Source organism: Streptomyces sp. NPDC048171 (genome assembly GCF_043202655.1).
Taxonomy (GTDB): domain Bacteria; phylum Actinomycetota; class Actinomycetes; order Streptomycetales; family Streptomycetaceae; genus Streptomyces.
In genome coordinates this window covers 1-56,399 of record NZ_JBIDAU010000005.1, presented here as the reverse complement: position 1 = coordinate 56,399, position 56,399 = coordinate 1, and the positions used below count along the sequence as shown (strand labels likewise).

Below are 56,399 nucleotides of genomic sequence, written 5' to 3'. Positions count from 1 at the left end.
CGTTGCGCCATAAAAAGTTGGCAAAGGCAAGTATTACGAAAGTAAACACGCAGGTGGCGGCCTGTGGGCCGGGGCAAGGTCGGTCGGGAGCCCCGCACTTGGGCGGCACCCGCGGATTCGCTAGTGTCTCGGCCCATGGCTAACAACCAGGGCCCCCAGGGCACCAACGACCCCGCAGGCAGCACCCAGATGTTCCGCGCGTTCGTCGACGACGCCCCGCAGGCCCGCCAGGCGGCCCCCGCAGCCTCCTCCGGTCCCCGCGTCGGCCTGATCGTCGGCATCGTGGCCGCCGTGATCGTCGTCGCGGCGGTGGCCTGGCTGGCGCTGGGCTAGACCACACGGGCTCGGTCCTCGGGCGGGCAGGTATCTCCACGGGCGCGGGGCCCGGCCGACTCGGCGCATGCGTGGCCTCGGCGTCCGGGGGCTCCGTATCCCCTTGGCCCGGGCACGGCTCGGCGCCGCCTCGACCTGGCGGTCGGCGTCCGGTGGCGGCTCGGCGTGCCCGTGGCCCGGCGGACCGGGCTGGGCGGCTCGGTGTTCTCTTGTCCCGCACCCGGCAGCGGCAGGCCCGGCACCCGGGACCGCCCCCCGGCACGCGAAGGCGGCCGCCGCGGCACCCCCGAGGTGTCGCGGTGGCCGCCGGGCCGTTGGCCGGGGCGCCGCAGGGCTCCGGTCAGTCGGAGATGAGGCCCTCGCGCAGCTGCGACAGGGTGCGGGTGAGGAGCCGGGAGACGTGCATCTGCGAGATGCCGACCTCCTCGCCGATCTGCGACTGGGTCATGTTGGCGAAGAAGCGCAGCATGATGATCCGGCGCTCCCGGGGCGGCAGCTTGGCCAGCAGCGGCTTGAGGGACTCGCGGTACTCCACGCCCTCCAGTGCCGTGTCCTCGTAGCCCAGGCGGTCCGCCAGCGAGCCCTCGCCGCCGTCGTCCTCCGGGGCGGGGGAGTCCAGCGAGGAGGCGGTGTAGGCGTTGCCGACCGCGAGGCCGTCGACGACGTCCTCCTCGGACACGCCCAGCACGGCGGCCAGCTCACCGACCGTCGGCGACCGGTCCAGCTTCTGGGACAGCTCGTCGCTGGCCTTCGTCAGCGCCAGCCGCAGCTCCTGGAGGCGGCGCGGGACCCGCACCGACCACGAGGTGTCGCGGAAGAACCGCTTGATCTCGCCGACGACGGTCGGCATCGCGAACGTCGGGAACTCCACGCCCCGTTCGCAGTCGAAGCGGTCGATCGCCTTGATCAGGCCGATGGTGCCGACCTGGACGATGTCCTCCATCGGCTCGTTGCGGGAGCGGAAGCGCGCGGCGGCGTAACGCACCAGCGGGAGATTGAGCTCGATCAGGGTGTCCCGGACGTAGCCGCGTTCCGGACTGTCCTCGTCGAGGGCGGCGAGCCGCAGGAACAGGGAGCGGGACAGGGTGCGGGTGTCGATGGCCTCCGTGGCCGGAAGGGTCTGCGCCGGCACGGCGTCGAGGGTCGGAACGGCTTCGATGGCCTGGACGTCATCGACGGGGCCGAGCGCCTCGATCGTGTCGGGCGCGGTCTCGCTCTCCGCGAGCGCGAGCACCTTCGAGCTGCCCTGGTCTGCGGACATGCCACCCCCTTTGGGTCGCGGGACGGTCGCGGCACACGCTCCCACGCCGGGAACGCAGCCTTCACCTGAATACCGGAGCCGGGGCTCCGGCAAACGCGTCTCCGGAAGAATGTCACATGTCGGCAACGCGCTGTAGTGACATGTCGACATCCGAGACGCGAATACCCCCTGGAAACAGGGGGTCTGACGGGCTTTCAGCCCGATTGGACGAGCAACGGACCTGGTGGGCGATTCGCTCGCCCCGGTGACGTCTCGCTCGCGCTTTCGACCGCGCCCCGAGTCCGTTCCGAGGTTACGCGTCGATCCGGTTCGCGGACCTCAATCGCTGGAAACTACGCGCCAGTAGCCGCGACACGTGCATCTGGGAGACGCCGAGTTCCGCGCTGATCTGCGACTGGGTGAGGTTGCTGTAGTAGCGCAGCAGCAGGATCCGCTGCTCGCGCTCCGGGAGCTGGACCAGCAGGTGCCGTACGAGGTCGCGGTGTTCGACGCCGTCGAGGGCCGGGTCCTCGTAGCCGAGCCGGTCGAGCAGCCCGGGCAGCCCGTCGCCCTCCTGGGCGGCCTCCAGCGAGGTGGCGTGGTATGACCGTCCCGCCTCGATGCAGGACAGCACCTCGTCCTCGGTGATGCGCAGCCGCTCGGCGATCTCGGCGGTCGTCGGGGACCGCCCGAAGGAGGTCGTCAGGTCCTCGGTCGCGCTGTTGACCTGCACCCACAGCTCGTGCAGCCGGCGCGGTACGTGCACCGTGCGGACGTTGTCGCGGAAGTACCGCTTGATCTCGCCGACGACGGTGGGCATCGCGAAGGTCGGGAACTGCACGCCCCGCTCCGGGTCGAAGCGGTCGATGGCGTTGATGAGCCCGATGGTGCCGACCTGGACGACGTCCTCCATCGGCTCGTTGCGGGAGCGGAAGCGGGCGGCGGCGTAGCGCACCAGCGGGAGGTTGGCCTCGATGAGCGCCGCGCGCACCCGGTCGTGCTCCGGCGTGCCCGGGGTGAGGTCCTTGAGTTCACCGAAGAGCACCTGGGTCAGGGCCCGGGTGTCGGCGCCCCGGCTGCGCGGCGGCGCGGGGGACTCCGGTTCCTGGGGCTGGGCCTCGGCCGAGACCTGGGTGGGTGGTGCGGGCGGTGCTTGAGGCGCAGTACTGGCCGGCACGGTCAACTCCACCTCGTGATCAGTCAGCTCTTCCGTCAACTCATCCGTCAAAAGCGGTCATAGCATCACAAGACATGTCCACTGTGTGCAAGCACCGCATAACGCCGTGTTGAGTGAACGCGGAACGGCCCCGCACCAGGCAGGTGCGGGGCCGGGGAGCGCGCGGGCCGGGGTACGAGGGCCGTACCGGAGCCCGTCCGGCGCTAGAACTCGTAGTCGGCGATCACCCAGGTGGCGAACTCGCGCCAGAGCGCGACGCCGGCCTGGTGCGCAGGGTGTTCCAGGTAGCGGGTGAGGGCGTCGGCGTCGTCCACGGCCGAGTTGATGGCGAAGTCGTACGCGATGGGCCGGTCGCTGATGTTCCAGGCGCACTCCCAGAAGCGCAGCTCCTCGATCCGGCCGCCGAGCGCCCGGAAGGCCTCGACGCCCTTCACGACGCGCGGGTCGTCGCGCTCGACGCCGTCGTTCAGCTTGAACAGCACGAGGTGGCGGATCATCACTTTCCTCCGTTGGCGGCCCAGGTCATGAAGTCGCCGACGGCGCTCGCCGCGTCGGAGATGCCCTGGAAACCTATCTGGACGTAGTCGGCGGCCTTGGCCGGATCCGTGATGATCACGTACAGCGCGAAGACCACGAGCACATAGACGGCGATCTTCTTCGAGTTCACCGCCACCGCGGCCTCCCCTGTCCCTTTCGACGCACGCCTTTCGGTCGAACATGATCGCACGAAGGGCCCCGTCTTTCGACGGGGCCCTTCAAGAGCGGTAGCGGAGGGATTTGAACCCTCGGTGACTTGCGCCACACTCGCTTTCGAGGCGAGCTCCTTCGGCCGCTCGGACACGCTACCGAGAGAGACCTTACAACAGAGTGCGGCCTGGTTTGAAATCGGTTGTGGACGCCCGGCACGGGGCCGTCAGCGGTCCCGGAAGAAGTCCGTGAGCAGCAGGGCGCAGTCGTCCGCGAGCACGCCCTCGATCACCTCGGGACGGTGGTTGAGCCGGCGGTCGCGCACGACGTCCCACAGGGAGCCGGCCGCGCCCGCCTTGTCGTCGCGCGCGCCGTAGACGACGCGGTCCACCCGGGACTGCACCAGCGCGCCGGCGCACATCGTGCACGGCTCCAGGGTGACGACGAGCGTGCAGCCGGCCAGCCGCCACTCTCCCACCCGTCGCCGGCCACCGCCCTTGCCTGAGGCGCTTCGCGCCGCTGAATCCCTCAAAACCGCGGCCGCCCGCCGGACCGCGAGCACCTCGGCGTGGGCCGTCGGGTCGCCGGTGGCCTCGCGCTCGTTGTGCCCGGCCGCCAGGACGGTCCGGCCGTCCGGCGCCAGCAGGACGGCGCCGACCGGGACGTCCCCGCCCCGCGCGGCCCGCCCGGCCTCGGCCAGGGCGAGCCGCATCGCGGTCCGCCACCGGTCGCGCACCGGGTCGGGCGGTACGGCGCGGTCCGTGTCGTCCTGCTCCGGTCCGGTCAGCGGACGGTCTCCAGTACGTCGGAGGCGCCCAGCGCCTCGGCGATCTCGCCGACCGCGTCCCCGGACATCGAGCGCAGTTCCTTCTCGCTCACGCCGAGGTCGTCGAGGACCTCCGGGTCACCGACCGGGCCGTGCGGCACGGCCTCGCCGGCGCCGGCGGCACCGTCGGCGCCCTCGGCCCCGTCCTCGTCGTCGTCGGACTCGCCGTCCTCGGTGCCGTCGAGGTCGAGGGCGTCGAGGTCGTCGTCGTCACCGGGGTCCCGGCCGAGCAACTCGTCGGTGAGCAGGATCTCGCCGTAGCTGCTGCGGGCGGCCGCGGCGGCGTCCGAGACGTAGATGCGCGGGTCCTCCTCGCCGTCCACCCGGACGACTCCGAACCACGCGTCCTCCTGCTCGATCAGCACGAGCACCGTGTCCTCGTCGGGTGAGGCCTCCCGGGCCAGGTCGGCCAGATCCGACAGGGTCTCCACATCGTCGAGCTCCGTGTCGCTCGCTTCCCACCCGTCTTCGGTGCGCGCGAGCAGTGCGGCGAAGTACACCGTGACTCTCCCACTGGTCATAGGCGTGCCGGTTGGGGGTCCCCCCGGCGGAGGCTGTGGGCGGGGGAGCGGTGCTCCGAGCCCACCCACTCGGAATCGTGGCAGAAACAAGGCGCTCAGGGGACGTCTTCGGAGCCCTGTGTCCGGCAGTTTCGCCCGGCGACCCGGGAAGTACGTCCCCGGGCAGCCGCCCTGTCGCCGCCACGTGCGGATCGTACGCGGATTCTCGCGGGTCCCCGCGTACGTCCGTTCCGACCAACGTCGGCGCGGCGCGCGAATCTTCCCCGGCCGGGGCGGGAGGTCACCAGCGGAAGGTGCGCATGCGCATCGCGTGCCGCAGCCGGGCGACCTTGACGCGGCGCGGCTGCACGCGGTCCCGCAGCTCACGGGCCTCCGCGAGGTCCCGCAGGAACTGGGCCCGGCGCCGTCGCCGCTCGGCGCCCCGGTCCCGCTCCGTCTCCGTACCGCGTCGTGCCCCAGGCTCCTCGCCGCGGGCCGGCATGTCGTGGAAGTTCCGGTCAGGCACAGTCTCACCACCCAGTCTCCGTCCCTCCCACCTTCCCCCGCCCGGGCGATTTGACTCCGGCGAATGAGTGGCGAGGCGGTCCGGCGGCTTGCCCGCCGCGGGGACGACGGCCCCACCGGGCCCGGTTACTGTGGGGGACATGCGTCTCCACGTCGTCGACCACCCCCTGGTCGCCCACAAGCTCACCACGCTGCGCGACCAGCGCACCGACTCCGCGACCTTCCGCCGCCTCGCCGACGAGCTGGTCACCCTGCTCGCCTACGAGGCCACGCGCGACGTGCGCACCGAACAGGTCGACATCCGCACGCCGGTCTCGCAGACCACGGGCGTCAAGCTCTCCCACCCGCGCCCGCTGGTCGTGCCGATCCTGCGGGCCGGCCTCGGCATGCTCGACGGCATGGTCCGGCTGCTGCCGACCGCGGAGGTGGGCTTCCTCGGCATGATCCGCAACGAGGAGACGCTCGAGGCCTCCACCTACGCGACCCGCATGCCGGAGGACCTGTCCGGTCGCCAGGTGTACGTCCTGGACCCGATGCTGGCCACCGGCGGCACCCTGGTCGCGTCGATACGGGAGCTGATCAAGCGCGGCGCCGACGACGTGACGGCCGTGGTGCTGCTCGCCGCCCCCGAGGGTGTCGAGCTGATGGAGCGCGAGCTGGCCGGCACTCCGGTGACCGTGGTGACGGCCTCGGTGGACGAGCGTCTGAACGAGCAGGGCTACATCGTCCCGGGCCTCGGCGACGCGGGCGACCGCATGTACGGAGCGGCCGAGTAGCACCCGGCAGGTACGGAGCGGACGGAGCGGCCGAGCAGCACCCGCAAGGCCGCTCAGCGGCCGCCCGCAGGGCCGCTCAGCAGCTCTTCTTCTCCGCGGTGGGCTTCGGCTGCGGCGCGCTCAGCCGGGTCAGCGCCGCGTCGGCGTCCGCCGGCTTCGCCAGCCCCTTGAAGGCGTTGCCGATGATCAGGTCGACCTCGGCGCCCTTGCGGGCCGCGTCGACGCGGGGTTCGGCACCGGCCAACTGGGTGCCGAGCACGGTGAGCGAACTCTTCAAGGAGGCGGCCGGGCCGAGCAGGAGGCCCGTGCCGTCGACCTTCTTGTCGTACTCCTTGGGCGCGTTGCTCACGTCGCCGATGCGGAAGCCGCGCTTCTTCAGCTCGTCGGCGGTCTTCTGCGCGAGCCCGCCGCGGGTCGTCGCGTTGAGGACGTTGACGGTGACCTGACCGGGCTTCGGCAGCTTGGCCGCGGCGGGCGCGGCGCTCGTCCTCGCGGACGCGGTGACACACCCCGCGGCACCGGCCGCCGAGGCCTTGTCGCCGCCGGTGAAGACGTCCACGAGCTGGAGCGTGCCCCAGCCGAGCACGCCGAGGACGGTGACGCACGCGACGCCGAGGAACGCGAGCCTGCCGCGTCGCCGGGCCGGGCGCATCCGGGGGTACTTGTCCCCCGTGATCTTGTACTGGCCACCCATGCCGGGAGGAGTCAGCATGCTCATGGGCGCAGCGTAATGCGCCGGGACGGCGATGCCTATTAGATGATCAGTAGACGTTCCGTGGTTCGCCGCAAGGCAACCCGAAAGGGTCAGTCGAGTTCGAGAACCCGCGCGTGCAGCACCTGCCGCTGCTGGAGCGCGGCGCGCACAGCGCGGTGCAGACCGTCCTCCAGATACAGATCGCCCTGCCACTTCACGACGTGCGCGAAGAGGTCGCCGTAGAAGGTCGAGTCCTCGGCGAGGAGGGTTTCCAGATCGAGCTGGCCCTTGGTCGTCACGAGCTGATCGAGGCGGACCGGACGCGGAGCGACGTCCGCCCACTGCCGGGTGCTTTCCCGGCCGTGGTCGGGGTACGGCCGGCCGTTTCCGATGCGCTTGAAGATCACACGGAAAGCCTACCGGCCCGGACGTTGCGGGCGCAGCCATGGCGCCCTAGTGCGGCGCTGGAAATGACGCCGTAAAGGGGATCAATCGGGAAGGCGGACGCGCCGCCGGCGGCGGAGGCGGTCCCGAACCCGCCTCCGCCGCCCGGTCCGTCGCCTCAGCCGCGGCTCCCTTCCCGCGTGGGGAGCGGCCGTTCGGTCGGAGCCTGCGGCGCGTGGCCGGACTTGGGGGTGCTGCGGGCGGCCTCGGCGCGCAGGAGGGCGCGCAGGACGGCGTAGGGGTCGTTGGGCATGACTGCTCCTGTCTCCGTGTACGGGATTCCGTGCTGCTGGAGCCCGGTCCCGTCAGCAGCGCAGAACCACGGAGCGCGTCCCGCGCGCGCGGGACGCGGGCACGGCGGGAACAGAGGGTGCGAAGCGCGCACGGTGTGCCGCCCGCCGGACCGCGGGCCGCTGCGGCCCGGCCCGCCGCTCACCGCGCACGGGGGCGCGCAGCGCGCTGTCGACCTGGTCGTACTCCCCCACCGCCCCGGCGGTCACCGTCGCGGTGGGGACTGCCTCGGCCGTGGCGTGCGCGCAGGGCACGACCAGGGCGAGCAGCAGCACGAGCACCCGCAGCCAGGCGGCGCGCCCGGCGCGTGCGGTGGCGGCGTGCGGTGCGGGACTCACGTCACTCGTGTCCCCGCCCGGCGTGCGCGGTCCATCGCGCCGGGTATGAGAACCGCTCGCTCGGAGTACGCACGGGCGCCGTTCACAGCTCGTGCGGGGCCTGACGCGCGCGCCCGCGCAGCCGCAGCGAGGTGACGGTCTCGACGAGGCCGACAACGACCAGCCACCAGCCGCCGACCAGCATGAGGACGGAGGCCGACTCGACCGGCGAGACGATCAGGACGGCACCGGCCGCCACGGTGACGACACCGAGGAAGACGTGCCAGCCGCGCGCGGGCATCGCCGGGTCGTGCACGGCGGCCACGATCTGGGTGACACCGCGGAACAGCCAGCCGATGCCGATCCACAGCGCGAGCAGCAGCACGGACTGGAGGGGCCCGCGGAAGCAGAACAGCCCCAGCAGGATCGACACGGCGCCGCTGATGAACGCCAGCACCCGCAGCGAGGTCGTCCGGTGCGTGCCGAAGGCGGCGGCCAGCTGGAGGATGCCGCTGGCGAGGAGGTAGAGCCCGAAGAGCACGCCGGCGGCGAGCAGCGAGGCGCCGGGCCACACGAGGACGAGCACCCCGAGGACCAGTGAGGCGATGCCGGTGAACAGCACGGTCCGCCATGCGGCGCGGGAGAGCAGCTGCAGGGGCCCCTCGAACGCGGGCTCAGGCTCGGACCGACCGCCGCCGGTGCCGCGCCCACCGTGCCGCGCGTGCACCCCGCGGTCGTCGTACGGCGTCCCTCCGGGAGGCCCACTCGGTGGCTCGGTCATGCTCCATGCTGGAAACGCCCCCGCCACTCCCGCCACTTGAGACGGTCCACGGGACTGACACGGCTACCTGCCCGACGTCCGCACGCCGCCCCGGGGGCACCTCCCAGGCCGTTCAAACACTGGGGGAGGCACGGCTGCCCGCGGCTACGCGGGAGAGCCGCGACGCCGCGACCCCGACCCACAACGACCCACAACGCGACCCACAACGCGACGCACCGCGCTCGCGCACCCCCGCCGAAGCAGCCCCAGGCCGCCGCAGGCACCCCGCCCCTACTTGCCGGAGGCCTTCGCCCTGGCCGCCGCCTTCATCTCCTGCTTGTGCGCCCGCACCTTCGTCAGCGACTCCGGCCCCGTGATGTCCGCGACGGAGCGGAACGCGTCCGCCTCCCCGTACGCGCCGGCCGCCTCCCGCCACCCCTCGGGCCGTACGCCCAGCTGCTTGCCCAGCAGGGCCAGGAAGATCTGCGCCTTCTGCTTGCCGAACCCCGGCAGCTCCTGGAGCCGCTTCAGCAGCTCCGCCCCCGTCTCGACGCCCCGCCACACCCCCTCGGCGTCACCGTCGTACGTCTCCACGAGGTACCGGCACAGCTGCTGAATGCGCCCCGCCATCGACCCCGGGTACCGGTGCACGGCCGGCTTGTCGGAGAGCAGCGCCGCGAACCCCTCGGGGTCGTACGCCGCGATGTCGTGCGCGTCCAGGTCCTCGGCCCCCATGCGCCGCGCGATGGTCGACGGCCCCTTGAACGCCCACTCCATCGGCACTTGCTGGTCGAGCAGCATGCCGACGAGCGCGGCGAGGGGGCTGCGGCCGAGAAGTTCGTCGGCCTCGGGGTCCTGGGCGAGGTGCAGTGTGACGTCCATGCCCCGATGATCGCGCGTACCGGCTCAGGACGCGCGCCAGTACCCCAGCGCGTTCACCCGCTGCTTGGCGAGCCCCAGCTCCTTACGGGCGTACGAGGCCAGCGCCCGCGTGGTCGCCGTGTCGCACGCGATCCAGACGTACGGATCGCCCCCGGCACCCCGCACCAGCTCCGGCAGCTCCTCCTTCACCCGGGCCACCAGATGCGCCCCCGCGTCCCGGCGCGGCACCGCGCGCACCTCGTGCCGTCCGGGATCCGTACGGAAGGGCAGTCCGTCGTCCGCGTCCCCCTCGAACCAGATCGTCGCCGGCACCGGCCCCAGCGCGTCGAGCAGCGAGTTCAGGGCGGGCAGCGAGGCCGGATCCGCGACCGCGAACACGCGCGAGGGAGCGGGCTCCGGAAAGTCGAACCCGGTTCCCTGGACCGTCGCCTCGATGGTGTCCCCCGGCTTCGCCGCCCGGGCCCAGTCGCTCGCGCACCCCTCGTGCAGGGCGAACTCCATGCTGAAGGTGCCGGCCGCCGCGTCCGGGTCGACCAGCGTGTAGCCCCGCTGGTGCGGCTTGCCCGCGTTCTCGAACCACAGCCGCACCCACATCGTCGGATGCACCCCGGTCGCCGCCAGCATGCCGCCGTCGGTCAGCCGCAGCCGCCGGAACTCCGGGGTCACGTCCTCCGCGTCCGTCACCGTGAACTCGAAGTCCTTCGCGCGCATCAGCTTGAGGACCGCGCCCTCCCAACCCCGCCCCTGCCCCATCGTTTCTTCACCCTTCACGTACTATTCGGCCACCACGGCAATACTTAGGTGAGCCTAACCTAAAGGAAAGTAGAGGCACAGGGGTGAGCGCCGAGACATACCGCGACGCCTGGGGGATCCCCCACCTGCGCGCGGACAGCGCGGACGAACTCGCCCGCGCCCAGGGCCGGGTGACCGCCCGGGACCGGGCCTGGCAGCTGGAGGTCGAACGGCACCGCGCCCAGGGCACCTCCGCGTCCTTCCTCGGCCCCGAGGCCCTCTCGTGGGACCGCCTCGCCCGGCGGGCGCGCCTCGCCGACACCGCCCGCCGCTGCTACGCGGCCCTGGAGGAGAGGGACCCGGAGACGGCCGCGTGGGTGCGGGCATACGTGGACGGCGTCAACGCGGGCCTGGCCGACCACGGACAGGCCGGCGACACAACCGCCCCCGAGTTCACCCGCGCCGGCCTCACCCCCGGCCGCTGGGAACCCTGGACCCCGCTCGCGGTCTGGCTCGCCACGCACATCCTCTTCGCCGGCTTCCCCGCCAAGCTCTGGCGCGAGCACATCACCACCCACCTCGGCCCGGAGGCCGTCGCCCTCTTCGCCACCGACGGCCCCGGCACCGCCGGCAGCAACGGCTGGCTGGTCGGCGGCGACCGGACCACGACCGGGCACGCGGTCATCGCGGGCGACCCGCACCGCTGGATCGAGGACCCCGGCGTCTACCAGCAGGTCCACCTGTCCTGCCCGGAGTTCGACGTCGTCGGCCTCGCCGTCCCCGGCATCCCCGGCATCGCCCACTTCGGCCACACCGGAACGGTCGCCTGGGCCATCACCAACGCGATGTCCGACTACCAGGACCTGTACCAGGAGCGACTGCGCCGCACCGGCGCCGGCGTCGAGGCCCTGGGCCCCGACGGCACCTGGCACCGCGCCGCCCGGCACAACGAGCTGATCCGGGTCGCGGGGGAGAAGGGGACGGAGGGGGAGACCGTGGAGGTCGAGGTCATCGAGACGGACCGGGGCCCGGTCATCGCCGGCGGCCCCGAGGGCCTCGACGACGGCACCCCGGCCGCCCTCAGCCTCCGCTACCCGCCCCGCGTCACCGCCGACCTCGGCTTCGGCGCCCTGCTGCCCCTGCTCCGCGCGCGCAGCGTCGCCGACGTGGACCGGGCCCTGGACGCGTGGGCGGAGCCGGTCAACGTGGTGCAGGCCGCCGACACCGAGGGCGGGCTGCTGCACCGGGTGGCCGGACGCGTACCGGTACGGCCGGACGCCAACCGCCTGCGCCCGGTGCCCGCCTGGGAGCCCGGCCACGAGTGGGACGGCTGGCACACCCCGCCCCGGGCCGGCCTCACCGACGGCGTCGCCGTGATGGCCAACCAGCGCGGCCCCGCGACCCCGCTCGGCATCGAGTTCGCCCCGCCGCACCGCGCCGACCGCATCACCGCCCTGCTCGCCGCCAAGGAGCGCTGGTCGGCGGCGGACATGCCGGCCATCCACACGGACACCCACCTCGGGTCGGCCGCCGCCCTCCTCGACCGCCTCGCCACCCTGGACGGCCTGACCCCCGGGGCCGCCGCCCTGCGCGACCGCCTCCTGGCCTGGGACCGGCACATGGACGCCGACAGCGCCGACGCGGCCCGCTACGCCGCCGTGCGCACGGCCGTCGTACGGCGGCTGGCGGCGCACCCGGTCCTCGCCCCGGCGTCCGTGCCGCCCGCGTACCCCGAGGTGCTCCAGCCGTGGCTCGCGCTCGTGCCGCGCGTGGGGCACGCCCTCGAACACCTGCTGCGCGCGGAGGACCTGTACGGCATCGACCGCGCCGCCGCCGTCCGCGCCGCGCTGGAGGAGGTCGCCGCGCGGCCCCCGGCCGGCACCTGGGGCGACACCCACCGCCTCGCCGCCTGGCGGGCGCTGCCGGACACCACGTCCAGCCCCGCACCCGGCCCGCGGCTCTCCGGCGACCACGACTGCGTCCTGTGCACGTCCCCCGTGCCCGGCGTCACCGACCGAGCCGCCCGCGGCCCCGCCGCCCGCTACGTCTGGGACCTGGCCGACCGGGAGAACAGCCGCTGGGCGGTACCCCACGGCGCCTCCGGCATCCCCGGGTCCCCGCACCACCAGGACCAGCAACACCTGTGGCTCAGCGGGGACCTCGCCCCCGTGCTCACGGACTTCGACCAGCTCACGAAGGAATCGCATGCCTGACCCGCGCACCCCCGCGTACGCCACCCGCACCCCCCTCCACGAGCAGTACCTCGATGGCTTCGGCACCGTCCGCGTCCTCCCCCTCGACGCAGCCGAGGACGCCGAGGTGATCCACCGCTGGGTGAGCGAGCAGCGGGCCGCGTTCTGGGGGATGACGGAACTGACGCGGGACCAGGTCGAGGCCGTCTACGCACACATGGACACCCTCGACACCCACCACGCCCACCTGGTCGTCAAGGACGGCGACCCGGTCGCCCTGCTCCAGACCTACGAGCCCGGGGCCGACCGGGTGAGCGAGTGCTACGACGTCGAGCCCGGCGACATCGGCGTCCACCTGCTGCTGGCCCCGGCCGGAGCGGAGGGCACCCGCCCCGGCTGGACCGCGGCGCTCGCGGCGGCCCTGATGGCGTACGTACTGCTGGGCCTGGACCGGGCCCGGATCGTGGTCGACCCGGACATCGGCAACGAGAAGGCGATCGCCCGCTTCCTGCGGCAGGGCTTCACCGCCGGACCCGCGGTCGTCCTGCCCGAGATCGACCTGCCGGACGTCCACCTGCCCGAGAAGAAGGCGCAACTCGCTTTCCTCCGCCGGGAGGTAGCGTTCCCGGTGTGACGTCGCCGCCCACCGCAGAGGACCTGATCGCGCACTACGGACTGGAGCCGATCCCCCGCGAGGGCGGCCTGTTCCGGCGTACCTGGGCGGGCCCCGAGGGCCCGGACGGGCGCCCGGCGGGATCGGCCATCGTCGCCCTGCTCACCGCCCGCCCCGGCGACTTCTCCGCACTGCACCGCCTGCCCACCGACGAGGTCTGGCACTTCTACCTCGGCGATCCGCTGGAACTGCTGCTCCTCTCCCCCGACGGCGGCACCCGTACGGCCGTACTGGGACCGGACGTCCTGGGCGGCCGGTACGTCCAGTTCACGGTCCCCGCGGGCACCTGGATGGGCGCCGCCGTGGCGGCCGGCGGCGCGTGGACGCTCTTCGGGTGCACGATGGCGCCCGGGTTCACCTACGGGGACTACGAGCACGGCGACCCGGCCGACCTCGCGGCGCGCTATCCGGACCGGGCCGCGCGGATCGTGGAACTGTGCCGCCCATGAACCCGCACACGCGGCTCCTCGACGGTCAGGTGGCGCTCGTCACGGGCGCCGGCGGCTCCATCGGCCGCGGCATCGCGCTGCGCTTCGCGGAGGAGGGCGCGGCGGTCGCGCTGCACTGCCGTACGTCGGTCGCGGCGGCGCGGGAGACGGCCGACCGGGTCCGGGAACGCGGCGGGAGCGCCACCGTCCTGCGGGCCGACCTCACCGACGAGGACGCCGCCCGGCGCCTGGTCGAGGAGGCCGCCGACTGGGGCGGCGGACGGCTGACGGCGCTGGTCAACAACGCGGGTGTGCAGCCGCTGCGGGACCTGCCCGGCATGACGGCTGCCGAGTGGCGTGCGGTCGTGGACACCAACCTCACCGGCGTCTTCGCCTGCACCCAGGCCGCGGCCGGGATCATGCGGGCCCAGGACGGCGGCGGCTCGGTCACCCACATCGCCTCCATCGAGGCGTCCGCCCCCGCGCCCGCCCACGCCCACTACAGCGCCTCGAAGGCGGCGGTGGCGATGCACGCCCGTTCGGCGGCCCTGGAGTACGGCCCGTGGGGCGTCAGGGTCAACTCCGTCTCGCCCGGCCTCATCGACCGCGAAGGGCTCGACGAGGCATGGCCGGAGGGCGTACGGCGGTGGCGGCGGGCGGCGCCCACGGGACGGCTGGGGCGCCCGGAGGACGTGGGCGACGCCTGCGTGTTCCTCGCCTCGCGGCTGGCGTCCTGGATCACCGGGCACGACCTCGTGGTGGACGGCGGGGTGACGGCCCGCCCGTCGTGGTGAGGATCCGCGGGGCGGGCGGGTGAGCGGGGCGGCCCCCGTGTCCGTACGTATCCCCGAGGCAGTGGGTCCCGACGACGGAGATGCGACGTGAGGTGTGTGGGCGGTGCACGCGCTGGAGCCCGAGGGCGGGGAGGCCGGCCGGACCGGCGGGCGGCAGGGGAGCGCCGGGACCGCCGGCCGGGCCGGGGAGGAGTCCGGCGGCTGGTGCTGCTGGGCGCCGTGCTGGTCCTGCTCCTCCTCGGCGGCGCGGGCCCCGCGTCCGCCCACGCCGCCCTCACCTCCGCCGACCCCGGCGACGGAACCGTCCTCCAGCGGGCCCCCGGCCACGTCACCCTGACCTTCAGCGAGTCCGTCGGCCTGCGCGACGACTCCTTCCGCGTCCTCGACCCGGGCGGCCACCGGGTGCGCACGGGGGAGGCCGGTCGCGCCGGCGGCCGCTCCGACACGGCCCGCGTCGGCCTGCCCGCCGAGCTGGCGGAGGGCACCTACACCGTGGCCTGGCGGGTGGTGTCGGCCGATAGCCATCCCATATCCGGTGCCTTCACCTTCTCGGTCGGCCGGCCCTCCACGACGACCGCGGCGGTGGACACGGGCCCTTCCGAGGACCCCCTGACCGCCACCCTCAACAAAGTCGCCCGCTACCTCTCCTACCTCGCCGCCGCCCTGCTCATCGGCATCGCGGCCTTCGTCGTCCTGTGCCGCCCACCGGACGCCTCCGCACTGCGCCGCCCCCTGGTCGCGGGCTGGTGGACCCTGCTGGGCGCCACGCTCGCCCTACTCGTCCTGCGCGCCCCGTACGAGGCGGGCACGGGACCGGCGGACGCCCTGGACGCGGGCGCGCTCGCCGACACCCTCACGACCCGCCCCGGCGTACTGCTGCTGGCACGGCTGGCGCTGCTCGCGCCGGTGGCGCTGTTCCTGGTGCGCATGGGCCGCGCGGACCGCCACCGGGAGCGCCGCCCGCTGACCGCCGCCGTGGGCGCCGTACTCGCGCTCGCCCTCGCGTCGACCTGGGGTGCCGCCGAGCACGCCTCCGCCGGCATCCAGGTGCCGCTCGCGGTGACGTCCTTCGTGCTGCACCTGCTGGCCACGGCGGTCTGGCTCGGCGGCCTCGTCGCCCTGCTCGTCACCCTGCGCGCGGCCCCGGACGCCGCCGCGGTGGCGCGCTTCTCGCGCATCGCCCTCGTCTCCGTGACCGTCCTGGTCGCCACCGGCGTCTACCAGTCCTGGCGCGGCCTCGGCTCCTGGCAGGCGCTCACCGGGACGACGTACGGCAGGCTGCTGCTCGCCAAGGTGGCCCTGGTGACCGTACTGCTGGCCGCGGCGGCCGTGTCCCGGCGCTGGACGGCCGCACTGGCGACGGCCCGGACGCCGGTACGGCAGCGGGAGCGGGAGCGGATACCGGAACCGGTCCCGGCCGGCGGCCCATCCCCTCCGGAGCCCGACCCCGCCGAACCGGAGCCGCCCGCCCCCGACGACCCCTCCACCGCCGCGGACGCCCTCCGCCGCGGACTGCGGCGCTCCGTCCTGGCCGAGGCGGTCGTCGCCGCCGTCGTCCTGGTGGTCACGACCGTGCTCACCAGCACCCTGCCGGGCCGGGCGGCGGACGAGGCGGCGCGGGCGGTGCCGGCGGGCGGAGTGCTGCCCGCGTCCGTCACCACGATCCCCTTCGAGATCGGCGGCTCCGGCCGCGGCACGGTCCAGATCACCCTGGACCCCGGCCGCACCGGCGACAACGCCGTACAGGCGGTGGTCTTCGGCCCCGACGGCGCCCTGGCCGCCGTACCCGAACTCCGCCTCTCCTTCACCCTCCCGGACAAGGACGTCGGCCCCATCGAAGCGCGCCTCGTCGACCGGGGCGGCTACTGGAGCGCCAACACCCTCACCCTCCCCCTCCCCGGCACCTGGACCATGCGCACGACGGTCCGCGTCTCGGAGATCGACCAGGTGAGCGAGGAGCGGAGGATCAGGATCGAACGGTGACGTTGTGACCGGCCCGGCCGGCCACAACGTCGAAGGGCCCCACCGCGAACGGTGGGGCCCTTCGACTTCGTGCCCGGTGAGGCACTGGCGGAGGATACGAGATTCGAACTCGTGAGGGGTTGCCCCCAACACGCTTTCCAAGCGTGCGCCCTAGGCCTCTAGGCGAATCCTCCGCCGAGAACATTACATGACGTGGAGGAGTGCTTGCGAACTCGTTCTGAGCGCCCCACATCGGGTAACGTGTGGCCCAGCCCCTCACGCGGCGCTATCTGACTGAACTCCCCCAGGGCCGGAAGGCAGCAAGGGTAGGTTGGCTCTGGCGGGTGCGTGGGGGGCGTTCGCGTTCGCGGGCGATCCGGTTGTCAGTGGACGCCTATAACCTCGTATGCGTGTCGTCTCTCGCGCTCTACCGCCGTTACCGCCCGGAGTCCTTCGCCGAGGTCATCGGGCAGGGGCATGTCACCGACCCGCTGCAGCAGGCGCTGCGGAACAACCGGGTCAATCACGCGTACCTGTTCAGCGGTCCGCGCGGATGCGGCAAGACGACCAGCGCCCGGATCCTGGCCCGCTGCCTGAACTGCGAGCAGGGGCCCACACCCACCCCCTGCGGCGAGTGCCAGTCGTGCCAGGACCTCGCGAGGAACGGGCCGGGGTCCATCGACGTCATCGAGATCGACGCCGCCTCGCACGGAGGCGTGGACGACGCCCGTGACCTGCGCGAGAAGGCCTTCTTCGGGCCCGCCCGGAGCCGGTACAAGATCTACATCATCGACGAGGCCCACATGGTCTCCCCGCAGGGCTTCAACGCCCTGCTGAAGGTCGTCGAGGAGCCCCCGGAGCACCTCAAGTTCATCTTCGCGACCACCGAGCCCGAGAAGGTCATCGGGACCATCCGGTCGCGCACCCACCACTACCCCTTCCGTCTCGTGCCGCCGGGCACCCTGCGCGACTACCTCGCCGAGGTCTGCGGCAAGGAGCAGATCGCGGTCGCGGACGGGGTGCTGCCGCTGGTCGTCCGGGCCGGCGCGGGGTCCGTCCGTGACTCGATGTCCGTCATGGACCAGCTCCTCGCGGGCGCCGGTGCCGACGGTGTGACCTACGACATGACGACCGCCCTGCTCGGCTACACGGACGGCTCGCTGCTCGACTCCGTCGTCGAGGCGTTCGTCACAGGGGACGGCTCGGCCGCCTTCGGGGTCGTGGACCGGATCATCGAGGGCGGCAACGACCCGCGGCGCTTCGTCACCGACCTGCTGGAGCGCCTGCGCGACCTGGTGATCCTCGCCGCCGTGCCGGACGCGGCGGAGAAGGGGCTCATCGACGCCCCCGCCGACGTCATCGAGCGGATGCAGGCGCAGGCGCGGTCCTTCGGCGCCGCCGAGCTGAGCCGCGCCGCCGACATCGTCAACGAGGGGCTCACCGAGATGCGCGGCGCCCAGTCGCCCCGTCTCCAGCTGGAGCTGATCTGCGCGCGCGTGCTGCTGCCCGCCGCGTACGGCGACGAGCGGTCGGTGATGGCGCGCCTGGACCGGATCGAGCGCGGCGTGCAGTTCTCCGGGGGCGCGGGCGCTCCTGCCATGAGGTACGTGCCGGGGCCCGAGGCGCACAGCGGTGGCGGGGGCGCCGCCGCTCCGGTCGCGCCGGGCGGCGGGCCCGCGGCGGCCCGGGCTGCCGTAAGGGCACCGGGTGGCGCGGCGGCTCCGGCGACCGGCGCCGGTCCCGGGGAGGGCGAGGGCGGCGGCGCCCACGGTGGTGGGCAGCAGCCTCACGCCGCACCGGCACCGGCACCGGCGCCCGCACCCGCGCCCGCCGCCGAATCCCCGGCTCCGGCTCAGGCGCCCGCCTCCGCTCCCACTCCCCCTCCCGCCCCCGCTGCCGAGCCCGGTCCCGCCTCCGCGCCGGGTGCCTGGCCGACCGCGGCACCCGCCGGTGGCGGGCGACGGCCGGGAGGGTGGCCCACGGCGGCCCCGGCCGGCGGCGGACAGGCCCGGACGCCGGCCGCTCCCGGCCCCGCCGCGGCTCCGCCCGCCGCTCCGGCGCCCGCGCCGGCCGCCTCCGCCCCGGCGCCCGCCTCCCCGCCGCCGGGCGGAGGGGTCGACCCCCGCTCGCTCTGGCCCAACATCCTGGAGGCGGTCAAGAACCGCCGCCGGTTCACCTGGATCCTGCTCAGCCAGAACGCCCAGGTGACCGGCTTCGACGGCACCTCACTCCAGATCGGCTTCGTCAACGCCGGTGCCCGCGACAACTTCGTGAGCAGCGGCAGCGAGGACGTGCTGCGCCAGGCCCTGTCCGAGCAGTTCAACGTGCAGTGGAAGATCGACGCGGTCGTCGACCCCTCCGGCGGTTCGGCACCTCCGCCTCCCGCCGGGCCCTCCGGCGGCCACGGCGGATCCGGCGGCGGGGGTGGCGGCTTCGGCGGCGGCTTCGGTGGCGGAAGCGGTGGCGGTGGCTTCGGGGGCGGTGCGCCCGCCCCGCAGCCGTCGGCGCCCGCGCCCGCCGCCCCGCCGCCCGCCGCGGCGCCGGCTCCGGACTCCGGCCGCGCCTCGGTCCCGCCCCCCGCCCCCGCGCCCCGAGCGCCGGCGCCCGAACCGCGCCAGGTCTCCCCCGAGGACGACATCCCCGAGGAGGACGACCCGGACCTCGACGAGTCCGCCCTCTCCGGCAGGGATCTGCTGGTGCGGGAGCTGGGCGCGACGGTCGTCGAGGAGATCGCGCACGAGTAGGAGCGGGGGATGCGGGCGCGTCCCGCCGCGCCCGGCCTGGAGGAATCCACAAGGCTCCGCCGCCCCGCCCTTCGGAAGCCCGCACAAGGGGCCCCGGTCCTTTCCCATTAGGCTGACCCCGTGAAGGTCCTTGTCATCGGCGGCGGCGCCCGCGAACACGCCCTGTGCCGTTCCCTGTCCCTCGACCCCGACGTGACCGCGCTGCACTGCGCACCCGGCAACGCCGGCATCGCCGAGGTCGCCGAACTGCACCAGGTCGACGCCCTCGACGGCGCGGCCGTCACCGCGCTGGCCGAACGCCTCGGTGCCGAGCTGGTCGTGGTCGGCCCGGAGGCGCCCCTGGTCGCCGGGGTCGCCGACGCGGTGCGCGAGGCCGGCATCCCGGTCTTCGGCCCCTCCGGGGAGGCCGCGCGGCTGGAGGGCTCCAAGGCCTTCGCCAAGGACGTCATGGCAGGCGCCGGTGTCCCCACCGCCCGCTCGTACGTCTGCACCACCCCGGCCGAGGTCGACGCGGCCCTCGACGCCTTCGGCGCCCCGTACGTCGTCAAGGACGACGGGCTCGCGGCCGGCAAGGGCGTCGTCGTCACCGGTGACATCGAGGCGGCCCGCGCGCACGCCGCGGCCTGCGACCGTGTCGTCATCGAGGAGTTCCTGGACGGCCCCGAGGTCTCCCTCTTCGCCATCACCGACGGCGACAACGTCCGCCCGCTCCAGCCTGCCCAGGACTTCAAGCGCGCCCTCGACGGCGACGAGGGCCCCAACACCGGCGGCATGGGCGCCTACTCGCCGCTGCCGTGGGCCGACCCCAAGCTGGTCGACGAGGTCGTGGAGAGCGTGCTCCAGCCGACCGTCGACGAGATGCGCCGGCGCGGCACCCCGTTCTCCGGGCTCCTGTACGCCGGTCTGGCGATCACCTCGCGCGGCGTCCGCGTGATCGAGTTCAACGCCCGCTTCGGCGACCCCGAGACCCAGGTCGTGCTGGCCCGCCTGCGGACCCCGCTGGCCGGACTGCTGATGGCCGCCGCCACCGGCAACCTCGCCGACCTGGAGCCGCTGCGCTGGAGCGACGACGCGGCCGTCACCGTGGTCGTGGCCTCGCACAACTACCCCGGCACCCCGCGCACCGGCGACCCGATCACCGGCCTCGCCGAGGTGGCCGGCCAGGACGCCCCGCACGCCTACGTCCTGCACGCCGGCACCCGCGCCGAGGGCGACGCCGTCGTCAGTGCCGGCGGCCGCGTCCTGTCCGTCACGGCCACCGGCGCGGACCTCACCGAGGCCCGTGACCGCGCCTACCGGGCGGTCGCCCGCATCGGCCTCGACGGCTCGCAGCACCGTACGGACATCGCCGCGAAGGCCGCCGCGGGCGCCTGACCGGCTCCGCGGGACCGCCCGCGCACCGCAACCCCACAGGCCCCGGCTCCGTCCCAGGAACCGGGGCCTGATCCTTGCAATCCGTCATCCACCTTTCCCCAAAGCCATTCCATCGAGTGACCGATAGCCCATACGGCTGACGGGCACGAAGGCCCCAACTATGGTGCCGCGCAAGCGTTCCGGCACATGGCCCACCGACATTGCGATGTCAGTGGCGGGTGCCACAGTGGGGGAGTGAGCACCAGCAGACGAGCAGTGGACGAGCCAGGACAGACAGGACGTCGATGAGGGGGTGAGGTCCGGCCGTGACCGGTACCGGTGGTGAGGAGATGGGCGCGCGGGCCGCGCGTTCCCGGGCGTTGGCCGTGCTGCGCGTCCGCAGTCGCGCGCTGGCCGTCGCCCTGTTGCCCGCTGCCCTCGCCGTGATCCTGCTCGTGGGCGGTTCCACCGGGCGCCTGGTGGGCGCGGGCTGGGACGCCGCCCGCTGGGCCGTGTCCGTCCTCGCGGTGCTCGTGCTGGTGGCCGCGGCCGGAGTGGCCCTCGTCGTGGCCCGCTCCCGGCCCGCCGTCACCCCCACCGTCACCATCGCCGAGGAGTCGGCGCCCGACCTCTACCGGATGGTGCGCGACCTGGCCGACCGGCTCGACGTGCCCGCCCCCTCCGCGATAGCGCTCACGCCGGACTGCGACAGCTGGCTGGAGGACCGCACCCACCCGGCCCACGGACCGCCCGCCCGGGCGGCGGAGCGCGACGCCCCGGCCGTCCCGGGCGGCACCGCCCGCCCCCGCGCCGCCGCCGCGCCCGTCCTCGTCATCGGCTCGCCCTTCCTGTGGTGGATGCGCGTGGGCGAGCTGCGCGCCGTCCTCGCCCCGGTCGTCGCCGGCACGGGACCCTCGGCGCACCCCGACATAGCCGCCGCCCGCCGTTTCATACGCGGCCTGGACGCCGCGGTGGCCGTGGCCTCGGCGGACCGGCGCGACCCGCTGTCCCGGGCGGCGTGCGCGGGCCTGGGCCGGGTGTGCCGACTGCTGCTGCGCGGTTGCCGGGTGCACGCGGCCGAGATGGAGCGCGGCGTCGCGTCGGCGGCGGCCGAGCGTGCACAGGCTGTGGACTACGGTCTGCGGATCGCCGCCCAGGAGCAGGTCGGGCTCGCCTACGCGGGCTGGGACCGGCTGCTGACCCGGGTGGCGCTGCCCGCCTGGCGGATGGGCCGCTGGCCCTCCCGGCTGGACGTGGGGGTCGTCGCCGCCCTCACCGAGCTGTCCCGCCGCGACCGGCTGGCCGAGGGCTTCGCCTCGCGCCTCGGGGAGCGCCCCGCCTGCGACCTGCTGGAGGAGCCCGGCGCGATGGACGAGGCGGTCTCGCTGCTCACCGCGCGCCTCTTCCACGGCGGGCCCGAGACCGGCCCGGACTGGTCGCCGGTGGACTGGGACGAGTATCCCGAGGAGGTCGTGGACCGCACCTGGCGCACGGACGCGGCCCGCCTCCACCGCGTCCTGGACACCCTGGGCGTCCGCCGTGCCGCCGACGGCGCCGCACCGGGCACCGAGGGCCCGACCCTGGCCCGCGTCCTGGACCACCTCACGACGGACACCACGACGCCCGCCGACGACCACAGGGACGCACCCTTCCCGGAGGCCGCCCCGACCGCCCCGGCCGCCCGGGTCGACCCGGAGACCGACCCGCACCCGGTGGCCACCGGCCCCGCACACACCGAGGACGACGACGATCTGGCGGGCACCACCACCCGCGGAGCCGCCCTCGCCGCCGGGCTCAGTGCCCAGCTGGCCCGCGAGGAGACCGCCGCCCAGCCCACCGGCGCCGGCGCCGCCGCCACCCCCTCGGCCGCTGTCGGACCCGACGCCGCCCTCTGGGACGACCGCGCGCTCCCCCTCCTCCCCCTGCAGCCCCCGCGCACCGGCCGCGAGATCCTCACCGCGCACATCACCGCGATGGTGTGCTGCGCGGCGATGGACACCGCCGGCGCGGCCCCGGGCCTCGACTGGCTGGACGGGCCGTCGCTCCTGTTCGACGGAGCCCGCGCCGCCGACCTGGCCCCCAGCGTGCTCAGCCTGGTCGAGTCCGGCGACCCGGGCCCCCTGCGCGCCTGGATGACCGACCTGGGCATACGCCCGGAGAAGCCGGTGCGCCTGGTCTGACGCGTCCGGACGGGACCGTCCCGCCGAATCGGACCCCCCGATTCCACTTTCGGCCGCTTCGCAACGAACCGTGACCGCACGCGTGCGACATGTGATGTGCTGGGACCGAATCGAGCACATGGCAAGGGCGTTCGTCATACGCATGGCCACGGGGGCACGAGGGAGGGGGCGGTCCCATGGGGTCCGAGCAGATCCGCCGCTGGGAGTCGGGAGCACTCGCGCACGCCGTGACGGATCCCTTCGGACAGGGGCCCCTTCCGTGGCTGCGCGGCGGCGAGACGTACTTCGGCGACACCGGCCAGGTCGTCGCCTGGTACGCGGACCAGGACAGCGTCCCCGCCCAGCGCGGCGGCCCGCGCGCCGCCGACGACGTCCGCCGCCAGATCAAGGGCTTCACCGCCACCGGTGCCGCCGCCCCCGGCGAGGCCATCGACTTCCACGTCACCGTCGACCCGCCGCAGGAGTTCAGTGTCGACGTCTACCGGATCGGCCACTACGGCGGCGACGGCGCCGCCAAGATCACCACCAGCCCCCGCCTGTCCGGCATGGTCCAGCCCCCGCCGCTCACCGCCGACCGCACGGTCTCGTGCCACCACTGGTGGCTGTCCTGGCGGCTCCAGATCCCGTCGTACTGGAGCATCGGCGCGTACGTCGCCGTCCTCACCACCGCCGACGGCCACCGCTCCCACGTCCCCTTCACGGTCCGCGACAGCCACCCGGCCGACCTGCTGCTCGTGCTGCCGGACATCACCTGGCAGGCGTACAACCTGTACCCGGAGGACGGCCGCACCGGCGCCAGCCTCTACCACGCCTGGGACGAGGAGGGCCGGCTGCTCGGCGAGGCGGACGCCGCCACGACCGTCTCCTTCGACCGGCCGTACGCGGGCGCGGGGCTGCCGCTGCACGTCGGCCACGCCTACGACTTCATCCGCTTCGCCGAGCGCTACGGCTACGACCTCGCCTACGCCGACGCCCGCGACCTGCACTCCGGCCGGATCGACCCGGCCCGCTACCGGGGCCTGGTCTTCCCCGGCCACGACGAGTACTGGTCCGCCGCCATGCGCCGCACCACGGAACTCGCCCGCGAGCGGGGCACGTCGCTGGTCTTCCTCTCCGCCAACACCATGTACTGGCAGGTGGAGCTGGCCCCGTCGCCGTCCGGCGCCCCCGACCGCCTGCTGACCTGCCGCAAGCGCCGGGGCCCGGGCCGGCCGGTGCTGTGGCGGGAGATCGACCGCCCCGAGCAGCAGCTGCTCGGCATCCAGTACGCCGGCCGCGTCCCCGAACCGCACCCGATGACCGTCCGCAACGCGGGCCACTGGCTCTGGGACGCCACCGGCGCCCACGAGGGCGACCCGATCGAGGACCTGGTGGCGGGCGAGGCCGACCGCTACTTCCCGCGCACCGCGCTCCCCGCGCACGACGAGCGGGTCCTGCTCGCCCACTCCCCGTACACCGACGCGCACGGCGTCCGGCGCCACCAGGAGACCTCGCTGTACCGGGCCCCGTCGGGCGCCTGGGTCTTCGCGTCCGGGACGTTCGCGTGGTCCCCGGCCCTGGACCGCCCCGGCCACGTCGACCCGCGGGTCCAGCGCGCCACCGCCAACCTCCTCGACCGCATCTGCAAACGGGACTGACCCGCGCACACGGGTACCGCCCCGCCGGTCGCCCTCCCCGCTACGTACGGGACAATCGACGTACTTGGACAGAACCACGGGGAGGAACCGTGTCCGGATTCGTTGAAAAGCCCGAGCCGATCCAGGTTCCGGGTCTGGTGCACCTGCACACCGGCAAGGTGCGCGAGCTGTACCGGAACGAGGCGGGCGACCTCGTGATGGTCGCCAGCGACCGCATCTCCGCCTACGACTGGGTGCTGCCGACCGAGATCCCGGACAAGGGCCGGGTTCTCACCCAGCTCTCCCTGTGGTGGTTCGACCAGCTCGCCGACCTGGCCCCCAACCACGTCCTGAGCACCGAGCTGCCCCCCGGCGCCCCCGCCGACTGGGAGGGCCGCGCGCTGGTCTGCAAGTCGCTGCGGATGGTGCCCGTGGAGTGCGTGGCCCGCGGCTACCTCACCGGCTCCGGGCTCGCGGAGTACGACCAGACCCGCACCGTCTGCGGCCTCGCCCTCCCCGAGGGCCTCGTCGACGGCTCGGAGCTGCCCGCCCCGATCTTCACCCCGGCCACCAAGGCCGAGGTCGGCGAGCACGACGAGAACGTCTCCTACGAGGAGGTCGCCCGCCAGGTCGGCGCGGACACCGCCGCCGCCCTGCGCCAGGCCACCCTCGCCGTCTACTCCCGCGCCCGCGACATCGCCCGCGAGCGCGGCATCGTCCTCGCGGACACCAAGTTCGAGTTCGGCTTCGACGGGGACGACCTGGTCCTCGCCGACGAGGTCCTCACCCCGGACTCGTCCCGGTTCTGGCCGGCCGACCAGTGGCAGCCGGGCCGCGCGCAGCCGTCGTACGACAAGCAGTTCGTGCGGGACTGGCTGACCTCGGCGGAGTCCGGCTGGGACCGCAGGAGCGAGCAGTCCCCGCCGCCGCTGCCGCAGCCGGTCGTGGACGCCACCCGCGCCAAGTACGTCGAGGCGTACGAACTCCTGACCGGCCTGAGCTGGTCGTAGCGGACGCGGCCCCGCGGACACGAAGAAGCCCCCGGCCGGAGCCGGGGGCTTCTCACACGGAGCGAACGACGAGGTTCGAACTCGCGACCTCAACCTTGGCAAGGTTGCGCTCTACCAACTGAGCTACGTTCGCACTGCGCCGTGGTGTTCGCCGTGGCGCGTCAGCCACTATACCCAACCCCGCTCCCGTGCGAGCCGCACCGCCGCGTGCCGGTTCTCCGCCCCGAGCTTGCCCACGGCCGACGACAGGTAGTTCCGTACGGTCCCCTCGGCCAGCGCGGCGCGCTCCGCGATCTCCGCGACCGACGCCCCGTCGGCGGCGTGCTCCAGGACCTCCGCCTCGCGCGCGGTCAGCGGTGAGTCCCCGGCGGAGATCGCGTCGGCCGCCAACTCCGGGTCGACGTAACGGTTTCCGGCGTGCACCGTGCGGATCAGCTCGGCGAGCCGCTGGGCGCTGGTCGTCTTGGGCACGAACCCGCGCACCCCCGCCGCGAGCGCCCGCTTCAGGTGCCCGGGCCGGCCGTGACTGGTCACGATCAGCACCTTGCAGGCGGGCAGCTCGGCTCGCAGTGATGTGGCGACCTTCACACCGTCGGCGCCGGGCATCTGCAGATCCAGTACGGCGACGTCCGGCCTGTGGGCCCGCGCCATCGCCAGGGCCTCGGGACCGGTGGCCGCCTCGGCGACCACGACGAGGTCGTCCTCCAGGGAGAGCAGGGCGGCCAGGGCGCCGCGGATGAGGTGCTCGTCGTCGGCGAGCAGCACGCGCACGGGGTCCGTCACGACGCCACCTCCCGCCCGGCCGGGGTGTGCGGCGGCAGCGGCACCTCGGCCGTCACCCGGAAGACGCCCTTGCGCACGGTCCCCGCCTCCAGCGTCCCGTCCACCACGGACAGCCGCTCCCGCAGCCCGGCCAGCCCCGAACCGCCGGTCCCGGCGGGCGCGTCCGCGTCCGTCGAGGGACCGGTCCCGTCCAGGACCCCGTCGTTCTCCACCGTCAGCACTACCCGCCCCTCCGACTTCCGCACCGCCACGGCCACCCTCTTGGCGTCCCCGTGCCGCAGCACGTTCGTGGTCGCCTCCCGCACCACCCAGCCCAGCGCCGACTGCACCTCGGCGGGCAGCCCGGCCGTCCCGCCGGTGACCTCCGCCACGATGCCCGCCGCCGAGAGCACGCCCCGGGCACCGGCCAGCTCGACCTCCAGGTCGACCTCCCGGTAGCCGCGTACGACGTCACGGACCTCGCGCTGCGACTCCTGCGCGATGCGCTGCGCCTCGATCATCTGCTCCACCGCCTCCGGCCGCCCGCGCCGGGACAACTGGACGGCCAGTTCGCTCTTGAGCGCGATCACCGCCAGGTTCCTCCCCATCACGTCGTGCAGATCCCGGCCGAACCGCAGCCGCTCCTCGGCCACCGCGAGCCGGGCCCGGGTCTCCTTGGCGTCGTCGAGCGCGTAGACCGCCTTGAGCAGCCAGACGGAGAACACCGCGGTGGCGGCGAGGAACGCCCCGGCCAGCAGCAGGACGCCCCCGGTGACCAGCGCGCCGCTCCAGGACAGGCCCACCGCGAAGGCCACGAGTCCCCCGCCCACCGCGAACCCGGCGACCAGCGCCATGACGCGCCGCCGGCGGTCGTGCACCCCGAGGGCCAGCGCGCCGACGCCGAAGGCCTGGACGCCCACGAAGACCCCGAGGGCCGCCGCGTCCACGTCCTCGCCCGCCGGACCGTGCTCCGCCAGTGCGATCGCGACGACCGCGACGACGGCGGTGAGCACGCCGAGCCCCCACAGCTGCCGCATCGGCGGCGGCCGGCGGCCGAGCGCCCAGTCCAGGGCCCGCGAGGCGGTCGCCATGCACGCCGCGGCGTGGGCGACGACCATCAGGGACAGCACGGTCGCGAACCCCGGCCCGACCTGGCTGAAGGTCGCCAGGCCGATGCCGCCGATCTCGCTCACCCCGAAGAAGTGGAACGACCACCGGGTGTACGTCTCCACCTTCTCCGGCGTGTTCTTCCGCCGCCACCATCCGCCTGGCCTGCGCATCCGCCCGCCGCTCCCGCTCATCGCGTACGTCTCGCCCGTCCCGTACGTCAGTGCCGTGGCTCCCAGCGGAACCACCGTCGTACAGCAAACACCGCGACCACGGTCCAGGCCACCGCCGTCACGACGGCGCCCAGTGCCTCGCCGCCGGTCAGGTCGCCGGTCCAGCCGCCGCGGACGAGCGTGATCACGGGCGTCATCGGCAGCAGTTCGCAGACGGCTGCCAGACGGTCGGGCAGCAGCTCCAGCGGCACGAACATGCCGGAGCCGAGCATCGAGACGAACAGGAAGGGCAGCGGCGTGACCTGAGCGCTCTCCCCGGTCCGGGTGAAGCTCGCGGTGACCCCGGCGAGCGCGGCGCACAGCACGAGACCGAGCAGCAGTCCGAGGATGGAGAGATGGACCGCGGACGGCGCGGACAGGTCGAGCAGCACGGCGCAGCCCACGGCGAGCAGCAGGGACTGCACGAGTCCGCTGAGCAGGGCGGGCGTCGCGGATCCGGTGAGGATCTCCACGTCGCGCAGCTCACCGGTGCGCAGCCGCTTGAGGACGAGTTCCTCGCGGCGGACGACGAAGACGCCGACCAGCGCCGAGTAGACGGCGAAGAGCAGGGAGAAGCCGATCGCGGCGGGCAGGACCAGCGTGCCGGTGGTCAGTCCGGCCCCGGCGAGGTCCATCTCCTTGGCCGCCGACTTCACGCTGAACGGCAGTACCAGCGGCACGAACAGGGCGGCGAAGAGGGTGCCCTTGTTCCGTCCGAGCAGGGTGAGTTCGGCGCGGGCGAGGGCCGTCATGCGGGTCCTCGGCGTGCTGACGGGGGTGTTCACGGCGGGTGCCGCGTGCTTGGTGCCGGTGGCGCTCATGTCGCGTACTCCTTCGTCGTCCCGTCCGGCGTCCCGGCGGCCGTCGCGTCGGCGCTCCTGCCGGACACCTCCTTGGCGATGCTCAGGAAGGCCTCCTCCAGCGAGGCCGAGCGGACGTCCAGGCGGCGCAGCTCCACTCCGGCCTGGCCTGCCCACACCAGCAGGCCGGTGGCCGCGCGCTGGAGTTCGTGGGTGCGCAGCCTCACCATCCGGCCCTCGACCTCGTGGCCGCTGATCCCCAGGCCGTCGAGCGGCGGCAGGTCGCCGACGAAGTAGCCCGCGGGCAGTTCGAAGGAGATCCGGGACGGCTGTGCGGCGGTCACCTCGGCCGGGGTGCCGGTGGCCGCGATCCGGCCCTCGTGCATGATCGCGAGCCGGTCGGCGAGGTTCTCGGCCTCCTCGAGGTAGTGCGTGGTCAGCAGCACGGTCGTGCCCTGGTCGCGCAGCGCGCTCACCAACTCCCAGGTGTCCCGGCGGCCTTCGGCGTCCAGTCCGGTGCTGGGCTCGTCGAGGAAGAGCACCTCGGGGTCGCCGAGCAGCGCGAGCGCCAGGTCGAGCCGGCGCCGCTGTCCCCCGGAGAGCTGCTTGACGCGGGTGTCGGTCTTCGACTCCAGTCCGACCAGCCCCAGGACCTCGGCCGGCGGACGGGCGCCGCTCACGCACCCCGCCCACATGCGGGCCGTCTCGGCGACGGTCAGCTCGGAGGGGAAGCCGCCCTCCTGGAGCATGACCCCGGTGCGGGGACGTACGGCGGCGCGCTCCGTGTAGGGGTCGTGCCCGAGGACGCGTACCCGGCCGCCGGCCGGGGCGGCGAGCCCCTCCAGCAGTTCGACCGTCGAGGTCTTGCCGGCGCCGTTGGTGCCCAGCAGCGCGAAGACCTCGCCGCGGCGCACCGAGAAGTCGATACCGCGCACGGCCTCGAACCCGCCCCCGTACACCCGCCGCAGGTCGGTGACCTCAATCACGTGTTCGTGTCCGTTGGTTTGCATGCTTCAAGCCTTCCGGGCCTCCGGGCCGCGGAACAGTGCGGGCCGTCATCACCGGACATGACAAATGTCAGGGTGGGGTCGACGGGCGGCGCCGGGCACACGAAAAGACCCCGGTCCGTGGAGGACCGGGGTCTGATTCCCGAGCGGACGACGAGGCTCGAACTCGCGACCTCAACCTTGGCAAGGTTGCGCTCTACCAACTGAGCTACGTCCGCAATGCCGCCGACCGGCCTTCACCGATCGGTGCGAGCACCAGCCTACCTGATCCAATCGGGTCATCGGTACGGCGATGCAGAGCGGGTGACAGGAATTGCACACTGCGCCTTCCCCCTGGAAGGGGGATGTTCTACTACTGAACTACACCCGCATGTTCCGTGAGCCGGGCCCTTCGGCCTCGCCCCTCGGCGTGCTCCAGACTTTAGCTGATCACCCGGGGTGCCGCGCAAGTCGGTTGCCGCGAGGGGCGACTGAGCGGCCGTCGGCCGCCGCCGGGCTCACCGGGCCGCGGCGAACGCCTCGTAGACCTTCTTCGGGATCCGGCCCCGCGCGGGCACGTCCATCTTGTTGGCCTGGGCCCAGGCGCGGACCGCCGCCGGGTCCGGGGCGACCTCGGTCTGCCGGTACGCCTTGCCGGACCTCGACCGCTTGCGGCCGGCCGACACGTACGGCTCCAGGGCCTTGCGCAGTTTCCGGGCATTGGTTTCGTTCAGGTCGATCTCGTACATCCGGCCGTCCACACCGAAGGCGATCGTCTCCGCCGCTTCCGAGCCGTCGATGTCGTCAAAGAGAGTGACCACGACACGCTGCGCCACGAATATCGGTCCCTTCGTGCGGCATCTCCGCGATGACGTGCCAAGACGCCGCGATGATGCCGACTGTTCGCCTGTAATTGGGCAAAGTATCGGCTAATGACATTTCATTTGTACAGTGCCCGGCATTGCAATGGGAAGACCGACTAAATCTCTTGGCGTGTCCTCCGCGCAATAGGTGTCCGGGGTCGATCCGGGATCTTTCCCGAAGCTTTTCGCGGGCGTCCCCCGCCGATGCCCAATCGTGATCGGGCTCACGTAGTTTCCTCCAAGGCTACGCGCGTAGAAATTTTGTACGGGTAGTCTGAAGGGACCTGCTCAGCACCACACACCGGGAGTGCCAGTGGCACGCGTCGTAGTCGACGTCATGCTCAAGCCGGAGATCCTCGACCCCCAGGGCCAGGCGGTGCAGCGCGCACTGCCGCGGCTGGGTTTCGAAGGGATCTCGGACGTCCGCCAGGGAAAGCGATTCGAACTGGAAGTGGACGGGCCCGTCGACGACGCCGCCCTCGCCCGCATCCATGATCTTGCGGAATCCTTCCTCGCCAACACCGTGATCGAGGACTTCACCGTCAAGGTCGAGTCGGAAGACGCAGTCGCGGAGGCCGTGAAGTGACCGCTCGTATTGGCGTCGTCACTTTCCCCGGCAGTCTCGACGACAGGGACACGCAGCGCGCGATCCGCGTCGCCGGCGCCGAACCCGTCGCCCTCTGGCACAAGGACAAGGACCTCAAGCAGGTCGACGCCGTGGTGCTCTGCGGTGGTTTCTCTTACGGCGACTATCTGCGGGCCGGCGCCATCGCGCGTTTCTCGCCGGTGATGGACACCCTCATCGACCAGGCGAAGGCCGGTCTTCCGGTGCTGGGCATCTGCAACGGCTTCCAGATCCTCACGGAGGCCCACCTGCTGCCCGGCGGCATGCTCGGCAACGACCACCTGCACTTCATCTGCCGCGACCAGAAGCTGCGGGTGGAGAACGCGGGCACGGCCTGGACCAGCGACTACACCGTCGGCCAGGAGATCCGCATCCCGCTGAAGAACATGGACGGGCGGTACGTCGCCGACCGGCGGACGCTGGACGAGCTGGAGTCGGAGGGGCGGGTCGCCTTCCGCTACCTGGACATGAACCCCAACGGCTCGCTCAACGACATCGCCGGCATCACCAACGCCGCGGGCAACGTGGTCGGCCTCATGCCGCACCCCGAGCACGCCGTCGAGCCGCTGATCGGCACCGGCCGCACCGACGGCCTCCCGTTCTTCACCTCGATCCTCAAGAAGCTGGTCAACGCATGAGCCGGACGCCTCTGGACACGGTCGAGCACGCGACCGCGACCCCCGACGTCGAGCTGCCCTGGGCCGAGCTGGGCCTGAAGAAGGACGAGTACGAGCGGGTGGTGGAGATCCTCGGCCGCCGCCCGACCGGCGCGGAACTCGCCATGTACTCCGTCATGTGGTCCGAGCACTGCTCGTACAAGAGCAGCAAGGTCCACCTGCGCCAGTTCGGCGAGAAGGCCCCCCAGTCCGACGCGATGCTCGTCGGCATCGGCGAGAACGCCGGTGTGGTCGACGTCGGCCAGGGCTACGCGGTCACCTTCAAGGTCGAGTCGCACAACCACCCGTCGTACGTCGAGCCCTACCAGGGCGCCGCGACCGGCGTCGGCGGCATCGTGCGCGACATCATCGCGATGGGCGCGCGTCCCGTCGCCGTCGTGGACCCGCTCCGTTTCGGCGCCGCGGACCACCCCGACACCAAGCGCGTCCTGCCCGGCGTCGTCGCCGGCATCGGCGGCTACGGCAACTGCCTGGGCCTGCCCAACATCGGCGGCGAGGTCGTCTTCGACGCCTGCTACCAGGGCAACCCGCTGGTCAACGCCGGTGCCATCGGGGTCATGCGGCACGAGGACATCCACCTCGCCAAGGCGTCGGGCGCGGGCAACAAGGTCATCCTGTACGGCGCCCGCACCGGCGGCGACGGCATCGGCGGCGCGTCGATCCTCGCCTCCGAGACCTTCGACGACGCCAAGCCGTCCAAGCGCCCGGCGGTGCAGGTCGGCGACCCCTTCCAGGAGAAGCTCCTCATCGAGTGCACCCTGGAGGCGTTCAAGGAGAAGCTGGTCGTCGGCATCCAGGACCTCGGCGCGGCCGGCCTGTCCTGCGCGACCAGCGAGCTGGCGTCCAACGGCTCCGGCGGCATGCGCGTGACGCTGGACGACGTACCCCTGCGCGACTCGACCCTGTCTCCCGAGGAAATCCTCATGAGCGAGTCGCAGGAACGCATGTGCGCGGTCGTCGAGCCGGAGAAGGTCGACCGCTTCCTGGAGATCTGCGAGAAGTGGGACGTCATCGCCACCGTCATCGGTGAGGTGACCGACGGCGACCGGCTGGAGATCTTCTGGCACGGCGGCAAGATCGTCGACGTCGACCCGCGCACCGTCGCCCACGACGGCCCGGTCTACGAGCGCCCCTACGCCCGCCCCGAGTGGCAGGACGCCCTCCAGGCGGACGACGCGAACAAGCTGCCCCGGCCGCAGTCGTCCGACGAGCTGAAGGACCAGGTCCTGAAGCTGGTCGGCTCGCCGAACCAGGCGTCCAAGCAGTGGATCACCCAGCAGTACGACCACTTCGTGCAGGGCAACACCGTCCTCGCCCAGCCCGAGGACTCGGGCATGATCCGCGTGGACGAGGAGTCCGGCCTCGGCGTCGCCATCGCCACCGACGGCAACGGCCGCTTCGCCAAGCTCGACCCCTACACGGGCGCCCAGCTGGCCCTCGCGGAGGCGTACCGCAACGTCGCGACGACCGGCGCCAAGCCGCTCGCGGTCTCCGACTGCCTGAACTTCGGCTCGCCGGAGGACCCGGCGGTCATGTGGCAGTTCGCGGAGGCCGTGCGCGGTCTGGCCGACGGCTGCCTCCAGCTCGGCACCCCGGTGACCGGCGGCAATGTCTCGCTCTACAACCAGACGGGCGAGGCGGCCATCCACCCGACCCCGGTCGTGGCGGTCCTCGGCGTCATCGACGACGTGGCCCGGCGTACGCCGGTCGCCTTCCAAGAGGACGGCCAGCTGCTGTACCTCCTCGGCGACACCCGCGAGGAGTTCGGCGGCTCGGCCTGGTCCCAGGTGGTCCACGACCACCTCGGCGGCCTGCCCCCGAAGGTCGACCTGGAGCGCGAGCGGCTGCTCGGCGAGATCCTGATCTCCGCCTCCCGCGACGGCATGATCGACTCCGCGCACGACCTGTCCGACGGCGGTCTGGTGCAGGCGGTCGTCGAGTCGGCGCTGCTGGGCGGCCGGGGCGCGCGTCTGGTCGTGCCGGACGGGCTCGACGCCTTCACCTTCCTCTTCTCGGAGTCGGCGGGCCGCGCGGTCGTCGCCGTCCCGCGTTCGGAGGAGGTCCGCTTCAACGACATGTGCGGCGCGCGCGGCCTGCCCGTCACCCGCATCGGTGTCGTCGACGGCGACGCGGTGGAGGTCCAGGGCGAGTTCTCCCTCTCCCTGACCGACCTGCGCGAGGCCCACGAGGGGACCATCCCGGGGCTGCTCGCCTAGGAGTCGCACCAGGTGAAAGGGCCGTCCGGAACCTTCCGGGCGGCCCTTCCGCATGTCCGGGCGGCGCCGGGCCGCGGACCGTGGGCCTTGCGTGAGATTACGTAGTTACGTAATCTCGAACGAGTGGAGCAACTGGAACAACGCGTCGCCGATCTCGAACGGCGGCTGGCGGCACTGGAGGAGGCCGGGGAACGACCGGCTCCCCGCCCGGGTGAGGGCGACTTCTGGGCCCTGGAGGGGCTGAAGGAGCAGCTCGCCGAGTTGGGCGCGGCGGACGGCGGCGTCCTGTTCACCGGTGCCGTCCGCCTCCCGACCGGGGAGCAGTACGGCTGGCAGCACGGCACGCTCACCGACGGCTTGCTGGACGCCGACTGGGCGGAGAGCGCCGAGGTGTTCGCCGCGCTCGGTCATCCGGTACGGCTGCGGCTGCTGCGCGAGATCCTCGGCGGCCGGCGCACCGCGGCCGAACTGGCCGAGCTGGACGGCGTGGGCACGACCGGTCAGATCTACCACCACCTGCGCCAGCTCACCGGCGCCGGCTGGCTGCACGCCACCGGCCGGGGCCGCCACGAGGTGCCGCCGGGGAGGGTCGTACCGCTGCTGGTGGCGCTGTCGACGTCCCGGCCCTGACCGGGACCATCACGAACCAGGGGGAACGATGTCCGTCCGCAAGCTCGCCATGTTCGTCTTCCGGCTGCTGCAAGTGGCCTTCCTGTGCGCGGTGGCCGCCACCGTGCTGTTCGACCTGGACCACGCCTGGTGGTGGAACTTCCTGCCGCTGGCCCTGGCGTACGCGCTGATCACGGTGGTCAACCGCTGGGGCGGCGCCCCGGACGCCCCCGGCACCGCCCGCGAGCCCGTCGAGGTCGGCCCGCCCGTGACCGGCCGCTGGTCCGCGCTGAACAGCCCGGCCGACCGCACCCCCAGCCACGGCATCCACGCCTACGGGCAGACCTTCGCCATCGACCTCGTCGCCGAGCCGAAGCCCGGCGCCCGCCCCGGCTTCCGTGTGCTGTGGCCGGTCGCCCGCCGCAACCGCGACTTCCCGGCGTTCGGCGCCCCGCTGCTCGCGGTGGCCGACGGCACCGTCGTCCGGGCCTCCGACACCCAGCGCGACCACCTGAGCCGCAACTCGCTGCCCGCGCTGCTGTACCTGATGATCCTGGAAGGCTCGGTCCGCGAACTCGCCGGCGTCCGCCGCATCATCGGCAACCACGTCGTCATCGACCTCGGCGACGGCACCCACGCCCTGTACGCCCACGTCCAGCGCGGCTCCCTGGCCGTCCGCGAGGGCGACCGGGTCACCGCCGGGCAGGTCCTCGGCCGCTGCGGCAACTCCGGCAACTCCACCGAGCCGCACGTCCACTTCCAGCTGATGGACGGCCCCGACCCGGACACCGCCCGGGGGGTCCCCTTCACCTGGCACGAAATCGGTGTCCCGCGCAACGGCGAGGTCTTCGAGGCACCGGAACCGGCTCCCGCCTCCCCGTCCTTCCGCGACTAGGCACCTGTTAGCTTCAGCGGTGATCGCGGCGCGGACGGGGGCCGCCGGGGGACGGGGGAGCGGTGCGGATACCGGACGGGGTGCGCAAGGCGGTCAACGTCGTGCTGTGCCTGGCCGCGGTGGTGGCCATCGGCTGGAGCGGCCGGGAGATCTGGCTGGTGTGGAACAACCACCGGCAGATCGACGCGGCCTGCGGGGGACTCGTCCCGGCGGGCCGGGTGCTGGACCTCTCCGAGGCGGGCGGCACCATCTCGCACCGGAGACTCGACGACGACAGCTTCGACCCGGACACCGGGATCCCGCACGACTGCGAGATCTTCAGCACGGAGGCGGGCGAACGGGCCGGCACCGACACCGGCATCCGCTGGTTCTTCACCGGGCAGATGGGCGTCCTGCCGGCCGGTCAGCCCCGGATCGCGGACGCACCGACGAAGAGCCCGGTCGACCTGCTCGGCCGGACCACCTATCCACCGCAGCCCCTGGGCGGCGGCATCGCCGGGCGCGTCACCGACTCCTCGGTCACCGTGCAGCTGCCGTGCGAGGAAGGAACGGCGGAGGACACATCCGTGCGGGCCCTGTGGGCGCGGGCCGAACTCATGCCGCCGCGGGGCGGCCAGGTGAGCGGCGACGACCGCGCCGTCCTCGCCGAGACTGCCGTGGAGACCGCCAACAACCTCGCCGACCGGCTCGGCTGCGCCGAGCGCCTGCCGGACGCCCCCGACGACGTGCCCGCCCTGACCGCGGGGCCCGTCCCGGCGGCGCGGGCGGAGGGAACCTGCGCCTGGTACGGGAGGACCGGCCTCGCCGAGCGGTCGCCGTACCCGGACGAGGTGCTCGAGTCCCGCACGGACCGCCGGGTGTGGGACGAGAGCTGCGGTCTGGTGCTCGACTTCGGCCGCGCCAACAGCGTGTACGCGAAGGAGACCGACGCGCACGACTGGCTCGGCAGCCCGGACATGCCGGGCGAGTGGTTCGTCTCCCTGCGCACCTATGCCGGCCCGGTCACCGACGACCTCCGCCTCACCGGCACCGACGACGGCGAGACCCCGGAACCGGCGGTTCCGGGGAAGGCGGGCCGGAGCGCCACGGACCCGGTCTGGTGGGCCTCGTCCGTCTGCGACGGCCGCCCCCAGATCCACACCATGACCATCGGCCGCCCCGGCTACGCCAAGCTGGTGGCCTCCCGGATGGAGGACGTCTTCCGCGCCTACGTCGACGACGTGACCACCCGCCGCCACTGCACGGACGTCGTCCTCCCCGGTCACTCCACGTTCCGCGCCGACTGGGGCGAGCCCTGAGGGCCCGGGCAGCGGAGTGGCCGGCCCCGCATGAGCAGTCGTTAGGCTCGCCTCCATGCCGCCCGCCAGAAGACGCCCCCGCGCCTACGACCCCGCCCGCACCCGTGCCGCCGTCCTCGCCCAGTTCGGGAACGTGCGGGCGGCCGTCCGCAGCCTCACGGCCGAGCAGCTCGCGCTGCCGACCCGCCTCGGGGACTGGACCGTGCGGGAGCTGGTCGCGCACGTCGGGATGGCACTGACCGCCGTGGACCGGCTGCTCGGCGAGCCCGAGCCCGCACGGCAGGACGGGCGGCTGCTCGACTGGCCGTTCGCGATCGCCGCCGACGCGGACGCCATCGCCGGCACCGCCCGCCGCCTGTCCGCCGACCACCCCGACCTCGACGCCCACCTCGCCGACGTCGAGCGGCGCTTCACCGAGCGCCTCGACACCCACCCGGGCAGCCGGCTGCTCCCCACCAGCGCCGGCGCGCTGCCGCTCGCCGACTACGTCGTCACCCGCACCGTCGAACTCGTCGTGCACACCGACGACCTCACCGCCGCCGTACCCGGCCTCGACATCCCCCTCGACCGGCAGGCCCTGGCAGCCGCCACCCGGCTGCTCGCCGACGCGCTCGCCGTGAAGGCGCCCGGCGCCTCGACCGAGGTGCGGATCCCGCCGTACGCCGTCGTGCAGTGCGTCGAGGGCCCCCGGCACACCCGGGGCACCCCGCCCAACGTCGTCGAGACCGACCCGCTGACCTGGATCCGGCTGGCCACCGGGCGGCTGACCTGGAAGGACGCTGTGGCCGAGGCGAAGCTGAGCGCGAGCGGCGAGCGGGCCGACCTGGGTGCGCTGCTGCCCCTGCTCGGCTGACCGGGCGACGGCCGCGAGGAGAGGGAGCGGAGAGGGAGCGGAGAGGGAGGGGAACCAGATCCTCCAGTCCTCCGTCGAATCGCCATGTACAGGCAGAAGCAGCAGCGAAGGAAGACCCTGACCGTGGCGGCCGTCGCCGCGCTCGTCCCGCTCGCCGCGGCCTGCGGCAGCGAGAAGGCGGACGACGGCAGCGCCTCCGTAGGCGCCGGAAAGCCCATCACCGGCGTGCAGTGGAGCATCGACAGCGTCACCGTCGACGGCACCACGCACAAGGCACCGGACGAGGCACGGGTGCGGATCGACGACGCCGGCGAGGCGGAGGGCAGCACCGGCTGCAACACCTTCAGCGCGCGCGCCGACGTCAAGGGTGAACGCGTCCGGCTCAGTGACGCCATGTTCACCGAGAAGGCCTGCGACAAGACGCCCGTCGAGTTCGAGAAGTCCCTCGGCCGCGCCCTCACCACCGGCACGCTCACCACCGAGAGCAAGGGCGACGGCCTGACGTTCACCACCTCCGGGGGCGACACCGTCGAGCTCAGCCGGGCGAAGGACGCGTCCCTGTACGGCACGAAGTGGACCGTGACCAGCCCGGCCCAGCAGGACCGCGCCCACCTCACCTTCGACCCGGAGGCCAAGACCGTCTCCGGACGCCTCCCCTGCAACCGGGTCAACGCCGAGGCCACCGTCAGCGACGGGCGTATCACCGTCGGCGCCCCTTCCACGACCCGAATGATGTGCGAAGGCTCACTCATGGACGCCGAGAAGCGGATGCTGAGCTTCCTCAAGGGCCCGGTCGATTACCGGATCGATCAGGAAAACCTCACGCTGACCAGCGAAGACGGGACGACCGTGCGAGCCGTGGCCGATCGGTGATCCACTGGTGAGCCGAAATCCCAAATTCGGACCAGTGGTCGATCTCGCCTACACTCGGTGGCGTGCCACGTGGTGACGGTCGACTCAATCACGATCTGCTTCCAGGCGAGAAGGGCCCCCAGGACGCATGCGGCGTCTTCGGTGTCTGGGCTCCTGGCGAAGAGGTCGCAAAGCTCTCCTACTTCGGGCTCTACGCCCTCCAGCATCGGGGCCAGGAATCCGCGGGTATCGCGGTAAGCAACGGTTCCCAGATCCTCGTCTTCAAGGACATGGGACTGGTCTCCCAGGTCTTCGACGAGACCTCACTCGGTTCGCTCCAGGGTCACATCGCGGTCGGTCACGCCCGCTACTCGACCACCGGTGCCTCCGTGTGGGAGAACGCCCAGCCGACGTTCCGTGCCACCGCGCAGGGCTCCATCGCGCTCGGGCACAACGGCAACCTCGTCAACACCGCCCAGCTCGCCGAGATGGTCGCCGACCTGCCCAAGCAGGACGGCCGCTCCACCCGGGTCGCGGCGACCAACGACACCGACCTGGTCACGGCGCTGCTCGCCGGCCAGGTGGACGACGACGGCAAGCCGCTGACCATCGAGGAGGCGGCCGGCAAGGTGCTGCCCCAGGTGCGCGGCGCCTTCTCCCTCGTCTTCATGGACGAGCACACCCTCTACGCCGCCCGTGACCCGCAGGGCATCCGCCCGCTGGTCCTCGGGCGGCTGGAGCGCGGCTGGGTGGTGGCCTCCGAGTCCGCCGCCCTCGACATCTGCGGCGCCAGCTTCGTCCGGGAGATCGAGCCGGGCGAGTTCGTCGCCATCGACGAGAACGGCCTGCGCACTTCACGATTCGCGGAAGCGAAGCCCAAGGGCTGCGTCTTCGAATACGTGTACCTGGCCCGCCCGGACACCGACATCGCCGGCCGCAACGTCTACCTCTCGCGCGTCGAGATGGGCCGCAAGCTGGCGAAGGAGGCCCCTGCCGAGGCCGACCTGGTCATAGCGACCCCGGAGTCCGGCACGCCCGCCGCCATCGGGTACGCCGAGGCATCCGGCATCCCCTTCGGTAACGGCCTGGTCAAGAACGCCTACGTCGGCCGCACCTTCATCCAGCCCTCGCAGACCATCCGCCAGCTGGGCATCCGCCTGAAGCTGAACCCCCTGAAGGAAGTCATCAAGGGCAAGCGGCTGGTCGTCGTGGACGACTCCATCGTCCGCGGCAACACCCAGCGGGCCCTGGTCCGCATGCTCCGCGAGGCCGGCGCCGCCGAGGTCCACATCCGGATCTCGTCCCCGCCGGTGAAGTGGCCCTGCTTCTTCGGCATCGACTTCGCCACCCGCGCCGAGCTCATCGCCAACGGCATGAGCGTCGAGGAGATCGGCACCTCCATGGGCGCCGACTCCCTCGCCTACATCTCCATCGACGGCATGATCGAGGCGACCACCATCGCCAAGCCGAACCTGTGCCGTGCCTGCTTCGACGGCGAGTACCCGATGGAGCTCCCCGACCCCGAGCTGCTCGGCAAGCAGCTCCTGGAGACCGAGCTGGCCGCCGGGCCCGCCGGTACGGCCGCCGCCGACGCCATCCGTCGCCCGTAGCCGTCCGTCCGCAATACCTGCCGTACGACACGAAGGTCTTAATCGTCATGCCTGACACAACTGGTGCCAGCTACGCAGCCGCGGGCGTCGACATCGAGGCGGGCGACCGCGCCGTCGAATTGATGAAGGAGTGGGTGAAGAAGACCCGCCGCCCCGAGGTCCTCGGCGGCATCGGCGGCTTCGCCGGCCTCTTCGACGCCTCCGCCCTCAAGAACTACGAGCGCCCCCTGCTCGCCTCCGCCACCGACGGCGTCGGCACCAAGGTCGACATCGCCCGGCAGCTGGGCGTCTACGACAGTATCGGCCACGACCTGGTCGCCATGGTCATGGACGACATCGTGGTGTGCGGTGCGGAGCCGCTCTTCATGACCGACTACATCTGCGTCGGCAAGGTCCACCCCGAGCGCGTCGCCGCGATCGTCAAGGGCATCGCCGAGGGCTGCGTCCTGGCCGGCTGCGCCCTGGTCGGCGGCGAGACGGCCGAGCACCCCGGCCTGCTCGGCGAGGACGACTTCGACGTCGCCGGCGCCGGTACGGGCGTCGTGGAGGCCGACCGGGTACTCGGCGCGGATCGCATCCGTACGGGTGACGCGGTGATCGCCATGGCGTCCTCCGGGCTTCACTCGAACGGGTACTCGCTCGTCCGCCACGTCCTGCTGAACCAGGGCGGCCTGGCGCTCGACGCCCACCTGGACGGTCTCGGCCGCACCCTCGGCGAGGAGCTGCTGGAGCCGACCAAGATCTACTCCCTGGACTGCCTGGCCCTCCTGCGCACCACCGAGGTCCACGCCTTCAGCCACGTCACCGGCGGCGGCCTCGCGGCCAACCTGGCCCGTGTGATCCCCGACGGACTGCACGCCGTCGTCGACCGCTCCACCTGGACCCCGGGCGCGATCTTCGACCTCGTCGGCCGCACCGGCCGGGTCGAGCGCCTGGAGCTGGAGAAGACCCTGAACATGGGCGTGGGCATGATCGCGATCGTGCCCGAGGAATCGACGGACGTGGCCCTGACGACCCTGGCCGACCGCGGCGTGGACGCCTGGGTGGCCGGCGAGATCACCGACCGCACGGACCACGAGACGGGCGCGGCGCTGGTCGGCGACTACGCCGGCTGAGATCCCGCGGGTAGCACAGAACCCGGTCGGTGACATACGTCACCGACCGGGAAGGTGCTCAGTGCAAGGTCAAGCGCCGCGTCGCTGTTGGCTCGGGGACTGGCCGTCCTCGTCCTCGTCGTCGTCCTCATAGAGGTCGGCGTACTTGGCGTACACGTCATCGTCTTGCTCATCGTCCTCGAATTGCTCGCCATTCGGCGGTTGCGAATTCGACGGCGATGCGCCCAGCTCCTCGGCCAGGCGGGAGAGATCAGTCCCACCGCTGTTGTACTTCAGCTGGCGGGCGACCTTCGTCTGCTTGGCCTTGGCCCGGCCGCGCCCCATGGCTCGACCCCCTCAACGACGGGGCTCGACGGCCCCAGAGTCTTGACACGCGTTCATGGTCCGGAACGGGCTCTCCGTGGAGAGACCGGTCCGTAGGGCTTCCACGGTACCTGAGCCCACGCCCATACGGTACGTCGCCCGCAGCACGTGGCCATCCCCAGGACCCTCGAGGCGCCCCGTCCTCGCTGGTCAACGGCGATTTTAACCACCTTTCGACGGTCGACCCGCCGGGATAAGTGAGAGTTCTCTCCAACTCCCCCCGACGGGTACCGGTCAAACCTGCGAGGGTCCTGCCCGATCGCCGGAGGACCGCCGCGGGATCACCCCCGCGGCCGTGCCTCCGCCATCCGCTGCTCGGCGATCCGGTCGGCCGCGGCGGCCGGCGGAATGCCGTCCTCATTCGCACGTGCGAATATGGCCAGCGTGGTGTCGAAGATCTTCGCCGCCTTCGCCTTGCACCGCTCGAAGTCGAAGCCGTGCAGCTCGTCGGCGACCTGGATGACACCGCCGGCGTTCACCACGTAGTCCGGCGCGTAGAGGATCCCGCGGTCGGCGAGGTCCTTCTCCACTCCGGGGTGGGCGAGCTGGTTGTTGGCGGCACCGCACACCACCCGGGCGGTCAGCACCGGCACGGAGTCGTCGTCGAGCGCGCCCCCGAGCGCGCAGGGCGCGTAGATGTCGAGGTTCTCCACCCGGATCAGCGCCTCGGTGTCGGCGACGGCGACCACCGAGGGGTGCCGCTCGGTGAGCGCCCGTACGACGTCCTTGCGCACGTCGGTGACGACCACGTGCGCGCCCTCGGCGAGCAGGTGCTCGACCAGGTGGTGACCGACCTTGCCGACGCCCGCGATGCCGACGGTGCGGTCGCGCAGCGTCGGGTCGCCCCACAGGTGCTGGGCGGAGGCCCGCATGCCCTGGTAGACGCCGAAGGCGGTGAGCACGGAGGAGTCGCCGGCGCCGCCGTTCTCGGGGGAGCGCCCGGTGGTCCACTGGCACTCGCGGGCCACGACGTCCATGTCGGCCACGTAGGTGCCGACGTCGCACGCGGTGACGTAGCGGCCGCCGAGCGAGGCGACGAACCGGCCGTAGGCGAGGAGCAGTTCCTCGCTCTTGATCTGCTCCGGGTCGCCGATGATGACGGCCTTGCCGCCGCCGTGGTCGAGACCGGCCATGGCGTTCTTGTACGACATCCCGCGCGCGAGGTTCAGCGCGTCGGCGACGGCGTCCGCCTCGTTCGCGTAGGGGTAGAAGCGGGTACCGCCGAGCGCGGGGCCCAGGGCGGTGTTGTGGAGGGCGATGACGGCCTTGAGGCCGCTGGCCCGGTCCTGGCAGAGCACGACTTGCTCATGACCCCCCTGGTCCGAGTGGAACAGGGTGTGCAGTACATCAGCAGGTGCGCCGGTTACGTCGGTCACGGTGGTGACTCCTGTGTAGGTTCGGCGGGTGGAGACCTGTCCCCGTGAGGGTGGCGGGGACTGTGGCACGAGATTAGAGCCTGACGGGGTCCCCTCGCCGCACCGTGCCCAGGATCACCTCCGCACGGAGTACGGGCGTGCGACGATTTGCAGAGATTCCCGCGCGTTTGTGATCGGCTCCGGCAGGTTTTCGGTGCGGAGTGCGGGGGAGGGAGCAGGCGTGCCCAAGGTGTCCTCGGTGATCGTCCCCTACGCGGCGTACCTGCGTGTGTACGAGCCGCTGGCCGCCTTCCGCGAGCCGGAGCGCGAGCACTGGGCCCGCTACGCCCGCCGTCCCGACCTCCCCTCCTACCAGGTGGAGCTGCGCCGCTCCCTGGCCGACCTGCTGCCCACCCCGCCGGTGGCGGTGCCGGTGCACGAGAGCGCCGACGCCTTCGTGGCGGAGGTCGACGGAGTGGTCTGCGTCTGCCCCTGGCGGACCCGGCTGCGCGGGTGGCAGGCATTGGGGGAACTGGCCGGGGATTTCCCGGAGCCCGTCCTGGACGCCCTGATCCCCCCGGTCGTACGCCGTGAGACCACGCAGGACTACGAGCGCTGGCTGGAGCGCAACCCCGACGCCCGCCCCTGGATCCGTACCGCCACCTGGCAGGTGCCGATCAACTGGTTCGTGCTGGTCTCCGACGCGGAGCGGGAGTACGACAAAGGCGGCGACGACGAGGGGCCGACTGCGCCGGTACTGCGCTACCGGACGCCGATGGTGCAGGCCCGGCGGCGGGTGGCCCGGGGGCTGCGGGCGCTGAAGGAGGCCGTGGACGAGGGTCCGCTGATCGACGGCCTGACGGACGTCGGGCGCTGGCTGGAGGAGTTCCACCCGCGCTCGCTCGTGGAGCTGGACTACGGCGGGCTCGTGCACGCCGTGCCGGCGGGGGAGCTGGAGGACGACCACTCCGCGGCGGACGTGGCCGAGGGGATCGAGGCGCTGCGCGACGGCGACCCGGCCACCGCGGGGGAGGCGTACGGGCGGCTGGTGGAGCGCTGGCGGACGGTCCGGGACCGGCGCTCGGCGAACTGACGTTTGACGTACCGCCCGTTTTGAGGTTTCGTCTTCCGATCCGACACCCGTCACGGATGTGCTGATGCCTTGTCAACAAGGGACGTAGGTCCCGATCCGGGCGTATGCATCAAGCGTGACGGACCGCACGTACATCACTCTTGCGCCGCTTCCCCCTCCTCATGCCAAAATAGGACAAGGAGCCCGGGGAGGGCTCCTTCCGTCCTGCTGTGATGCACTGTGGGCGGAATCTCAGCATTGCACGCTTTGGGGGGTCTCGTGACTCCTGATCGCCCTGTGACTGATCGTCACAGCGGCGTGACTGTCCGCTATGGCATGGTCCATCGGCTTCCGTCGCTGATGAACACCTGGGAGGGCAATTCCATCGGTTTGGCCGACGCGGCTGGACAGATGGTGTAGTTGTAGTGCCGAGGACAAGCCGTTCGTCCTATAACCGACTCGACTCGCGTCCGCCATTTCGGGCAACGCGGGTCAAGGTGCAGAATTTAGAGGAATGAACCGAGAAGGTTCGGTTCTCCCGAGGAGGCCGCTCATGACCGCTCGCACCCCTGATGCCGAGCCGCTGCTGACCCCGGCTGAGGTCGCCACCATGTTCCGCGTCGACCCGAAGACGGTCACGCGCTGGGCGAAGGCCGGCAAGCTCACGTCGATCCGCACGCTCGGCGGGCATCGCCGCTACCGCGAAGCCGAGGTCCGCGCTCTGCTCGCGGGCATTCCGCAGCAGCGCAGCGAGGCCTGAAACAACTGAATAACCGGGCAGAACGGCAGGTCCCCCAACCTGTCGAGGTGCTCGGAACCACAGCTCCAAGCGACGCCGTTCCTGCCCCAACAGGGGTGCGTCGTTGATCGCGCTGGACTCCGCCGGGTCCAGCGCGATCTTTTTGTGTCCGGGTCCGTGTGCCGGGAGGAGGCGCCGGCCGGTTCTGTGAGCGGCCTTGTCGGAGTCTGGGGAGGGGTGTCGGATCGGTTGTGCGAACACTGCGAGAGCCAGTGCAATTGCACATATTAAATTGACCAGTTGTAGGAGAGCCGTAAGTGCCACGGTTTCAAAAACTCATGCGGTGACACCCGTCACACGACGCGGTGGTTGTTGGCCGCCCTGCCTGTGCGCTAGTGGAGGCGTCGCTTCCAGGAGGTCTGCGTGGCAAGGGTGTTGGGATCCTCCGGGGCTCACGCCACGGGCACGCTCTCGTCCTCGAGGCCCTCTTGACGTCCGGTCGGAGACTGTGGCCCCGGAGCGTCCAGCGCCAGGCGCAACAGCCGGTGGCAGATCGCGCAGTGGCGCGTCGCGTGACGGTACGACGACGCGGCCGACAGATGTGCGCGGAGCAGGGCCCGCGTCTCGTGCCTGACCGATGCCGCCATACGCCACCTCCGGGGGCCCTGCACGGGACGTTCCCTGTCCTTTTGAAGTACCGACCGAATGTGACCCCGTCAAGGCCGGGAGAGGGGCGCTGAGGGCTTCTGGGGGGCATGGGGTGGGACGCGCCTGGAGACACGAAAGAGGCCCGCACCAAACGGTGCGGGCCTCTGAATGCGGTCCTGACGGGATTTGAACCCGCGGCCTCCACCTTGACAGGGTGGCGAGCACTCCAAACTGCTCCACAGGACCAGGTTTCGCGGCGCTTCTTCTGCGTTGCGCTGCGAGAAGAGACTGTACAGGAGGGTTGCGTCCGGGTCGAACTCACCCTCCGCACAGGTCCCGTTACGGGATGACGGCTACGGCGCGAGCGCGTCGATCGCCTTCACGATCCGCTTGTCGGAGACCGGGTACGCGGTGCCCAGCGCGTGCGCGAAATAGCTGACCCGCAGCTCCTCGATCATCCAGCGGATCTCCCGCACCTGCTGCGGCACCGGCCGGCCCTGCGGCAGCTGCTCCAGCAGCCACGCGTACTCGTCCCGCATCTCGTGGACCTTCTCCATGCGCGACGTGTCCCGCTGCACACCGGTCGGCATCTGCTGGAGGCGCCGGTCGGCGGCGACCAGGTAACGCATCAGGTCCGGCAGCCGCTTGATCCCCGCCTGAGTGACGAAGCCGGGCTTCACCAGCGCGTCCAGCTGCCCCCGTACGTCCTGGAGGTTCGCCAGCAACGCGGGGCTCCGTGCCGACTTCAGGCGGCGCTCGCAGGCCTGCCAGGCCGCCAGCACCTGCTGCACCTGGCCCACCGCGCGGACGGTCGTGTCGACGATCTCCGCGCGGACCCGCTCGTAGAGCTTCCGGTAGGACTCCTCGTCCCACGCCGGGCCCCCGAAGTCCGCGATCAGCTTGTCCGCCGCGGCCGTGGCGCAGTCGTCGAACAGGGCCTGGATCGAACCGTGCGGGTTCGCGGAGAGGTTCAGCTTCTGCTGGTTGGTCAGCGTCTCGGACGCGAACTTCGCCGGGTTGACCGGGATGTTGCGCAGGATGAGCCGGCGCGTGCCCTTCCACATCGCCTGCGCCTGCTCGGCCTCGGTGTCGAAGAGGCGCACGGAGACGGTGTCGCCGTCGTCGACCAGCGCCGGGTACGCCTTCACCGGCTGGCCGGCCCGGCGCGTCTCGAAGACGCGGGAGAGCGTACCGATCGTCCAGTCGGTCAGGCCTGAACGCTCCAGCGACTCACCGCCGCTGCGTACGGCGGTGGCCGCAGCGGCCTGCGAGAGCGCCTTGCGGGCCTTCGGCCGCAGCTGGAGCTTCAGCGCCTCCAGGTCCTTGTCCTCGGCCAGCTTGCGCCGCCGCTCGTCGACGATCCGGAACGTGATCTTCAGGTGGTCGGGGACCTTCGCCCAGTCGAAGTCCTCGGCGTCGAACGGCACGCCCACCATGCGTTTCAGCTCGCGCGCCATGGTGAGCGTGAGCGGTTCCTGGAGCGGCACCGCCCGCTCCAGGAACTTCTGCGCGAAGTTCGGGGCCGGTACGTAGTTGCGGCGGATCGGCTTGGGCAGCGACCGGATCAGCTCCGTGACCACCTGCTCCCGCAGCCCGGGGATCTGCCAGTCGAAGCCCTCGTCGGTGACCTGGTTGAGTACCTGGAGCGGCACGTGCACGGTCACGCCGTCGGCGTCCGCACCTGGCTCGAACTGGTACGTCACCCGGAACTTCAGCGGTCCCTGCCGCCAGGAGTCCGGGTAGTCGTCCTTGGTGACCGCCCCGGCCTTCTCGTTGATGAGCATCTCGCGCTCGAAGTCGAGGAAGTCGGGCTGTTCGTGCCGCTTGTGCTTCCACCACGAGTCGAAGTGCGCACCCGAGACGACGTGTTCGGGCACCCGCTGGTCGTAGAAGTCGTACAGCGTCTCGTCGTCGACCAGGATGTCCCGGCGCCGCGCGCGGTGCTCGAGCTCCTCGACCTCGGTGAGCAGCCGGCGGTTGTCCGCGAAGAACTTGTGGTGCGTGCGCCAGTCGCCCTCCACCAGGGCGTTGCGGATGAACAGCTCGCGGCTGACCTCGGGATCGATCCGCCCGTAGTTCACCTTGCGCTGTGCCACGATCGGCACGCCGTACAGCGTGACCTTCTCGTACGCCATCACCGCCGCCTGGTCCTTCTCCCAGTGCGGCTCGCTGTAGGTGCGCTTGAGGAGGTGGCCGGCGAGCGGCTCCACCCACTCCGGCTCGATCTTCGCGTTCACCCGGGCCCACAGCCGGGAGGTCTCCACCAGCTCGGCGGACATCACGAACCGCGGGGGCTTCTTGAAGAGCGCCGACCCGGGGAAGATCGCGAACTTGGCGTTCCGGGCGCCCAGGTACTCGTTCTTCGCGCCCTCCTTGACGTCCTTCATGCCCACGTGGGAGAGCAGTCCGGCGAGCAGCGAGACGTGCACGCGGTCGTCGGGGGCGTCCTGCTCGTCGAGGTGGATGCCCATCTGCTTGGCGACCGTGCGGAGCTGCGTGTAGATGTCCTGCCACTCGCGGATCCGCAGGAAGTTGAGGTACTCCTGCTTGCACATGCGGCGGAAGGACGACGAACCCCGCTCCTTCTGCTGTTCGCGGACGTACCGCCACAGGTTGAGGAAGGCGAGGAAGTCGCTGGTCTCGTCCTTGAAGCGGGCGTGCTGCTGGTCGGCCTGGGCCTGCTTGTCCGACGGCCGCTCGCGCGGGTCCTGGATGGAGAGCGCCGCGGCTATCACCATGACCTCGCGGACGCAGCCGTTCTTGTCGGCCTCCAGCACCATCCGGGCCAGCCGCGGGTCCACGGGCAGCTGGGCCAGCTTGCGGCCGGTGTCGGTCAGCCGCTTGCGCACGTCCTTCTGCGCCGGGTCCAGCGCGCCCAGCTCCTGGAGCAGCTGCACGCCGTCGCGGATGTTGCGGTGGTCCGGCGGGTCGATGAAGGGGAACTTCTCGATGTCACCGAGGCCCGCCGCGGTCATCTGCAGGATGACGGAGGCCAGGTTGGTCCGCAGGATCTCGGCGTCCGTGAACTCCGGCCGCGCCTCGAAGTCGTCCTCGGCGTACAGCCGGATGCAGATGCCGTCGCTGGTCCGCCCGCAGCGGCCCTTGCGCTGGTTGGCGCTGGCCTGCGAGATCGGCTCGATCGGCAGCCGCTGCACCTTGGTGCGGTGGCTGTAGCGCGAGATGCGGGCGAAGCCGGGGTCGATCACGTACTTGATGCCGGGCACGGTCAGCGACGTCTCGGCGACGTTGGTGGCCAGAACGATCCTGCGCCCGGTGTGCTGCTGGAACACCCGGTGCTGCTCGGCGTGCGACAGCCGCGCGTACAGCGGCAGTACTTCAGTGAATCTGTACTTCTTCTTCTCCAGCGCGTCCGCCGTGTCCCGGATCTCCCGCTCACCGGAGAGGAAGACGAGGATGTCGCCCTTGCCCTCCCCCATCAGCTCCTCGACGGCGTCGGTGATGGCCGTGATCTGGTCGCGGTCGGCGTCGTCGTCCTCCTCGAGGAGCGGCCGGTACCGGACCTCCACCGGGTACGTCCGACCGCTGACCTCGACGATCGGCGCGTCCCCGAAGTGCCGGGAGAAGCGCTCGGGGTCGATGGTCGCCGACGTGATGACGACCTTCAGGTCCGGCCGTTTGGGCAGCAGCTGGGCGAGATAGCCCAGCAGGAAGTCGATGTTGAGGGACCGCTCGTGGGCCTCGTCGATGATGATCGTGTCGTAGGCGCGCAGCTCGCGGTCGGTCTGGATCTCGGCGAGCAGGATGCCGTCCGTCATCAGCTTGATGAAGGTGGACTCCGGGTTCACCTGGTCGGTGAACCGGACCTTCCAGCCGACCGTCTCCCCGAGCGGTGTGTCCAGCTCGTCCGCCACCCGCTCGGCGACGGTGCGTGCGGCGATCCGGCGGGGCTGGGTGTGGCCGATCATGCCGCGGACGCCCCGGCCCAGCTCGACGCAGATCTTCGGGATCTGGGTGGTCTTGCCGGAGCCCGTCTCGCCCGCCACGATCACCACCTGGTGATCACGGATGGCGGCCGCGATCTCGTCCTTCTTCTGGCTGACCGGGAGCTGCTCCGGGTAGCTGACCACGGGCACCCGCGCCCGGCGCTCCCCGACGCGCTGCTCGGCCTTGGCCACCTCCGTCTCGATCTCGGCGAGAACGGCGGCGCGCGCCTCGGGCTTGCGGATCTTCCGCGCACCTTCGAGCCGCCGGCCGAGCCGGTGCGCGTCGCGCAGTGACAGCTCGGCCAGCCGGGGCGCGAGGGAACCGAGGGCGGGGGCGGGATGCGTAGACATACGGGTTCCAGGATCTCATCCCCGGGAAAAACCTGGCGAACGATTTCCGTCCGGGCCGCGTCCGGGCAACACAGAACCCCCGCCGATGATCTCGACGGGGGTTCATATGTGGCTGGGGCCGGGGTCGAACCGGCGACCTATCGCTTTTCAGGCGATCGCTCGTACCAACTGAGCTACCCAGCCGCGAGGTTTCACGTGAAACGAAACCTCAGCGGTCCTGACGGGATTTGAACCCGCGGCCTCCACCTTGACAGGGTGGCGAGCACTCCAAACTGCTCCACAGGACCAAGCTTCGTACGACAGTGTCGCACATGTACTGCGTGCCCCCAACGGGATTCGAACCCGTGCTACCGCCTTGAAAGGGCGGCGTCCTAGGCCGCTAGACGATGAGGGCTATCGGCCCGCCTGGGCGCTTCGCAGCGCGTCGGGGACGTGAGAAGCATATGGGATGGCGGGAGGTATCGCCAAAACGGTTTACGAGGGGCTGGGGGAGGGGGTGGCACCGGGCTGGTTCTCCTTGGGGAGGTGGCGGCTGACCTCGGCCGTCGTCAGGCCCAGACCGCCCAGCTTGATCTCGTCCCAGGCCTGGAGGCGCCGGGTGTCCCGGTCGAAGTAGAGGATGGACGCCTGGATCGGGTCGGGGTACTTGCCCTCGACCGCGCGCAGTCCGCTGCCGCCGGTGGAGCCCTCCACGCGGAGACGGGTGCCGTACTTCATGACCTCCATGTCCTCGCGGTGGAGATGGCCGGCGAGGACCAGCGGCACCGCGCCGTCGACCTCGCGGGCGGCCGACGGCTCGTGGGCGATGGCGACGTCCACGGGGGTGCCGGCGGTGGTCTGGTCGCGCAGGGCCGAGGCCAGGCGGGCACCGGCCAGTTCCTGGGAGGCCTCGGCGCCGTCCGACTTGGAGCGGTCGGGGGTGAACTGGGGGTCGCCGATGCCGGCGAAGCGCAGGCCCGCGACGTTCCGGGCCCGGCCGTCGTCGAGGACATGCACGTTCTTCAGGCTCCGCAGGTACTTCTGGGTCTCCCGGGAGTCGTGGTTGCCGCGGACCCACACGTAGGGCGCGCCCAGGTCCTCGATCGGGTCGAGGAAGCCGTTCTCCGCGGTGGTGCCGTGGTCCATCGTGTCGCCGGAGTCGACGATCACGTTCACCTTGTACTGCTGCACCAGCGAGGCGATGATCTTCCAGCTCGCCGGGTTGAGGTGGATGTCGGACACGTGCAGGACGCGGATCGTGGTCGGGTCGGGCTGGTAGGCGGGGAGCGTGGAGGTGACGTCGTAGAGCTTGGTCACGTTGGTGACCAGGCGGGCCAGTTCCTTCTGGTAGACGTCGAACTCGGTCACGATGCTGCGCGCGTTGCCCACCAGGGAGGGTGCGGAGGAGAGCAGGCCGGAGAACCGGGGTTCCAGGACGGAGTCGGGGTTCCAGGTCGCGTAGGCGGTGCCGCCGGAGGCGACCAGCAGGGTGAGCGCGAGCCCGCCCGCGGTCAGGGCGCGCCGGGGGCGGCGGTAGACGGCGAGGCCGAGGGCGGTGGCGCCGGTGACGACGGCGACGCAGGAGCGGACGGCGAGGTCGAGGGTGCCGTGTTCGACGTCGCGGGCGACCTCGTCCTGGAGGCCGGAGAGGCGTTCGGGGTGGTCGACGAGGGCCTGGGCGCGGTCGGGGTCGAGCTGGTCGACGTTGACGTCGAGGCGGACCGGGGCGATGTGGCTGTCCAGCTGGAGGGCGCCCAGCGGGGAGACGTTGATCTTCGTGCCGCCGGACACGGACGGGCGCAGCGTCATCGTCGTGTTCATGGGGCCGACCGGGACGCGGACGTTGCCGACGACCAGCAGGCCGAGCCAGGCGCCGAGCAGGACGACGGCGACGAGGCCGACGGCGCGGGTCCAGGGCCTGGGGCGGGCGGCCAGCTCGGGTGTGGTGGTGGGCGTCCGGCGGGCGCGGAGCCGGTGGGTGAGGGCGCGCGGGGCGTTGCGGATGGAGTTCATCACCTGGGCCAGGGCGTGCGGGGCTGCGGCTGGGACGCGGGCCATTGGTCCCGTATGCCCATGGCCCCGGGCGGATATGCGGGTCGTACCGCAAGGTCGTACCCGACAATGGGTCTGTGCTGGAGATGACGCGCGAGGAGTTCGAGGAACTGGTCGCCGAGGCGCTGGACCGGATTCCGCCGGAGTTGACGCGGCTGATGGACAACGTCGCGGTGTTCGTCGAGGACGAGCCGCCGGCGGAGGATCCCGAGCTGCTCGGGCTCTACGAGGGGACGCCGCTGACGGAGCGCGGGGAGTGGTACGCGGGGGTGCTGCCGGACCGGATCACGATCTACCGGGGGCCGACGCTGCGGTTCTGCGAGACGCGCGAGGACGTCGTGGCGGAGACCGAGGTGACGGTGGTCCACGAGATCGCGCACCACTTCGGGATCGACGACGAGCGGTTGCACGCGCTCGGGTACGGGTGAGCGTCCCGGGGCGCGGGTGAACGTCTGCGGGTACGGGTGACACGCTCGGGTCAAGTCCGCCTCGCCGGGCGCGTGTCCTCTTGTGGGTGAAGGGAGTTGGGCACGGCGACTCCTTGAACCCCGGAGGTGGCCGCCCGTGCGCCCCTTGTACGTACCCGTCCGTCTGGCCGCCGCGGCCATGGCCGTCGTCGCCGCCACCGGCTGCATGAGCGTCGGTGACGACGAGTCCGGAGGGGGCGCCAGGCCGTCGCACTCCGCCGCGGAGCGGGGCGGCGAGGCGCCCGAGGGCGGCCCCGCGGGCCCGGGCGGGAGCGCCGGACACGGCACGGCGGCCGGCGGCAAGGGGGACGACAAGGGCAAGCGCGCCAAGGGCGAGGGGAAGCACGACGGCAAGGGGAAGGCCGGGGACGCGAAGGGGAAGGACGGGTCCGCGCCCGACCGGCCGAAGGAGGGTGCACCCGGGACCCCGCCGCCGAAGGGCGGGGGCGCCGGGCCGGGACCCACCTGGACGCCGCCCGCGGAGCCCTCCCGGACCGTGGATCCGGAGCCGACGCCGACCGAGCAGCCGCCGACGACCCCGACCCCGGAGCCGACGGTGGCGGAACCCTCCTCGTCGGCGCACGAACCGCCGGGGACCCAGCTCGCGCAGCGGGAACCGGCACCCGCGGCCGGTGCGCCGGCCTAGCCGCTCCCCTGTCTGACCTGGGCATTGCGGGCCGGTTTGCCTTCGGGGGTGTGAGGTGCGTATGGTGGTAGATCGTTTGATCCCATTTGCCCGGCGCCACCGCAGAGCGCGCCGTGTGGCGCGTTCTCTCCCCCTGCCGTGGTGGACCGCATTGAGGCGGTCGTATTGCGAATCGCGATTCACGGAGTTGACGGGCGCGTGCCGACGAGAGACTCCGGAAGGTTTCGCATTCGCATGTCCATGACCAGTACCGATCACGCCGTCATGCCCGAGAACGCCGAAGGCGTCGAGGGCGCGACGGAGGCCGTAGAGGCCGCCGAGACCCCCGCGACCCCCGAGGTGACCTTCGCCTCCCTGGGCCTGCCCGAGGGCGTCGTGCGCAAGCTCGCGCAGAACGGCGTGACCACCCCCTTCCCCATCCAGGCCGCGACCATTCCGGACGCGCTGGCGGGCAAGGACATCCTCGGCCGGGGCCGCACCGGCTCCGGCAAGACCCTCTCCTTCGGTCTGCCGACGCTGGCCACGCTGGCCGGCGGCCGCACCGAGAAGCACAAACCGCGCGCCGTCATCCTCACCCCGACCCGTGAGCTGGCCATGCAGGTCGCCGACGCGCTCCAGCCGTACGGCGACGTGCTCGGCCTGAAGATGAAGGTCGTCTGCGGCGGCACCTCGATGGGCAACCAGATCTACGCCCTCGAGCGCGGCGTCGACGTCTTGGTCGCCACCCCGGGCCGCCTGCGCGACATCATCAACCGCGGCGCCTGCTCCCTGGAGAACGTGCAGATCGCCGTTCTCGACGAAGCCGACCAGATGTCCGACCTGGGCTTCATGCCCGAGGTCACCGAGCTGCTCGACCAGGTCCCGGCGGGCGGCCAGCGGATGCTGTTCTCCGCGACCATGGAGAACGAGATCAAGACCCTGGTCGACCGGTACCTGGACAAGCCGGTCAGCCACGAGGTCGACGCCGCCCAGGGCGCCGTGACGACCATGTCGCACCACATCCTGGTCGTGAAGCCCAAGGACAAGGCGCCGGTCACCGCGGCCATCGCCTCCCGCAAGGGCCGCACCATCATCTTCGTCCGCACCCAGCTGGGCGCCGACCGCGTCGCCGAGCAGCTGCGCGACGCCGGCGCCAAGGCGGACGCGCTGCACGGCGGCATGACCCAGGGCGCGCGCACCCGCACGCTGGCCGACTTCAAGGACGGCTACGTCAACGTCCTGGTCGCCACCGACGTCGCCGCGCGCGGCATCCACGTCGACGGCATCGACCTGGTCCTGAACGTGGACCCGGCCGGCGACCACAAGGACTACCTGCACCGCGCCGGCCGCACGGCCCGCGCCGGCCGCACCGGCACCGTGGTCTCGCTCTCCCTGCCGCACCAGCGCCGCCAGATCTTCCGGCTGATGGAGGACGCGGGCGTCGACGCCACGCGCCACATCATCCAGGGCGGCGCGGCCTTCGAGCCGGAGGTCGCCGAGATCACCGGCGCCCGGTCGATGACCGAGGTCCAGGCCGAGTCGGCGGGCAACGCCGCGCAGCAGGCCGAGCGTGAGGTCGCCCAGCTCACCAAGGAGCTGGAGCGGGCCCAGCGCCGCGCCACCGAGCTGCGCGAGGACGCGGACCGCCTGGTCGCCAGGGTCGCGCGGGAGCGGGGCGAGGACCCGGAGACGGTGCTGGCCGAGGTGGCCGCTGCCGCGACCGAGGTCTCGCTGCCCGAGCAGCCCGGCGCACGCGACGTCGAGAAGGTGGAGAAGCCGGAGCGCGGCGCCTCGGCCGGCCGCGACCGCTTCGCCGACCGCGGCGACCGTGGTGACCGCCGTGACGACCGTGGTGGCCGTTCCTTCGAGCGTCGTGACGACCGTGGCGGTTTCCGCCGTGACGACCGTCGCGATGACCGTGGTGGCCGTTCCTTCGAGCGTCGTGACGACCGTGGCGGTTTCCGCCGTGACGACCGCCGTGACGACCGTGGTGGCCGTTCCTTCGAGCGTCGTGACGACCGTGGCGGTTTCCGCCGCGACGACCGCCGCGATGACCGTGGTGGCCGTTCCTTCGAGCGTCGTGACGACCGTGGTGGCTTCCGCCGCGACGACCGCGGTGAGCGCGGCGGGCACCGCGGCAGCGACCGCCCGTTCAACCGCGACCGCCAGGGCGACCGTCCCGGCTTCCGCTCCGGCGGCCACGACCGCCCGTACGGCCGCCGTGACGACCACCGCGGTTCGTCCGGTTCGTCCTTCGGCCGCCGTGACGACAAGCCCCGCTGGAAGCGCAACGGCTGACGCCTGAACGTCCGTACGCGCCGTGGCCCCTGCCCTGACGGGTGGGGGCCACGGCGCTCTCGTTTCGGCCACAGGGTGACGCATGTCACGCCCGCCCCGAGGGAATTGCTGGGGGCATGACAGATGACGCCAAGGTGAGTGGGCTGTCGGACGAGGAACGGCTGGCCCAGCTCGGCTACACCCAGGTTCTGGCCCGCCGCATGTCGGCGTTCTCCAACTACGCGGTCTCCTTCACCATCATCTCGGTCCTCTCCGGCTGCCTGACCCTCTATCTCTTCGGCATGAACACGGGCGGCCCCGCCGTCATCACGTGGGGCTGGGTCGCCGTCGGCCTGATGACCCTCTTCGTCGGCCTGGCGATGGCCGAGATCTGCTCGGCGTACCCGACCTCGGCGGGCCTCTACTTCTGGGCGCACCGCCTGGCGCCGCCCCGTACGGCGGCCGCCTGGGCGTGGTTCACGGGCTGGTTCAACGTGCTGGGCCAGGTCGCGGTGACCGCCGGCATCGACTTCGGCGCCGCGTCCTTCCTGGGCGCGTACCTGAACCTGCAGTTCGACTTCGAGGTCACACCGGGCCGCACGATCCTCCTCTTCGCGGCCATCCTCGTCCTCCACGGCCTGCTGAACACCTTCGGCGTCCGCATCGTCGGCCTGCTGAACAGCGTCAGCGTCTGGTGGCACGTCCTCGGCGTCGCGGTCATCGTCGGCGCGCTGACCTTCGCCCCCGACCGGCACCAGTCGGCGTCGTTCGTCTTCGGCGAGTTCGTCAACAACACCGGCTGGGGCAGCGGCGTCTACGTCGTCCTGATCGGCCTGCTGATGGCCCAGTACACCTTCACCGGCTACGACGCCTCCGCCCACATGACGGAGGAGACGCACGACGCCTCGACGGCCGGCCCGAAGGGCATCGTCCGATCCATCTGGACGTCGTGGATCGCCGGTTTCGTCCTCCTCCTCGGCTTCACCTTCGCCATCCAGTCCTACGAGGGCGCCCTCGGCTCCCCGACCGGCGCGCCGCCCGCCCAGATCCTCCTGGACGCGCTCGGCGCCACCGCGGGCAAGCTGCTGCTCCTGGTCGTCATAGGGGCGCAGCTGTTCTGCGGGATGGCGTCGGTGACGGCCAACAGCCGCATGATCTACGCCTTCTCCCGCGACGGCGCGCTGCCCTTCTCCCACGTCTGGCACACCGTGAACCCGCGCACCCGCACGCCGGTCGCGGCGGTCTGGCTGGCGGCCCTGTCCGCGCTGGCCCTCGGCCTGCCGTACCTGATCAACGTCACGGCGTACGCGGCGGTGACGTCGATCGCCGTCATCGGCCTCTACATCGCCTACGTCATCCCGACCCTGCTGCGGGTCCGCAAGGGCGACGCCTTCGAGCGCGGGCCCTGGCACCTCGGCCGCTGGTCCCGGGCGATCGGCGTGGTCGCGGTGACGTGGGTCGGCGTCATCACGGTCCTGTTCATGCTGCCCCAGGTCTCCCCGGTCACCTGGGAGACCTTCAACTACGCGCCGATCGCCGTCCTGGTCGTCCTCGGCTTCGCGGCGACCTGGTGGCTGGCCTCGGCCCGCCACTGGTTCCTCAACCCCGACCACGCCCGCACCCGCGCCCGCGCGGCCGCCCGCGCGAACGCCCCCGAGCCGGTGGACCCGTAGGCCGGCGCTCCCACCGCCCCCGACGCGGCCGGACCCCGATACCCGATCGGCGTCCCGGCCGCGTCGGGCTATGCTCGGTGTGGCAACATCACGCAGCACCGCGTGGTACCCCCTGGGCCCTTAGCTCAATTGGCAGAGCAGTGGACTTTTAATCCATTGGTTGTGGGTTCGAGTCCCACAGGGCCTACGCGTTGGACCCCAGCTCACAGCAAGAATGAGTTGGGGTCCTGTCCGTTTT

At 72.2% G+C, this 56,399-nt stretch carries 52 protein-coding genes, 10 tRNA genes and 1 other RNA gene; 30 read left to right on the top strand and 33 right to left on the bottom strand.

The window, feature by feature from the left end; all coding sequences use genetic code 11:
• Nucleotides 1-135: 135 nt before the first annotated feature.
• Entirely contained in the window at nt 136-333 is a 198-nt protein-coding gene (locus ACGF3J_RS14850) for a hypothetical protein (RefSeq protein ID WP_161327521.1), read from the top strand.
• 340 nt (nt 334-673) lie between these two features.
• Here the strand turns inward: ACGF3J_RS14850 and ACGF3J_RS14845 are convergent, their stop codons facing one another.
• The 8 genes from ACGF3J_RS14845 to ACGF3J_RS14810 form a co-directional block, all read right to left on the bottom strand.
• Nucleotides 674-1,594 (bottom strand): RNA polymerase sigma factor SigF, encoded by a 921-nt coding sequence (locus ACGF3J_RS14845; protein ID WP_122616462.1) that lies wholly within the window; start codon nt 1,592-1,594, stop codon nt 674-676.
• A gap of 292 nt (nt 1,595-1,886) precedes the next feature.
• Nucleotides 1,887-2,750: an RNA polymerase sigma factor SigF gene (locus ACGF3J_RS14840; RefSeq protein WP_386931694.1), complete on the bottom strand. Its 864-nt coding sequence runs from the start codon at nt 2,748-2,750 to the stop codon at nt 1,887-1,889.
• 203 nt (nt 2,751-2,953) lie between these two features.
• The gene (locus ACGF3J_RS14835) at nt 2,954-3,247 is read right to left on the bottom strand and encodes a Dabb family protein (protein ID WP_161329153.1); all 294 of its coding nucleotides are present in this window, start codon (nt 3,245-3,247) and stop codon (nt 2,954-2,956) included.
• Nucleotides 3,247-3,423, bottom strand: a complete 177-nt coding sequence (locus tag ACGF3J_RS14830; RefSeq protein ID WP_125493761.1) for a hypothetical protein — start codon at nt 3,421-3,423, stop codon at nt 3,247-3,249. The genes ACGF3J_RS14835 and ACGF3J_RS14830 overlap by 1 nt, the downstream gene beginning before the upstream one ends.
• A gap of 89 nt (nt 3,424-3,512) precedes the next feature.
• A tRNA-Ser gene (locus ACGF3J_RS14825) sits at nt 3,513-3,597 on the bottom strand.
• Between the two features lie 66 nt (nt 3,598-3,663).
• A complete protein-coding gene (locus ACGF3J_RS14820; RefSeq protein WP_161329155.1) occupies nt 3,664-4,149 on the bottom strand; it encodes a nucleoside deaminase in 486 nt (161 codons plus the stop codon).
• A gap of 71 nt (nt 4,150-4,220) precedes the next feature.
• Nucleotides 4,221-4,763, bottom strand: coding sequence for a hypothetical protein (locus ACGF3J_RS14815; RefSeq protein WP_122616986.1), 543 nt, complete (start codon nt 4,761-4,763; stop codon nt 4,221-4,223).
• Between the two features lie 301 nt (nt 4,764-5,064).
• Complete coding sequence (locus ACGF3J_RS14810) at nt 5,065-5,289, bottom strand: DUF4461 domain-containing protein (protein WP_161329154.1); 225 nt, start codon at nt 5,287-5,289, stop codon at nt 5,065-5,067.
• A 139-nt stretch (nt 5,290-5,428) separates the two neighbouring features.
• Between ACGF3J_RS14810 and upp the strand changes: the two genes are divergently transcribed.
• Nucleotides 5,429-6,064: a uracil phosphoribosyltransferase gene (upp, locus tag ACGF3J_RS14805; RefSeq protein ID WP_122616985.1), complete on the top strand. Its 636-nt coding sequence runs from the start codon at nt 5,429-5,431 to the stop codon at nt 6,062-6,064.
• A gap of 76 nt (nt 6,065-6,140) precedes the next feature.
• Here the strand turns inward: upp and ACGF3J_RS14800 are convergent, their stop codons facing one another.
• From ACGF3J_RS14800 to ACGF3J_RS14770, 7 genes are all read right to left on the bottom strand, one after another.
• Nucleotides 6,141-6,758, bottom strand: coding sequence for a LytR C-terminal domain-containing protein (locus ACGF3J_RS14800; RefSeq protein WP_161329156.1), 618 nt, complete (start codon nt 6,756-6,758; stop codon nt 6,141-6,143).
• Between the two features lie 110 nt (nt 6,759-6,868).
• On the bottom strand, nt 6,869-7,165 hold the full coding sequence (locus ACGF3J_RS14795) for a type II toxin-antitoxin system VapB family antitoxin (protein WP_003999914.1): 297 nt from the start codon (nt 7,163-7,165) through the stop codon (nt 6,869-6,871).
• Between the two features lie 155 nt (nt 7,166-7,320).
• A complete protein-coding gene (locus ACGF3J_RS14790; protein ID WP_272924136.1) occupies nt 7,321-7,455 on the bottom strand; it encodes a hypothetical protein in 135 nt (44 codons plus the stop codon).
• Nucleotides 7,456-7,507: 52 nt separating this feature from the next.
• Nucleotides 7,508-7,831, bottom strand: a complete 324-nt coding sequence (locus ACGF3J_RS14785) for a hypothetical protein (protein WP_393854188.1) — start codon at nt 7,829-7,831, stop codon at nt 7,508-7,510.
• An 82-nt stretch (nt 7,832-7,913) separates the two neighbouring features.
• Complete coding sequence (locus tag ACGF3J_RS14780; RefSeq protein WP_161327772.1) at nt 7,914-8,591, bottom strand: HdeD family acid-resistance protein; 678 nt, start codon at nt 8,589-8,591, stop codon at nt 7,914-7,916.
• A 270-nt stretch (nt 8,592-8,861) separates the two neighbouring features.
• Entirely contained in the window at nt 8,862-9,452 is a 591-nt protein-coding gene (locus ACGF3J_RS14775) for an HhH-GPD-type base excision DNA repair protein (protein ID WP_161327773.1), read from the bottom strand.
• 24 nt (nt 9,453-9,476) lie between these two features.
• Nucleotides 9,477-10,205, bottom strand: coding sequence for a siderophore-interacting protein (locus tag ACGF3J_RS14770; RefSeq protein ID WP_161327774.1), 729 nt, complete (start codon nt 10,203-10,205; stop codon nt 9,477-9,479).
• An 83-nt stretch (nt 10,206-10,288) separates the two neighbouring features.
• Between ACGF3J_RS14770 and ACGF3J_RS14765 the strand changes: the two genes are divergently transcribed.
• The 5 genes from ACGF3J_RS14765 to ACGF3J_RS14745 all read left to right on the top strand — a co-directional run bounded on the left by ACGF3J_RS14765 (nt 10,289) and on the right by ACGF3J_RS14745 (nt 16,254).
• Nucleotides 10,289-12,397 (top strand): penicillin acylase family protein, encoded by a 2,109-nt coding sequence (locus tag ACGF3J_RS14765; RefSeq protein ID WP_393854187.1) that lies wholly within the window; start codon nt 10,289-10,291, stop codon nt 12,395-12,397.
• Nucleotides 12,390-13,010, top strand: coding sequence for a GNAT family N-acetyltransferase (locus ACGF3J_RS14760; RefSeq protein ID WP_161327596.1), 621 nt, complete (start codon nt 12,390-12,392; stop codon nt 13,008-13,010). Before ACGF3J_RS14765 ends, ACGF3J_RS14760 begins: the two co-directional genes overlap by 8 nt.
• A complete protein-coding gene (locus ACGF3J_RS14755; RefSeq protein WP_161327597.1) occupies nt 13,007-13,498 on the top strand; it encodes a cupin domain-containing protein in 492 nt (163 codons plus the stop codon). The genes ACGF3J_RS14760 and ACGF3J_RS14755 overlap by 4 nt, the downstream gene beginning before the upstream one ends.
• Entirely contained in the window at nt 13,495-14,271 is a 777-nt protein-coding gene (locus ACGF3J_RS14750; protein WP_161327598.1) for an SDR family NAD(P)-dependent oxidoreductase, read from the top strand. Before ACGF3J_RS14755 ends, ACGF3J_RS14750 begins: the two co-directional genes overlap by 4 nt.
• A 204-nt stretch (nt 14,272-14,475) precedes the next feature.
• Nucleotides 14,476-16,254: a copper resistance protein CopC/CopD gene (locus ACGF3J_RS14745; RefSeq protein ID WP_161327599.1), complete on the top strand. Its 1,779-nt coding sequence runs from the start codon at nt 14,476-14,478 to the stop codon at nt 16,252-16,254.
• 85 nt (nt 16,255-16,339) lie between these two features.
• Here the strand turns inward: ACGF3J_RS14745 and ACGF3J_RS14740 are convergent.
• A tRNA-Ser gene (locus ACGF3J_RS14740) sits at nt 16,340-16,427 on the bottom strand.
• Between the two features lie 74 nt (nt 16,428-16,501).
• Here ACGF3J_RS14740 and ffs point away from each other — a divergent pair.
• The 6 genes from ffs (at nt 16,502) to ACGF3J_RS14710 (ending at nt 25,136) form a co-directional block, all read left to right on the top strand.
• Nucleotides 16,502-16,596: signal recognition particle sRNA small type (gene ffs, locus ACGF3J_RS14735), an RNA gene on the top strand.
• Between the two features lie 47 nt (nt 16,597-16,643).
• Nucleotides 16,644-18,977, top strand: a complete 2,334-nt coding sequence (locus ACGF3J_RS14730; RefSeq protein WP_393854186.1) for a DNA polymerase III subunit gamma and tau — start codon at nt 16,644-16,646, stop codon at nt 18,975-18,977.
• 120 nt (nt 18,978-19,097) lie between these two features.
• A complete protein-coding gene (gene purD, locus ACGF3J_RS14725; protein WP_161329021.1) occupies nt 19,098-20,351 on the top strand; it encodes a phosphoribosylamine--glycine ligase in 1,254 nt (417 codons plus the stop codon).
• 305 nt (nt 20,352-20,656) lie between these two features.
• Entirely contained in the window at nt 20,657-22,510 is a 1,854-nt protein-coding gene (locus ACGF3J_RS14720; RefSeq protein ID WP_393854185.1) for a hypothetical protein, read from the top strand.
• A 176-nt stretch (nt 22,511-22,686) separates the two neighbouring features.
• Nucleotides 22,687-24,147, top strand: coding sequence for a N,N-dimethylformamidase beta subunit family domain-containing protein (locus tag ACGF3J_RS14715; RefSeq protein WP_161332695.1), 1,461 nt, complete (start codon nt 22,687-22,689; stop codon nt 24,145-24,147).
• An 89-nt stretch (nt 24,148-24,236) separates the two neighbouring features.
• A complete protein-coding gene (locus tag ACGF3J_RS14710) occupies nt 24,237-25,136 on the top strand; it encodes a phosphoribosylaminoimidazolesuccinocarboxamide synthase (RefSeq protein WP_161332696.1) in 900 nt (299 codons plus the stop codon).
• Between the two features lie 60 nt (nt 25,137-25,196).
• Here the strand turns inward: ACGF3J_RS14710 and ACGF3J_RS14705 are convergent.
• The 8 genes from ACGF3J_RS14705 to ACGF3J_RS14670 all read right to left on the bottom strand — a co-directional run bounded on the left by ACGF3J_RS14705 (nt 25,197) and on the right by ACGF3J_RS14670 (nt 29,839).
• Nucleotides 25,197-25,269: transfer RNA gene (locus ACGF3J_RS14705), tRNA-Gly, on the bottom strand.
• Between the two features lie 35 nt (nt 25,270-25,304).
• Nucleotides 25,305-25,919 carry a response regulator transcription factor gene (locus ACGF3J_RS14700; protein WP_161332697.1) on the bottom strand — a complete coding sequence of 205 codons (615 nt, stop codon included), beginning with the start codon at nt 25,917-25,919 and terminating at the stop codon, nt 25,305-25,307.
• Entirely contained in the window at nt 25,916-27,178 is a 1,263-nt protein-coding gene (locus tag ACGF3J_RS14695; protein WP_161332708.1) for a sensor histidine kinase, read from the bottom strand. Before ACGF3J_RS14695 ends, ACGF3J_RS14700 begins: the two co-directional genes overlap by 4 nt.
• Nucleotides 27,179-27,225: 47 nt before the next feature.
• On the bottom strand, nt 27,226-28,038 hold the full coding sequence (locus ACGF3J_RS14690; RefSeq protein ID WP_202559106.1) for an ABC transporter permease: 813 nt from the start codon (nt 28,036-28,038) through the stop codon (nt 27,226-27,228).
• Nucleotides 28,035-29,027, bottom strand: a complete 993-nt coding sequence (locus ACGF3J_RS14685) for an ABC transporter ATP-binding protein (protein ID WP_161332698.1) — start codon at nt 29,025-29,027, stop codon at nt 28,035-28,037. The genes ACGF3J_RS14690 and ACGF3J_RS14685 overlap by 4 nt, the downstream gene beginning before the upstream one ends.
• A 142-nt stretch (nt 29,028-29,169) precedes the next feature.
• A tRNA-Gly gene (locus tag ACGF3J_RS14680) sits at nt 29,170-29,242 on the bottom strand.
• An 80-nt stretch (nt 29,243-29,322) separates the two neighbouring features.
• Nucleotides 29,323-29,394: transfer RNA gene (locus ACGF3J_RS14675), tRNA-Gly, on the bottom strand.
• A 127-nt stretch (nt 29,395-29,521) separates the two neighbouring features.
• Entirely contained in the window at nt 29,522-29,839 is a 318-nt protein-coding gene (locus ACGF3J_RS14670) for an Lsr2 family protein (protein WP_064728688.1), read from the bottom strand.
• A gap of 340 nt (nt 29,840-30,179) precedes the next feature.
• On the opposite strand from ACGF3J_RS14670, the gene purS reads away from it, so the two are divergent.
• From purS to purM, 10 genes are all read left to right on the top strand, one after another.
• Nucleotides 30,180-30,452 carry a phosphoribosylformylglycinamidine synthase subunit PurS gene (gene purS / locus ACGF3J_RS14665; protein ID WP_122616955.1) on the top strand — a complete coding sequence of 91 codons (273 nt, stop codon included), beginning with the start codon at nt 30,180-30,182 and terminating at the stop codon, nt 30,450-30,452.
• Complete coding sequence (purQ, locus tag ACGF3J_RS14660; protein WP_161332699.1) at nt 30,449-31,129, top strand: phosphoribosylformylglycinamidine synthase subunit PurQ; 681 nt, start codon at nt 30,449-30,451, stop codon at nt 31,127-31,129. Before purS ends, purQ begins: the two co-directional genes overlap by 4 nt.
• Nucleotides 31,126-33,384 (top strand): phosphoribosylformylglycinamidine synthase subunit PurL, encoded by a 2,259-nt coding sequence (gene purL, locus ACGF3J_RS14655; protein ID WP_161332700.1) that lies wholly within the window; start codon nt 31,126-31,128, stop codon nt 33,382-33,384. The genes purQ and purL overlap by 4 nt, the downstream gene beginning before the upstream one ends.
• Before the next feature lie 123 nt (nt 33,385-33,507).
• Entirely contained in the window at nt 33,508-34,014 is a 507-nt protein-coding gene (locus ACGF3J_RS14650; protein ID WP_161332701.1) for a winged helix-turn-helix domain-containing protein, read from the top strand.
• Between the two features lie 28 nt (nt 34,015-34,042).
• Complete coding sequence (locus ACGF3J_RS14645; protein WP_161332702.1) at nt 34,043-34,888, top strand: M23 family metallopeptidase; 846 nt, start codon at nt 34,043-34,045, stop codon at nt 34,886-34,888.
• Between the two features lie 62 nt (nt 34,889-34,950).
• Nucleotides 34,951-36,186 (top strand): hypothetical protein, encoded by a 1,236-nt coding sequence (locus ACGF3J_RS14640; RefSeq protein WP_161332703.1) that lies wholly within the window; start codon nt 34,951-34,953, stop codon nt 36,184-36,186.
• Between the two features lie 55 nt (nt 36,187-36,241).
• Entirely contained in the window at nt 36,242-37,039 is a 798-nt protein-coding gene (locus ACGF3J_RS14635) for a sterol carrier family protein (RefSeq protein WP_393854184.1), read from the top strand.
• Between the two features lie 84 nt (nt 37,040-37,123).
• Nucleotides 37,124-37,912: an META domain-containing protein gene (locus ACGF3J_RS14630; RefSeq protein ID WP_161332705.1), complete on the top strand. Its 789-nt coding sequence runs from the start codon at nt 37,124-37,126 to the stop codon at nt 37,910-37,912.
• A gap of 62 nt (nt 37,913-37,974) precedes the next feature.
• Nucleotides 37,975-39,501, top strand: a complete 1,527-nt coding sequence (gene purF / locus ACGF3J_RS14625) for an amidophosphoribosyltransferase (RefSeq protein WP_122616963.1) — start codon at nt 37,975-37,977, stop codon at nt 39,499-39,501.
• A gap of 47 nt (nt 39,502-39,548) precedes the next feature.
• Nucleotides 39,549-40,616: a phosphoribosylformylglycinamidine cyclo-ligase gene (gene purM, locus ACGF3J_RS14620; protein WP_161332706.1), complete on the top strand. Its 1,068-nt coding sequence runs from the start codon at nt 39,549-39,551 to the stop codon at nt 40,614-40,616.
• 69 nt (nt 40,617-40,685) lie between these two features.
• Here the strand turns inward: purM and ACGF3J_RS14615 are convergent, their stop codons facing one another.
• Together ACGF3J_RS14615 and ACGF3J_RS14610 are read right to left on the bottom strand one after the other, a co-directional pair.
• Nucleotides 40,686-40,940 carry a DUF3073 domain-containing protein gene (locus tag ACGF3J_RS14615; RefSeq protein WP_003974884.1) on the bottom strand — a complete coding sequence of 85 codons (255 nt, stop codon included), beginning with the start codon at nt 40,938-40,940 and terminating at the stop codon, nt 40,686-40,688.
• A gap of 320 nt (nt 40,941-41,260) precedes the next feature.
• Nucleotides 41,261-42,355, bottom strand: a complete 1,095-nt coding sequence (locus tag ACGF3J_RS14610) for a Glu/Leu/Phe/Val dehydrogenase dimerization domain-containing protein (RefSeq protein WP_125492941.1) — start codon at nt 42,353-42,355, stop codon at nt 41,261-41,263.
• 220 nt (nt 42,356-42,575) lie between these two features.
• Between ACGF3J_RS14610 and ACGF3J_RS14605 the strand changes: the two genes are divergently transcribed.
• Both ACGF3J_RS14605 and bldC read left to right on the top strand, forming a co-directional pair.
• Complete coding sequence (locus ACGF3J_RS14605; protein WP_161330413.1) at nt 42,576-43,427, top strand: hypothetical protein; 852 nt, start codon at nt 42,576-42,578, stop codon at nt 43,425-43,427.
• Nucleotides 43,428-43,959: 532 nt separating this feature from the next.
• Complete coding sequence (gene bldC, locus ACGF3J_RS14600) at nt 43,960-44,166, top strand: developmental transcriptional regulator BldC (protein WP_003949541.1); 207 nt, start codon at nt 43,960-43,962, stop codon at nt 44,164-44,166.
• A gap of 431 nt (nt 44,167-44,597) precedes the next feature.
• On the opposite strand, the gene ACGF3J_RS14595 is transcribed toward bldC, so the two are convergent.
• From ACGF3J_RS14595 to ACGF3J_RS14565, 7 genes are all read right to left on the bottom strand, one after another.
• Nucleotides 44,598-44,792 (bottom strand): DUF6274 family protein, encoded by a 195-nt coding sequence (locus ACGF3J_RS14595; RefSeq protein ID WP_125492939.1) that lies wholly within the window; start codon nt 44,790-44,792, stop codon nt 44,598-44,600.
• A gap of 172 nt (nt 44,793-44,964) precedes the next feature.
• Nucleotides 44,965-45,039 (bottom strand) — tRNA-Asp (locus ACGF3J_RS14590).
• 107 nt (nt 45,040-45,146) lie between these two features.
• On the bottom strand, nt 45,147-49,088 hold the full coding sequence (hrpA, locus tag ACGF3J_RS14585) for an ATP-dependent RNA helicase HrpA (RefSeq protein WP_161330412.1): 3,942 nt from the start codon (nt 49,086-49,088) through the stop codon (nt 45,147-45,149).
• 109 nt (nt 49,089-49,197) lie between these two features.
• Nucleotides 49,198-49,271 (bottom strand) — tRNA-Phe (locus tag ACGF3J_RS14580).
• A 29-nt stretch (nt 49,272-49,300) separates the two neighbouring features.
• Nucleotides 49,301-49,375 (bottom strand) — tRNA-Asp (locus ACGF3J_RS14575).
• A gap of 34 nt (nt 49,376-49,409) precedes the next feature.
• A tRNA-Glu gene (locus tag ACGF3J_RS14570) sits at nt 49,410-49,482 on the bottom strand.
• Nucleotides 49,483-49,562: 80 nt separating this feature from the next.
• Nucleotides 49,563-51,125: a metallophosphoesterase gene (locus ACGF3J_RS14565; RefSeq protein WP_161330411.1), complete on the bottom strand. Its 1,563-nt coding sequence runs from the start codon at nt 51,123-51,125 to the stop codon at nt 49,563-49,565.
• Between the two features lie 71 nt (nt 51,126-51,196).
• Here ACGF3J_RS14565 and ACGF3J_RS14560 point away from each other — a divergent pair, with 71 nt between their 5' ends.
• From ACGF3J_RS14560 to ACGF3J_RS14540, 5 genes are all read left to right on the top strand, one after another.
• The gene (locus ACGF3J_RS14560) at nt 51,197-51,547 is read left to right on the top strand and encodes a metallopeptidase family protein (RefSeq protein WP_064728673.1); all 351 of its coding nucleotides are present in this window, start codon (nt 51,197-51,199) and stop codon (nt 51,545-51,547) included.
• A gap of 136 nt (nt 51,548-51,683) precedes the next feature.
• Nucleotides 51,684-52,232: a hypothetical protein gene (locus ACGF3J_RS14555; RefSeq protein WP_161330410.1), complete on the top strand. Its 549-nt coding sequence runs from the start codon at nt 51,684-51,686 to the stop codon at nt 52,230-52,232.
• A 234-nt stretch (nt 52,233-52,466) separates the two neighbouring features.
• Nucleotides 52,467-54,509, top strand: coding sequence for a DEAD/DEAH box helicase (locus ACGF3J_RS14550; RefSeq protein ID WP_393854183.1), 2,043 nt, complete (start codon nt 52,467-52,469; stop codon nt 54,507-54,509).
• 116 nt (nt 54,510-54,625) lie between these two features.
• Nucleotides 54,626-56,161 carry an amino acid permease gene (locus ACGF3J_RS14545; RefSeq protein ID WP_161326053.1) on the top strand — a complete coding sequence of 512 codons (1,536 nt, stop codon included), beginning with the start codon at nt 54,626-54,628 and terminating at the stop codon, nt 56,159-56,161.
• 114 nt (nt 56,162-56,275) lie between these two features.
• Nucleotides 56,276-56,348 (top strand) — tRNA-Lys (locus ACGF3J_RS14540).
• The last annotated feature ends 51 nt before the right edge of the window (nt 56,349-56,399 follow it).

Bases quoted from the DNA above. Each gene is read 5' to 3' on its own strand.
- ACGF3J_RS14850 (WP_161327521.1), top strand. From the start codon at position 136: ATGGCTAACAACCAGGGCCCCCAGGGCACCAACGACCCCGCAGGCAGC.
- ACGF3J_RS14845 (WP_122616462.1), bottom strand. From the start codon at position 1,594: ATGTCCGCAGACCAGGGCAGCTCGAAGGTGCTCGCGCTCGCGGAGAGC.
- ACGF3J_RS14835 (WP_161329153.1), bottom strand. From the start codon at position 3,247: ATGATCCGCCACCTCGTGCTGTTCAAGCTGAACGACGGCGTCGAGCGC.
- ACGF3J_RS14820 (WP_161329155.1), bottom strand. From the start codon at position 4,149: ATGCGGCTCGCCCTGGCCGAGGCCGGGCGGGCCGCGCGGGGCGGGGAC.
- upp (WP_122616985.1), top strand. From the start codon at position 5,429: ATGCGTCTCCACGTCGTCGACCACCCCCTGGTCGCCCACAAGCTCACC.
- ACGF3J_RS14800 (WP_161329156.1), bottom strand. From the start codon at position 6,758: ATGGGTGGCCAGTACAAGATCACGGGGGACAAGTACCCCCGGATGCGC.
- ACGF3J_RS14790 (WP_272924136.1), bottom strand. From the start codon at position 7,455: ATGCCCAACGACCCCTACGCCGTCCTGCGCGCCCTCCTGCGCGCCGAG.
- ACGF3J_RS14780 (WP_161327772.1), bottom strand. From the start codon at position 8,591: ATGACCGAGCCACCGAGTGGGCCTCCCGGAGGGACGCCGTACGACGAC.
- ACGF3J_RS14775 (WP_161327773.1), bottom strand. From the start codon at position 9,452: ATGGACGTCACACTGCACCTCGCCCAGGACCCCGAGGCCGACGAACTT.
- ACGF3J_RS14770 (WP_161327774.1), bottom strand. From the start codon at position 10,205: ATGGGGCAGGGGCGGGGTTGGGAGGGCGCGGTCCTCAAGCTGATGCGC.
- ACGF3J_RS14760 (WP_161327596.1), top strand. From the start codon at position 12,390: ATGCCTGACCCGCGCACCCCCGCGTACGCCACCCGCACCCCCCTCCAC.
- ACGF3J_RS14750 (WP_161327598.1), top strand. From the start codon at position 13,495: ATGAACCCGCACACGCGGCTCCTCGACGGTCAGGTGGCGCTCGTCACG.
- ACGF3J_RS14715 (WP_161332695.1), top strand. From the start codon at position 22,687: ATGGGGTCCGAGCAGATCCGCCGCTGGGAGTCGGGAGCACTCGCGCAC.
- ACGF3J_RS14695 (WP_161332708.1), bottom strand. From the start codon at position 27,178: ATGCGCAGGCCAGGCGGATGGTGGCGGCGGAAGAACACGCCGGAGAAG.
- ACGF3J_RS14690 (WP_202559106.1), bottom strand. From the start codon at position 28,038: ATGAGCGCCACCGGCACCAAGCACGCGGCACCCGCCGTGAACACCCCC.
- ACGF3J_RS14685 (WP_161332698.1), bottom strand. From the start codon at position 29,027: ATGCAAACCAACGGACACGAACACGTGATTGAGGTCACCGACCTGCGG.
- purL (WP_161332700.1), top strand. From the start codon at position 31,126: ATGAGCCGGACGCCTCTGGACACGGTCGAGCACGCGACCGCGACCCCC.
- ACGF3J_RS14645 (WP_161332702.1), top strand. From the start codon at position 34,043: ATGTCCGTCCGCAAGCTCGCCATGTTCGTCTTCCGGCTGCTGCAAGTG.
- ACGF3J_RS14635 (WP_393854184.1), top strand. From the start codon at position 36,242: ATGCCGCCCGCCAGAAGACGCCCCCGCGCCTACGACCCCGCCCGCACC.
- ACGF3J_RS14630 (WP_161332705.1), top strand. From the start codon at position 37,124: ATGTACAGGCAGAAGCAGCAGCGAAGGAAGACCCTGACCGTGGCGGCC.
- purM (WP_161332706.1), top strand. From the start codon at position 39,549: ATGCCTGACACAACTGGTGCCAGCTACGCAGCCGCGGGCGTCGACATC.
- ACGF3J_RS14615 (WP_003974884.1), bottom strand. From the start codon at position 40,940: ATGGGGCGCGGCCGGGCCAAGGCCAAGCAGACGAAGGTCGCCCGCCAG.
- bldC (WP_003949541.1), top strand. From the start codon at position 43,960: ATGACCGCTCGCACCCCTGATGCCGAGCCGCTGCTGACCCCGGCTGAG.
- ACGF3J_RS14595 (WP_125492939.1), bottom strand. From the start codon at position 44,792: ATGGCGGCATCGGTCAGGCACGAGACGCGGGCCCTGCTCCGCGCACAT.
- hrpA (WP_161330412.1), bottom strand. From the start codon at position 49,088: ATGTCTACGCATCCCGCCCCCGCCCTCGGTTCCCTCGCGCCCCGGCTG.
- ACGF3J_RS14565 (WP_161330411.1), bottom strand. From the start codon at position 51,125: ATGGCCCGCGTCCCAGCCGCAGCCCCGCACGCCCTGGCCCAGGTGATG.
- ACGF3J_RS14550 (WP_393854183.1), top strand. From the start codon at position 52,467: ATGTCCATGACCAGTACCGATCACGCCGTCATGCCCGAGAACGCCGAA.
- ACGF3J_RS14545 (WP_161326053.1), top strand. From the start codon at position 54,626: ATGACAGATGACGCCAAGGTGAGTGGGCTGTCGGACGAGGAACGGCTG.